The organism is Rossellomorea vietnamensis (genome assembly GCF_008180615.1).
GTDB lineage: Bacteria > Bacillota > Bacilli > Bacillales > Bacillaceae_B > Rossellomorea > Rossellomorea vietnamensis_D.
Window position 1 is genome coordinate 57,672 of the sequence record NZ_VTEH01000014.1, and the last position, 57,671, is coordinate 115,342.

63 protein-coding genes and 1 pseudogene (2 of these 64 cut by a window edge) are annotated in these 57,671 nt (G+C 40.9%); 16 read left to right on the forward strand and 48 right to left on the reverse strand.

All coding sequences use genetic code 11. The annotated features are described in order from the left end of the window. The 9 genes from FZC79_RS16235 to FZC79_RS16275 form a co-directional block, all read right to left on the reverse strand. Nucleotides 1-290 carry the 5' end (the start) of an LCP family protein gene (locus FZC79_RS16235; RefSeq protein WP_148947817.1) on the reverse strand. 718 nt of this gene lie to the left of the window's left edge, so 290 of the gene's 1,008 nt are visible here — the first part of the coding sequence; its start codon is at nt 288-290; its stop codon lies off the left edge, out of view. After that, nucleotides 280-807: a sigma-70 family RNA polymerase sigma factor gene (locus FZC79_RS16240; protein WP_148947818.1), complete on the reverse strand. Its 528-nt coding sequence runs from the start codon at nt 805-807 to the stop codon at nt 280-282. Before FZC79_RS16240 ends, FZC79_RS16235 begins: the two co-directional genes overlap by 11 nt. A 90-nt stretch (nt 808-897) precedes the next feature. After that, on the reverse strand, nt 898-1,092 hold the full coding sequence (locus tag FZC79_RS16245; RefSeq protein WP_148947819.1) for a hypothetical protein: 195 nt from the start codon (nt 1,090-1,092) through the stop codon (nt 898-900). Between the two features lie 419 nt (nt 1,093-1,511). Continuing rightward, complete coding sequence (locus FZC79_RS16250; RefSeq protein ID WP_148947820.1) at nt 1,512-2,354, reverse strand: STAS domain-containing protein; 843 nt, start codon at nt 2,352-2,354, stop codon at nt 1,512-1,514. A 159-nt stretch (nt 2,355-2,513) separates the two neighbouring features. Then, nucleotides 2,514-3,188, reverse strand: a complete 675-nt coding sequence (locus FZC79_RS16255) for an alpha/beta fold hydrolase (RefSeq protein WP_148947821.1) — start codon at nt 3,186-3,188, stop codon at nt 2,514-2,516. Nucleotides 3,189-3,266: 78 nt separating this feature from the next. Continuing rightward, a complete protein-coding gene (locus FZC79_RS16260; protein ID WP_148947822.1) occupies nt 3,267-3,788 on the reverse strand; it encodes a GNAT family N-acetyltransferase in 522 nt (173 codons plus the stop codon). Continuing rightward, complete coding sequence (locus FZC79_RS16265; RefSeq protein ID WP_286365378.1) at nt 3,772-4,311, reverse strand: GrpB family protein; 540 nt, start codon at nt 4,309-4,311, stop codon at nt 3,772-3,774. The genes FZC79_RS16260 and FZC79_RS16265 overlap by 17 nt, the downstream gene beginning before the upstream one ends. 355 nt (nt 4,312-4,666) lie before the next feature. After that, nucleotides 4,667-5,053: a VOC family protein gene (locus FZC79_RS16270; RefSeq protein ID WP_148947823.1), complete on the reverse strand. Its 387-nt coding sequence runs from the start codon at nt 5,051-5,053 to the stop codon at nt 4,667-4,669. 15 nt (nt 5,054-5,068) lie between these two features. Continuing rightward, nucleotides 5,069-5,605 (reverse strand): 2'-5' RNA ligase family protein, encoded by a 537-nt coding sequence (locus FZC79_RS16275; RefSeq protein ID WP_148947824.1) that lies wholly within the window; start codon nt 5,603-5,605, stop codon nt 5,069-5,071. A gap of 169 nt (nt 5,606-5,774) precedes the next feature. On the opposite strand from FZC79_RS16275, the gene FZC79_RS16280 reads away from it, so the two are divergent. Further along, complete coding sequence (locus FZC79_RS16280) at nt 5,775-6,647, forward strand: DUF6612 family protein (RefSeq protein ID WP_148947825.1); 873 nt, start codon at nt 5,775-5,777, stop codon at nt 6,645-6,647. A gap of 87 nt (nt 6,648-6,734) precedes the next feature. On the opposite strand, the gene FZC79_RS16285 is transcribed toward FZC79_RS16280, so the two are convergent. From FZC79_RS16285 to FZC79_RS16345, 13 genes are all read right to left on the reverse strand, one after another. Next, nucleotides 6,735-7,265 (reverse strand): GNAT family N-acetyltransferase, encoded by a 531-nt coding sequence (locus FZC79_RS16285; RefSeq protein WP_187442829.1) that lies wholly within the window; start codon nt 7,263-7,265, stop codon nt 6,735-6,737. Beyond that, the gene (locus tag FZC79_RS16290; RefSeq protein WP_148947937.1) at nt 7,259-7,792 is read right to left on the reverse strand and encodes a DJ-1/PfpI family protein; all 534 of its coding nucleotides are present in this window, start codon (nt 7,790-7,792) and stop codon (nt 7,259-7,261) included. The genes FZC79_RS16285 and FZC79_RS16290 overlap by 7 nt, the downstream gene beginning before the upstream one ends. Before the next feature lie 5 nt (nt 7,793-7,797). After that, a complete protein-coding gene (locus tag FZC79_RS16295) occupies nt 7,798-8,361 on the reverse strand; it encodes a GNAT family N-acetyltransferase (protein ID WP_148947826.1) in 564 nt (187 codons plus the stop codon). Next, a complete protein-coding gene (locus tag FZC79_RS16300; protein ID WP_148947827.1) occupies nt 8,354-8,920 on the reverse strand; it encodes a 2'-5' RNA ligase family protein in 567 nt (188 codons plus the stop codon). The genes FZC79_RS16295 and FZC79_RS16300 overlap by 8 nt, the downstream gene beginning before the upstream one ends. 258 nt (nt 8,921-9,178) lie before the next feature. After that, a complete protein-coding gene (locus FZC79_RS16305; protein WP_215727440.1) occupies nt 9,179-9,643 on the reverse strand; it encodes a GNAT family N-acetyltransferase in 465 nt (154 codons plus the stop codon). After that, on the reverse strand, nt 9,640-10,056 hold the full coding sequence (locus FZC79_RS16310) for an NUDIX hydrolase (RefSeq protein WP_148947828.1): 417 nt from the start codon (nt 10,054-10,056) through the stop codon (nt 9,640-9,642). The genes FZC79_RS16305 and FZC79_RS16310 overlap by 4 nt, the downstream gene beginning before the upstream one ends. A gap of 68 nt (nt 10,057-10,124) precedes the next feature. After that, nucleotides 10,125-10,490 (reverse strand): cupin domain-containing protein, encoded by a 366-nt coding sequence (locus tag FZC79_RS16315; RefSeq protein ID WP_148947829.1) that lies wholly within the window; start codon nt 10,488-10,490, stop codon nt 10,125-10,127. Nucleotides 10,491-10,799: 309 nt separating this feature from the next. Further along, nucleotides 10,800-11,525 (reverse strand): DUF2711 family protein, encoded by a 726-nt coding sequence (locus FZC79_RS16320; RefSeq protein ID WP_148947830.1) that lies wholly within the window; start codon nt 11,523-11,525, stop codon nt 10,800-10,802. Between the two features lie 24 nt (nt 11,526-11,549). After that, nucleotides 11,550-11,945 carry a GNAT family N-acetyltransferase gene (locus FZC79_RS16325; RefSeq protein ID WP_148947831.1) on the reverse strand — a complete coding sequence of 132 codons (396 nt, stop codon included), beginning with the start codon at nt 11,943-11,945 and terminating at the stop codon, nt 11,550-11,552. Nucleotides 11,946-11,961: 16 nt separating this feature from the next. Beyond that, on the reverse strand, nt 11,962-13,104 hold the full coding sequence (locus FZC79_RS16330; protein ID WP_148947832.1) for a PstS family phosphate ABC transporter substrate-binding protein: 1,143 nt from the start codon (nt 13,102-13,104) through the stop codon (nt 11,962-11,964). A 9-nt stretch (nt 13,105-13,113) separates the two neighbouring features. Continuing rightward, nucleotides 13,114-14,145 carry a serine hydrolase domain-containing protein gene (locus FZC79_RS16335; RefSeq protein ID WP_435873952.1) on the reverse strand — a complete coding sequence of 344 codons (1,032 nt, stop codon included), beginning with the start codon at nt 14,143-14,145 and terminating at the stop codon, nt 13,114-13,116. Nucleotides 14,146-14,174: 29 nt separating this feature from the next. Then, entirely contained in the window at nt 14,175-14,606 is a 432-nt protein-coding gene (locus FZC79_RS16340) for a hypothetical protein (protein WP_148947834.1), read from the reverse strand. 207 nt (nt 14,607-14,813) lie between these two features. After that, nucleotides 14,814-15,035: a hypothetical protein gene (locus FZC79_RS16345; RefSeq protein WP_148947835.1), complete on the reverse strand. Its 222-nt coding sequence runs from the start codon at nt 15,033-15,035 to the stop codon at nt 14,814-14,816. Nucleotides 15,036-15,276: 241 nt separating this feature from the next. On the opposite strand from FZC79_RS16345, the pseudogene FZC79_RS16350 reads away from it, so the two are divergent. Beyond that, nucleotides 15,277-15,927: pseudogene (locus FZC79_RS16350) on the forward strand (HAD family hydrolase). A gap of 165 nt (nt 15,928-16,092) precedes the next feature. Here FZC79_RS16350 and FZC79_RS16355 read toward each other — a convergent pair. From FZC79_RS16355 to FZC79_RS16365, 3 genes are all read right to left on the reverse strand, one after another. Further along, complete coding sequence (locus FZC79_RS16355; protein ID WP_148947836.1) at nt 16,093-16,518, reverse strand: DUF1801 domain-containing protein; 426 nt, start codon at nt 16,516-16,518, stop codon at nt 16,093-16,095. A 121-nt stretch (nt 16,519-16,639) separates the two neighbouring features. Beyond that, nucleotides 16,640-17,575, reverse strand: coding sequence for an alpha/beta fold hydrolase (locus FZC79_RS16360; RefSeq protein WP_148947837.1), 936 nt, complete (start codon nt 17,573-17,575; stop codon nt 16,640-16,642). Continuing rightward, a complete protein-coding gene (locus FZC79_RS16365) occupies nt 17,553-18,131 on the reverse strand; it encodes a histidine phosphatase family protein (protein WP_148947838.1) in 579 nt (192 codons plus the stop codon). The genes FZC79_RS16360 and FZC79_RS16365 overlap by 23 nt, the downstream gene beginning before the upstream one ends. A 550-nt stretch (nt 18,132-18,681) precedes the next feature. Between FZC79_RS16365 and FZC79_RS16370 the strand changes: the two genes are divergently transcribed. Further along, nucleotides 18,682-19,134: an OsmC family protein gene (locus FZC79_RS16370; protein ID WP_148947839.1), complete on the forward strand. Its 453-nt coding sequence runs from the start codon at nt 18,682-18,684 to the stop codon at nt 19,132-19,134. Between the two features lie 122 nt (nt 19,135-19,256). On the opposite strand, the gene FZC79_RS16375 is transcribed toward FZC79_RS16370, so the two are convergent. Continuing rightward, nucleotides 19,257-20,033 (reverse strand): metal-dependent hydrolase, encoded by a 777-nt coding sequence (locus tag FZC79_RS16375; protein ID WP_148947840.1) that lies wholly within the window; start codon nt 20,031-20,033, stop codon nt 19,257-19,259. Nucleotides 20,034-20,377: 344 nt separating this feature from the next. Between FZC79_RS16375 and FZC79_RS16380 the strand changes: the two genes are divergently transcribed. Both FZC79_RS16380 and FZC79_RS16385 read left to right on the forward strand, forming a co-directional pair. After that, nucleotides 20,378-20,758, forward strand: coding sequence for an SET domain-containing protein (locus FZC79_RS16380; RefSeq protein ID WP_148947841.1), 381 nt, complete (start codon nt 20,378-20,380; stop codon nt 20,756-20,758). Between the two features lie 72 nt (nt 20,759-20,830). Beyond that, nucleotides 20,831-21,409, forward strand: coding sequence for a VanZ family protein (locus FZC79_RS16385; protein ID WP_148947842.1), 579 nt, complete (start codon nt 20,831-20,833; stop codon nt 21,407-21,409). Between the two features lie 20 nt (nt 21,410-21,429). Here the strand turns inward: FZC79_RS16385 and FZC79_RS16390 are convergent, their stop codons facing one another. From FZC79_RS16390 to FZC79_RS16420, 7 genes are all read right to left on the reverse strand, one after another. Further along, a complete protein-coding gene (locus FZC79_RS16390; protein WP_148947843.1) occupies nt 21,430-21,840 on the reverse strand; it encodes a hypothetical protein in 411 nt (136 codons plus the stop codon). A gap of 99 nt (nt 21,841-21,939) precedes the next feature. Further along, nucleotides 21,940-23,079 (reverse strand): IS200/IS605 family element RNA-guided endonuclease TnpB, encoded by a 1,140-nt coding sequence (gene tnpB, locus FZC79_RS16395; protein ID WP_148947844.1) that lies wholly within the window; start codon nt 23,077-23,079, stop codon nt 21,940-21,942. Then, complete coding sequence (locus tag FZC79_RS23890) at nt 23,052-23,369, reverse strand: helix-turn-helix domain-containing protein (protein ID WP_286365376.1); 318 nt, start codon at nt 23,367-23,369, stop codon at nt 23,052-23,054. Before FZC79_RS23890 ends, tnpB begins: the two co-directional genes overlap by 28 nt. A 470-nt stretch (nt 23,370-23,839) precedes the next feature. Continuing rightward, the gene (locus FZC79_RS16405) at nt 23,840-24,604 is read right to left on the reverse strand and encodes a nucleotidyltransferase domain-containing protein (RefSeq protein ID WP_148947845.1); all 765 of its coding nucleotides are present in this window, start codon (nt 24,602-24,604) and stop codon (nt 23,840-23,842) included. A gap of 9 nt (nt 24,605-24,613) precedes the next feature. Further along, complete coding sequence (locus FZC79_RS16410) at nt 24,614-25,747, reverse strand: M20 family metallopeptidase (protein ID WP_148947846.1); 1,134 nt, start codon at nt 25,745-25,747, stop codon at nt 24,614-24,616. Between the two features lie 342 nt (nt 25,748-26,089). Continuing rightward, nucleotides 26,090-27,337 (reverse strand): M24 family metallopeptidase, encoded by a 1,248-nt coding sequence (locus FZC79_RS16415; RefSeq protein ID WP_148947847.1) that lies wholly within the window; start codon nt 27,335-27,337, stop codon nt 26,090-26,092. Between the two features lie 902 nt (nt 27,338-28,239). After that, nucleotides 28,240-29,430: a cation:proton antiporter gene (locus FZC79_RS16420; RefSeq protein WP_148947848.1), complete on the reverse strand. Its 1,191-nt coding sequence runs from the start codon at nt 29,428-29,430 to the stop codon at nt 28,240-28,242. Between the two features lie 154 nt (nt 29,431-29,584). Between FZC79_RS16420 and FZC79_RS16425 the strand changes: the two genes are divergently transcribed. Further along, entirely contained in the window at nt 29,585-29,833 is a 249-nt protein-coding gene (locus FZC79_RS16425; protein WP_148947849.1) for a hypothetical protein, read from the forward strand. Nucleotides 29,834-30,078: 245 nt separating this feature from the next. Here the strand turns inward: FZC79_RS16425 and FZC79_RS16430 are convergent, their stop codons facing one another. The 3 genes from FZC79_RS16430 to ltaE form a co-directional block, all read right to left on the reverse strand. Next, the gene (locus FZC79_RS16430; protein ID WP_148947850.1) at nt 30,079-31,074 is read right to left on the reverse strand and encodes a zinc-binding dehydrogenase; all 996 of its coding nucleotides are present in this window, start codon (nt 31,072-31,074) and stop codon (nt 30,079-30,081) included. Nucleotides 31,075-31,405: 331 nt separating this feature from the next. Further along, nucleotides 31,406-31,819, reverse strand: a complete 414-nt coding sequence (locus FZC79_RS16435; RefSeq protein ID WP_148947851.1) for a sporulation protein — start codon at nt 31,817-31,819, stop codon at nt 31,406-31,408. Between the two features lie 171 nt (nt 31,820-31,990). After that, complete coding sequence (gene ltaE / locus FZC79_RS16440; protein ID WP_148947852.1) at nt 31,991-33,016, reverse strand: low-specificity L-threonine aldolase; 1,026 nt, start codon at nt 33,014-33,016, stop codon at nt 31,991-31,993. A 325-nt stretch (nt 33,017-33,341) separates the two neighbouring features. On the opposite strand from ltaE, the gene FZC79_RS16445 reads away from it, so the two are divergent. From FZC79_RS16445 to FZC79_RS16450, 3 genes are all read left to right on the forward strand, one after another. Then, nucleotides 33,342-34,598, forward strand: coding sequence for a helix-turn-helix transcriptional regulator (locus tag FZC79_RS16445; RefSeq protein ID WP_148947853.1), 1,257 nt, complete (start codon nt 33,342-33,344; stop codon nt 34,596-34,598). 12 nt (nt 34,599-34,610) lie between these two features. Next, nucleotides 34,611-34,745: a hypothetical protein gene (locus FZC79_RS23895; RefSeq protein ID WP_262372102.1), complete on the forward strand. Its 135-nt coding sequence runs from the start codon at nt 34,611-34,613 to the stop codon at nt 34,743-34,745. A gap of 179 nt (nt 34,746-34,924) precedes the next feature. Continuing rightward, on the forward strand, nt 34,925-36,157 hold the full coding sequence (locus FZC79_RS16450) for an aminopeptidase (RefSeq protein ID WP_148947854.1): 1,233 nt from the start codon (nt 34,925-34,927) through the stop codon (nt 36,155-36,157). A 163-nt stretch (nt 36,158-36,320) separates the two neighbouring features. On the opposite strand, the gene FZC79_RS16455 is transcribed toward FZC79_RS16450, so the two are convergent. Then, nucleotides 36,321-36,476 (reverse strand): DUF3934 family protein, encoded by a 156-nt coding sequence (locus tag FZC79_RS16455; protein WP_148938361.1) that lies wholly within the window; start codon nt 36,474-36,476, stop codon nt 36,321-36,323. A gap of 201 nt (nt 36,477-36,677) precedes the next feature. On the opposite strand from FZC79_RS16455, the gene FZC79_RS16460 reads away from it, so the two are divergent. Together FZC79_RS16460 and FZC79_RS16465 are read left to right on the forward strand one after the other, a co-directional pair. Next, nucleotides 36,678-36,878 (forward strand): DUF2188 domain-containing protein, encoded by a 201-nt coding sequence (locus tag FZC79_RS16460; protein WP_148938362.1) that lies wholly within the window; start codon nt 36,678-36,680, stop codon nt 36,876-36,878. A 182-nt stretch (nt 36,879-37,060) separates the two neighbouring features. Then, a complete protein-coding gene (locus FZC79_RS16465; RefSeq protein ID WP_187442830.1) occupies nt 37,061-37,897 on the forward strand; it encodes an alpha/beta hydrolase in 837 nt (278 codons plus the stop codon). Between the two features lie 386 nt (nt 37,898-38,283). On the opposite strand, the gene FZC79_RS16470 is transcribed toward FZC79_RS16465, so the two are convergent. Then, the gene (locus FZC79_RS16470; RefSeq protein WP_148947856.1) at nt 38,284-39,129 is read right to left on the reverse strand and encodes a DUF1206 domain-containing protein; all 846 of its coding nucleotides are present in this window, start codon (nt 39,127-39,129) and stop codon (nt 38,284-38,286) included. A gap of 235 nt (nt 39,130-39,364) precedes the next feature. Here FZC79_RS16470 and FZC79_RS16475 point away from each other — a divergent pair, with 235 nt between their 5' ends. The 4 genes from FZC79_RS16475 (at nt 39,365) to FZC79_RS16495 (ending at nt 46,004) form a co-directional block, all read left to right on the forward strand. After that, the gene (locus FZC79_RS16475; protein WP_148947857.1) at nt 39,365-39,898 is read left to right on the forward strand and encodes a D-glycero-alpha-D-manno-heptose-1,7-bisphosphate 7-phosphatase; all 534 of its coding nucleotides are present in this window, start codon (nt 39,365-39,367) and stop codon (nt 39,896-39,898) included. Between the two features lie 1,112 nt (nt 39,899-41,010). Next, nucleotides 41,011-43,167: an MMPL family transporter gene (locus FZC79_RS16485; protein ID WP_148947858.1), complete on the forward strand. Its 2,157-nt coding sequence runs from the start codon at nt 41,011-41,013 to the stop codon at nt 43,165-43,167. A gap of 182 nt (nt 43,168-43,349) precedes the next feature. After that, nucleotides 43,350-45,263 (forward strand): DUF294 nucleotidyltransferase-like domain-containing protein, encoded by a 1,914-nt coding sequence (locus FZC79_RS16490; protein ID WP_148947859.1) that lies wholly within the window; start codon nt 43,350-43,352, stop codon nt 45,261-45,263. 3 nt (nt 45,264-45,266) lie between these two features. Beyond that, nucleotides 45,267-46,004: a 3'-5' exonuclease gene (locus tag FZC79_RS16495; RefSeq protein ID WP_148947860.1), complete on the forward strand. Its 738-nt coding sequence runs from the start codon at nt 45,267-45,269 to the stop codon at nt 46,002-46,004. A 131-nt stretch (nt 46,005-46,135) separates the two neighbouring features. Here the strand turns inward: FZC79_RS16495 and FZC79_RS16500 are convergent, their stop codons facing one another. The 10 genes from FZC79_RS16500 to FZC79_RS16545 form a co-directional block, all read right to left on the reverse strand. Next, nucleotides 46,136-47,398 carry a glutamate-5-semialdehyde dehydrogenase gene (locus FZC79_RS16500; RefSeq protein ID WP_148947861.1) on the reverse strand — a complete coding sequence of 421 codons (1,263 nt, stop codon included), beginning with the start codon at nt 47,396-47,398 and terminating at the stop codon, nt 46,136-46,138. 117 nt (nt 47,399-47,515) lie between these two features. After that, nucleotides 47,516-48,649: a glutamate 5-kinase gene (gene proB, locus FZC79_RS16505; RefSeq protein ID WP_148947862.1), complete on the reverse strand. Its 1,134-nt coding sequence runs from the start codon at nt 48,647-48,649 to the stop codon at nt 47,516-47,518. A gap of 170 nt (nt 48,650-48,819) precedes the next feature. Beyond that, nucleotides 48,820-49,662 (reverse strand): pyrroline-5-carboxylate reductase, encoded by an 843-nt coding sequence (proC, locus tag FZC79_RS16510; protein WP_148947863.1) that lies wholly within the window; start codon nt 49,660-49,662, stop codon nt 48,820-48,822. A gap of 307 nt (nt 49,663-49,969) precedes the next feature. Beyond that, complete coding sequence (locus FZC79_RS16515) at nt 49,970-50,905, reverse strand: LCP family protein (protein WP_148947864.1); 936 nt, start codon at nt 50,903-50,905, stop codon at nt 49,970-49,972. A 1,333-nt stretch (nt 50,906-52,238) separates the two neighbouring features. Next, nucleotides 52,239-52,907: an NIF family HAD-type phosphatase gene (locus FZC79_RS16520; RefSeq protein ID WP_252183370.1), complete on the reverse strand. Its 669-nt coding sequence runs from the start codon at nt 52,905-52,907 to the stop codon at nt 52,239-52,241. Nucleotides 52,908-53,230: 323 nt separating this feature from the next. After that, a complete protein-coding gene (locus FZC79_RS16525) occupies nt 53,231-54,679 on the reverse strand; it encodes a DUF4153 domain-containing protein (protein WP_148947865.1) in 1,449 nt (482 codons plus the stop codon). Between the two features lie 71 nt (nt 54,680-54,750). Continuing rightward, the gene (locus FZC79_RS16530) at nt 54,751-55,386 is read right to left on the reverse strand and encodes an HAAS signaling domain-containing protein (protein ID WP_148947866.1); all 636 of its coding nucleotides are present in this window, start codon (nt 55,384-55,386) and stop codon (nt 54,751-54,753) included. Further along, nucleotides 55,373-55,714, reverse strand: coding sequence for a PadR family transcriptional regulator (locus FZC79_RS16535; protein ID WP_148938374.1), 342 nt, complete (start codon nt 55,712-55,714; stop codon nt 55,373-55,375). The genes FZC79_RS16530 and FZC79_RS16535 overlap by 14 nt, the downstream gene beginning before the upstream one ends. A 73-nt stretch (nt 55,715-55,787) precedes the next feature. Further along, nucleotides 55,788-56,699, reverse strand: a complete 912-nt coding sequence (locus tag FZC79_RS16540; protein ID WP_148947867.1) for an NAD(P)/FAD-dependent oxidoreductase — start codon at nt 56,697-56,699, stop codon at nt 55,788-55,790. 100 nt (nt 56,700-56,799) lie between these two features. Continuing rightward, nucleotides 56,800-57,459: a class I SAM-dependent DNA methyltransferase gene (locus FZC79_RS16545; protein WP_252183371.1), complete on the reverse strand. Its 660-nt coding sequence runs from the start codon at nt 57,457-57,459 to the stop codon at nt 56,800-56,802. 199 nt (nt 57,460-57,658) lie between these two features. On the opposite strand from FZC79_RS16545, the gene msrA reads away from it, so the two are divergent. After that, a protein-coding gene (gene msrA, locus FZC79_RS16550; RefSeq protein ID WP_148947869.1) for a peptide-methionine (S)-S-oxide reductase MsrA crosses the window boundary here: on the forward strand, nt 57,659-57,671 show its 5' portion. It continues 512 nt past the right edge of the window; 13 of the gene's 525 nt are visible here — the first part of the coding sequence; the start codon lies at nt 57,659-57,661; its stop codon lies off the right edge, out of view.

Genomic DNA, 57,671 nt, shown 5'->3' on the forward strand with positions numbered 1-57,671 from the left:
AAAGTCGTCGCATTATTTAGTTCCATTGCAGCCTCTTGATCCGCTTGATCAGCTGCCTGGTTGTTTTCATCCCCGATTAAAGAATAAGCCAGAACAATTGAAAGGGTTATGAGGACAGCCGCCGCCATTAAGGGGGCAGCCCGGCGGCTTAGGTTCGATAGAAATAATTTACTCTTCTGATTATGATGATTCTCTATCTTTTGGAAGACTTTTTCCCTGTCCTCATGAGTAAATTTGAGGTCGGCATTATGAAATTCTTTTAATGTTTTTTCCAATTCTTTATCTTCCATATAATTCAGCCTCCTCCAACTTAATCTTCAACCTTTGCTTCGCTCTCCTTAACCGGGTTTTAACTGTGTTCACCCCAAGGTCTGTCACCTCTGCGACTTCTTCAATATTTAGTGAGTCATAATAATACAGATATAGCACTTCCCTGTATTTCTTAGGCAGAGAGAGCACAATATTTTTTATCTCCTGATTCTTTGCTTCCTTAAAAACAGATGATTCAGCAGAAGGAAGCATAGACTTTGTATTTTCCTGTATGTAATCCATTACCCTGACCTTTTTATGGTTCCAGCTTTTCAAATGGTCTTTGCACTCATTGATCGTGATCCGGTACAACCATGTCTTCATTTTGGAGTCTCCCCTGAATGAATCCAGCTTTTGATAGCACTTCACAAAAGCATTCTGCGTTATGTCCTTGGCAATATCAACATCTTTCACATAGGAATACGCCAGCCGGACCAACTCGTCTCCATACTCTTTCATGATCTGTTCCAGTAACGAATCACGTTTGCTCTTCTCCATGCTGCAGCTCCCTTTTCCCCTCACCTGTCTATGAATTTTATAATTTGACGATTTACCCTGTACAAAAAGTTTCATTTTGGGTGAATTTTTTTACTTTTGTTCTTTTATCTTCTTTTTCCGTTCCACTTCAACACATAGGCAGCCCACAGCCGCCAGCCCTATGAGACTAAAAATAAATGCTGCCAGGCCGGAGGTTGTTAAGGTGAAATAATACAATCCTGACAACGTACTCAAGGCAGTCACAGTCAAAAACAGCCAATGTCCCTTTCGTCTCAAAAATCTCATCCTTCAACCTCCATTACGAGTCAAAATATATCCTTGGATAACCTTTTCTCCAATTATTCCAAAACCTGTTAGTGAATACAATAGAAAAAAGCGCTAATACCCATTTCAGCCACGTCACCTGGAAAAGAAATGGCGGCCTTTTCTTTTCTTCTTCAAGGCTTATATGACACCGAGGGGCGGTGACAGAAACGCTGCTTCCCTTATAAAAAGGCTGATTTTGCCTATATTGCTGCTAACGGAAATCCCATCGATACTAAGGCTTTTCGCTCTATATGAAGCGAGAAGCTCTTTTCTCTCTTGCTTAACAGGATTGCCCCGATTCACTAAGGAGCTGTCTTGCTAAATTTAGATCCAATAGTTACAAACAGAGCCAAAAAAAAGTAAGAGCTGCGCTTATGAACAGCTCTTACTTTAATGCTTTATACTTCCGTGGTTACAACCAAATGTTCACTTAGTGTTTGTTGTAACGTCCCTTTGGTTTCTACATTGGAATCAAATAAAACCCCTGCATTAATCATTTTTCTTACAAGCTCTACCCGCAATCCTGTAATTACTGGTCTGCATCCCATCATTTTAATTCCATTCAGAATCTTTTCAAACTGAACAATCACATCCAGTTCCATTTCGGCAATTCCTGATAGATCAATGATGAGTGTTTGAATACCCATAGAACTGATTCCCATCAACACCTTTTCTTCTAGGGTTTTAACCCGGTGGGAATCAATCATGCCAATTAAAGGGAGTACAGCGATTGCTGCATTAATCGGGATGATAGGAACCGATAAATTCTCTACAAGCTTTCGCTGTGACAATAACTGTTCATCTTTATAATCGGAATAGCTGATAAAGAAAGTATTGAGGAACTGATCGACTCTGTCATTTATTTGTCTTTCTAAATCAAAGAACTTCTGGCTGCAAAACTCTTTATCCCTATTTAACTTTTCGTGTTGATATAGAAAGTACCACAGTGTCCTTCTGATGGCATGGACCCATTCCAGTTTGAACGCCACTGTCAAAGAATGCTGCGCCCATGCCGCCCCTTCGATTTCAGCAAACTCTATAACCTCGTTCTCTCTGTTCTCAGCAATGAACAAAGCCAGATCTTCTGCGTTTTTAAGCAGGTCAATGTTTCCTTTTTCGAGGATATCCTGAATTTTATTTCTTACGTTAATGGCTTCTGAAAGCAGCTTCTCTTTGAAGTTCCCCCTGTTCGCTGAAATAAACTCTGAAATTTCTTCTTTATGGATGAATTCTGTACTCACAAAGAACACGCTCCTTTAGTTTTTCCAGATATATTTTTTTATTCTTTGTACAATATAAAACTCCTTCCAGAAATTTTATTAAAGGCTATTCTTTTAAGAATATCGGTTGGTTCAAAATCAAAAATAGAATCAATCCCTTTTCCGACTTGAGAAGTGAATCTAATTCAAAAAATCTTCCAGCATTCTATTATAAATATCGGGCTGATCCATGTTTGCCGTATGACCAGCATTGGGAATCACCTCGCCCAGCACAGCTTCGTTTGTTTCTTTGAAGTAAGAAACTGCATCTGCTTCATGTCTTTCACTGCTTCCATTAAGTATCAATACAGGTACTGAGAGACTTTGTATATCCTCCTTTGAAATAGAAGGGTAGCGATACGTCATCGAATGAAGTACATAATGCAGCGTCTGTTTCCATTTCGCTCCATGCAGGTCGCTGAAATACTGAACTGCATTGGGATCATTTTTTTCAATGTTTAAGAAATATTCATACTGGGTTTCCATGAGTGGCTTCAAATCTTGGGGTATAAAAGGTGAATATCCTGTCAGAACAATTCCCTTAACTTGCCCGGGAGTCTTTAATGCAGTATGGATGGCCAGAGATGCTCCGAGAGACAACCCGACTAAATAACCAGGCCCCTTTTCCTTAATCAGCGAGATGATAAAGCCTAATGCTTCTTCAAAGTAAGATTCAGCAGCTTCTATGTCGTTTCCTCCATGCCCTGGCAAATCAACCGGAATCACTTCATATTTCTCTTCAAAATGGGAGATTTGATCCCCAAAGTGTGTTTGTGCGGTACCCATAAATCCATGCAGCAAATATACTCTTTCCAACTGCTTCTCCCCCTTGAAAAATTATTGATCTTTCCAAACACGTAATAAATGCTGGCTTGCTTTACAGGCCCTGTGCCCTTATATGTACTTTTCCATTCGGATATCGTTCCACATCCTGCCCTGCCAATATGTGAAATTTTCTATTTGGCCGATTTCCTGGTAACCGAGTTTTTGATAAAGCTTTCTTGCATGAGCGTTGTATTCGAACACACCCAGCTCTATACGTGAATGGCCTTCCTTCTTAATTTCGTTTTCTAAAAATCGTATTGCCTTATTGCCAATGCCTTTACCCCTGCCTTCAGGATGCCCAATAGTAATCCCAATCCAGGCTGTGCCGGGTTCTTTTTTAAAAAGATGAGAGGGATCAACCATGAAGTTCATATCCCCTATCAGCTGTTCATCCAGATATATTAAATATGTAGTGTGATGCTCAACACGCTTTTTCAATCCTTCCACGGTAACAGTCTGCCTGCTCTCGAGGGCAGACTTGCTTTGACTGGGACGAATCAATGGAACTAATTCAGGATCATTTTCCCAGCTATTAATAGCTTCTGCTATTTCAATGGTTGGCTCGTTTAACTTTTCAAAATAAACTCTCATTCTGTTTCTGTACTCCTTCGTCATTTGCTCTCTTCACTATATCTTGAACAAACTGATATTTTCCTTCTGTATAAGCGGATTCATCAGCCGGGTATTGAGAGGCAAGTTTGTTCTTTAATTCCTCATATTCTTTAGCAGCTAAAGGGTGGCTGTTCAAATAATGCCTGAAGGTGAGATGCTCGTTCCACCACTTGCCTTTAAATTCTACAACATGGAGGATATGTGTTTTGGTTAAGGTCTCTAAATCTGAAAACTTAGCAAAGACCTGTTTTCCTTGAAGTTTGACACCCGGCAGATGATAATATCCCTCTGCTTTCATGAGGGACCTGTCGAATTTGTTGAAATCTTCCATTCTATTTACGCCAACCAGGATATCCAGGACCGGTTTAGCTTTTATCCCTTCAATTGAAGTGCTTCCAAAATGCTCAATATCTTCTATTGACTCACCAATAATATTTATTAACAATTGTTTTTCCTTCTGAAAAAGTCTCTTCCAATTATTAGAATGGTCTGTTAAGATCACTTGTCCTTTCTTAACGCCTAACAGGATGAACGCCTCCTTTAGAATGGGTTCTTTCTTAAAGCTGTTTTCGCAAAGATTGTGGCTTTTCAAAAGTAATGGATTTCCACTCCAGCCGCACGACTCCGCGGGGCGGGCGGTGAAGCAAAAGTGGAAGCGGCCGTTTAGCGACGTACAGATTTAAGGGCTTTCGAATGAGATAAAGGAATCACGAAGAGCGATAGCGATTCGATGATGACTTATCGCAAGGAGGGAGACCGAAATCTGCTAGTCGCTGGCCGCTGGAGCTGGATGAGCCTAAGTCGTCATATAAAGGGAGAAAGCAGCAGATTTTACGGAAAGAGCCTAAATAGAAGAATTAGTCCGGCGCCACGATTTCCACCTTGATTCGATCAGGGTCTTCAAAGAAAACAGCGTAGTATCCTTTTCCTCCAGCAAATGGATGTCTGTCTGAATAAAGAATATTCACGCCCTTTTCTCTTAACTTTTCTGTTAGCTGGTCTACGTGTTTACGAGAAAGGGCATGGAAAGCCAAGTGATTGAGGCCTACTCTGCAGCGGTGGTAAGCTACATCAAGGAAGCGTTCCTCCGCTTGAACAAAGACAATATAGGTACCGTTCATGATCCAGCTGCGGCCGCTATCCCACTTTTGGAAGGTTTCGTAGCCAAGCTCTTTCAATAACCAGTCCCAAAAATCAACCGTTTCTCTTAAATCTGAAACATATAACTCGATATGATGCAGCATTATCTTGCTCCTTTCTTATAGCTTCAATTTAATTGAGTGTATAACAGGAGCTGTGTCTCCTTGTACTTTGATTAAAGCTATATCCGTTATGGCGCCGGACACTACTCCGACATTCATAGAACAATAGGTAAAAGCCTCGGCCAGCTTCTTTACAGACAACCTGTTTGCCAGCGTACAATGGGGAACCCATTCATCGGATTCATACAGAGGGTTATTTTTAACCTTGAACTCTTTAAAACCTTGATAATAACTGCTATGCAGATTTGTCAACTCTTCGGTGACGACAGGAGAAAGAAAGAGGGAGCCTGACTTCATAAAAGATCCGAGTGAGTTGAATGTGATATCGACGGGCTTCTGAGACTGATAAACTTCCTCCATCCTTTCTATGAATGCATCCTCCTTAATGCTGCGGCAGCTCGCCAATGTGATATGCGGAATTCGGTCAATCACCTCATAGGCATAATCAGAAATGGATTGTTCTTTCAGTTCTTTCCATATTCCCCTGACAGTTTTCTCTGTATGCTCATCAAGCAGCGCAATCAATCCGTACATTTCAGATCCTCCCTTTCCCTGATTCAGGCCTGGCATATGGACTGTCAAGCGGTTAAATACCTGGCGAAATTTTTTTGTTAATTTATACCAATCTGTTTTTCTCGCAAAAATTGAAACTTTCTGTCAATGACAATCGTACATATAGTATAAGAAAAAAAGGAGTGTCATAATGAAAAAATTCTCAAAAGTTTTAGCAACCGCAGCACTCGCTCTATCTTTGGGTGCCTGTTCAATGACCGCCTCGCCAGAAGATGATGCAAAGAATAAAAGTGATTTGACTCTGAAAGAAGTTTTCACGAATTCCCAGGAGGCTGATTCTGAACTATCCAGCGTACATATGGATATGGAGTTAACGCAAGTCTCTCACGATGAAGCAGCTGAAGAAGGAACCATGAATATGAGCACTACTTCTTCTACTGATCTTGTCATGGATCCGATGACTATGTATCAGACTTCTTCCGTCAATATGACGATGGATGAACTGGAAGGCAGTGAATTACCATTGGCACAAGTTGAGATGTACTTAACAGAGCAGGAGATTTACATGAAAGACAACATTCAGAATGAGTGGACGATAGTTCCAAACGAAATGGCAGACTTATTAAAAGATGCCGCTCTGCAGGAATCCTCTCTTCCTGAAAATCAATTAAAACAGCTGGAGCCTTACCTTGACGACTTTACCTTTAAGCAGGATGATGACAACTTTATTCTTCAGCTTTCTCTAGAGGAAGAAAAAGCGGATCAGCTTCTTAAAGAAGGAATGGCGCTTATGGGTGATGAACTTCAATCTTCTTTCCAAGGAGCAATGGAGGATATTTCCCTTTCAAAAATGGATTTGAAAATGTGGATTGATAAAGAAAGCTTCCATACAGTAAAAATGGATATCACCCAAAAAATAGAAATGACACAGGACGGCAAAAAAGTTAAGGTTGATCAAACCATGAAGAGCGGCTTCTCCAAATTCAATGAAATCGATTCAATCGAAGTGCCTGCAGAAGTTACGGAGTCTGCAGTTGAAATGGAGTCACCTTTTGGGCAGTAATTGACTGCCGGTCAATGTTGTAACTAAGAACAATATAACCTTTATTACCCGAGGGGACGAAGTCAAAGATGACTTTGTCCCCTTTGGTTAGTCATCTTCTAATATCGAATATAGCAGGGAATCTCTCCAGCCTTCTTTTATTTTCAGGTGATCGCGCATTCTTCCTTCCCTGGTCATTCCATTCTTCTCCAATACCTTTATGGAAGCTATGTTTTCAGGATTGCAGGTGGCATATATTCTATGAAGCTTTAACTCCCTGAATCCATAGTGAATCAGCTGTTTAGAAGCCTCAGTTGCATAGCCATTCCCCCATGAATCCGGATGGATGATATACCCCATAGCCCCAGCTCTGTTATGTATGTCTTTAATGGTGAGATCCACAGCCCCAATGACCTTATCATCTCCTTTATGAATGATGACGAATAAGAACCTGGTCCGTGGTATTCTCCTGCAGTCCGCCACTGCTTCTCTAACGAAGTTTAGGGAATCTTCTTCTGTATTCGGTCCCCAAGCCTGATATCTGCTGGAAAGTTCATGAGAGGCATAGCTGTGGACTCCTCTCCAATCGGATTGTTCGAGTTCTTTTAAATAAATTCTATCTCCATCAATTTTCAACATTTATACCACTCTTTTTCAAAGGAAAGTCCCAATGCCTCTCCAAAAGCAGCACCGAATTCGACAAAGCCTCTTCCTCTGGCTGTTATGATATTTCTATCTTGTACAATCAATTCATCAGAGTAATTCTCTTTTTCAAAAACCCCGGTCTGATCACGAGCTTCTTCTACCATTCCAACAGTATATCTTTTTCCTTTCAAAAGACCTGCTCTTGCCAGTAGATAAGGTGAACTGGAAATACCGGCTATGACTAATGCTTTCTCCGCGGCTCCTTTCAGGAAATCGAATAAAGCCGCTTCTTCATCAAGTGACATGACGTCCATACACCCTGGGAGGAGCAAACTATCAATCTCACTGATATCAACCTCATGAAATGCCTTATCAGGAAGGCATGTTAATCCTGACTCACCTCTTATAGGTGAGGTCCTTTCTCCACAGATTAGGACCGGCTTGCCCCCCTGCATTAAAATAGAAAGTGCCACACTCAACTCATATTCACTGAACTGCGGATACAGCACTACCGCCGTCATCTTCTTCAAAGGACTACCTCCTTCCTTTGTCCCTCCCACTCTCTACGTATCATTCCATATATGACTCGATCCTTGAACTCTCCATTTATGTATTCAAATTCCCTTATGGTCCCTTCTTCCATAAAACCCAGGCGTTCAGCCACCGATCTGCTTCTTGTATTCCTGGATGCCATATTAATCTCCACTTTATTTAGCTCCCACACCTTAAAAGCATGATCAATAAATCTTTGACATGACTTTGTAACGAGTCCATACCCTTGGAATGATTCTCCCAGCCAGTACCCGATTTCCGTTTTGCGGTTGCTTTTATCTACATGCAGGTAACCAACCGCCCCTGCCAGTTGGCCATTGAACCATATTCCAGCCCAGAAACCGTTTCCTGCTGAGAATCTATCTAAAGACCTTTCAATGAACCTTTCTGTATCTTCAAGAGATTTTGTTTTGCCGGGAAAAGAAAGCCACTCTCCCAAAGAATGCCGATTCTCAGCAATCAGTTCATAGAGTTCAATAGCATCCTCCGGCTGAAAGAGTGCAGTATAAATATGTTCGTCTAACTTCAGCTTAAACAAGATTTTCCCTCCTTACTAATGGTACGGTGTGGATAATGGGAGCTTCCATTTGTTTCCCTTGCTCCTCTGCCAATTCAATCAATGCAATTGCAGTGATTTTTCCATAGATGGATTCATTCCTTTTCAAACAGTATTGAAAGGCAGCCGCCAATTCCTCTTCAGGAAGCTTGTTGGCAAGAGTACAATGAGGTATCCATTGGTTCGGCATATACAAGGAGTTGGCTTCTTCACTAAATTCCCTGAAAATCTCATAATGGGAATTATGCAAATCCATCAATTCTTTGGTAACTGTAGGCGAGAAAAAAAGGGTCCCGTAGTTCAGGAAAGAACCGAGTGTATTGAAACAGATCTCAACTTGCTTTTTATTACTGTATAGCTCGTTCATTTTTCTTATGCATTGCTCTTTATCCATATTGGTGTAACTGGCTATGGTCACGTGCGGCCTGCCATTCTTAATCTCTTCACCATAGAAAGAAAGAGATTCTTCGCTTAACTCTTTCCAGATTTGTTTGATTTCATTTTCAGTTTTTTCATCAAATAATGCTGCAATCCAGTACATGTCTAAAACCCCTTTATGTCCATTTTTTTGCTGAGATTTTCGGAGTCCTTCAATGTTCAGGAGTGGCCCCATTCCCTCTTCATGTCTTTGGACAAGGCTGTTTTCGTAAACTTTGTTGCTATTGGATACCACTTATAATTCACTAATTCACCTTAATGACCTGGTACTTAGTATCTGAGGATATCCGAAAGCAGTAATCTCTGCGAAAACAGCCTTGTGCATATAAGCTGCAGAAGCAAAAGCCTTCCGCTGACCACTCTACATAAGAGTTTTTTCAAACATGATCATATCCATCGCCCTGATTCCGTATTCGAAGATGGGTTGTGGATATTTCAAAAAGAAATCTTTCTTAATCTCATACATCCTGAATCCTGCTTTTTGATAAAAGGCTATGTTGTCAATGCTGGAGTTTGCTGTTCCCACTATGACTCTATCCTTGCCCTGGTTTTTATAAATAACCAGACCTTCTTTAATGGAAGCTTTGCCGATGCCCCTCCCTCTGAATTCGGGTATCACAGCCAAATTCTTCAGCTCCACCGTACTGTCGTTAACAGAAATGAATAAAATTACGCCTGCCAATACATCTTCAAAATGGATGGCATACAGATCTCCTTCGGCAATATAATTACGGACAGCTTCCTCACTTTCATCAGCCATTAGAAGCAGGTGAAGATAATTCATTCTTTCACCATCATTTATAAGGTGCAAATATGCTGGCGTCATATCGATTCTGCCTCATTAAAAGTATGTACAAAACTAACAGTGTCTGAAAAGCTGTCCAGAATTCTCTTTCTATTCCAAGGGTGCATCTGCAGAGGGAGATTCTCCCTAGAAAAAAAGGCGATTTCTTTAATCTCTTCATTCGGAATGAAACGGCCTTCTGACTTAATACCCGCCCTGAACAAGAGCACTAAATCATCTTTTTCTGGAGCAGAATAAACCCCGACCAAGTTTTCCACTTCCCCTATATAGCCTGTCTCCTCCAAGATTTCTCTTTCGACCCCTTCGATGGGTGATTCATTCTTATCCAGGTGTCCTCCTGGCAAAGTCCAGTTTCCGGACCCGTAATTCAGTTTGACACAAAGAACTTCATTATCCTTATTTTTTACAACAGCGAATACTCCTACCGACGGCAATATTATTCACTTCCTTTTCATGAACCCTTAATTGATGGGAACATTTCACTGAGCATATTGTGATGACTTTAAACCCATTTGTCGTTCTCGGCTGTCAATTCCCCGCCGGCTTCTCCCGTATTGACAACACCCCTTGGTTCCACCAGCATGATGTGGCATTCCTGCTCGGCATACGGTTTGTGCTGAACGCCTTTAGGGACCACAAACATTTCCCCTTTCCGCAGAGAGACCATGCCATCCCGGAATTCAATCATCATCTCTCCTTCAATGACGAAAAACACTTCATCCGTATCTTTATGCTTATGCCAAACAAAGTCACCATGTATTTTCACAAGCTTGAATTGATAATCGTTCATTTCTCCAATAACTTTCGGAGACCAATGGTCCGTAATTTTGCTAAGTTTTTCTTTTAAGTTAACCGGTTCAAGTGTCATAGATTGATAGGCTCCTTATGTCTAAATTCACCGAAATCATTATATCCTAAACCAATAATAATAGCTTAACAGAATGAAGCTTGCCGTCATAATCAGAGTCAAATGCAACCTTGATCTTTTCTCCGGTTTCCTGGTGCCTTTAAAATAAAAAAGAAATGACCCTGCTATGAAAATGATATACGCTGCCCACTTGAGAACCATCATTCTCTATTCCTCCCATTTGTTAAGTTGTGGTTTGCTTTTCAAAAAATAGTTCCTGAGATTTACACCAAGCCTGTCAGTTTTCACTTGATGGAGAATCTGCTTTATTTATTCGTCCTTGCTATAAAACTGTTTCAATTCTTTTTCTTTTAAGAACCAGGCATGAGTGGTGTTTTCATCACACACAATGCCTTCCCATCCTATATTTTGACATAGTCCCTCTATATCTCTTTTGCCAATGATGAATGAATAGGGTTCATCAAAATAACAAGTAAAAATATAATCCTCTTTCTCATCATATAAACTGATTGGCTCTTCGCACAAATAAAGCATATCTTCAGTGGTCATCTCATCAATTACTAAAGAGCCGCTTCCATCAGTTATTTTTTCGAAATGTACGGTCCTAGATCCGCTGCAGCGGATGACCTCTAGGAAACTCTGAATCACTAATTCAGAAAGCTGATCCTCTTTAGGTGGAAACAAAGATATTCCTATGACGTCCTTTAGCTTTTTATAGATTTCCGGCTTTGCTTTTTCGTGGTAAATCCCTCCTATCCACATGTACAATCCAATAGCCAGTTCTTTAATAGAATTCATCCCCGTCTCTTTTCTTACTGCTTCCCATGAGACCGGTGTTCCGAACAATAAGGTGTCTTCTTTAACAGGAAATAACATATGGGGTGTATGACTCTTTTCAGGCTTCCAGTTTAAAGGCATTCTGACAAAAGGATGGAACACTATAGCTGCCGAAGTGTACCCGGGGGGCAGAAAGTTCTTTATTGGTTTATCGGCTGCCGGAGAGGGCTCCGAAGGAAAAAAGTATTTTTTACTCATCGTTTCATCCTTTCTTTGAGTCTATTACTTACAGTGCATAACGAATTGCGACCTGCTCCTTTTAAATCCCGTTTTCTCATAAAAAGGAATGTGTTCTACCTCACAGAATAAGCTGATAATATCAATGTGCGCCAAATCATCCAGCAGCCGGCATACAAGCCTTTTCCCTATCCAGCTTCTTTGCCAGTTGCTATGTATGACGACATCTTCGAGATACGCCCTGAAAACTCCGTCCGACACTGCCCGGGCAAACCCGATTAAGGTGTCTCCTTTCCAGGCTCCCACTGATATTTGTGCTCTCAGCATCTTTTCAATATCTCCGGTACCTCTTTCTTCCCACCAACCGGCATCCTTGTAAAGTGATGATATATCACAAGCTTTTATCTCTTTTTCTTGATAACTAAGGATTTTGATATTCATATTTTCCCTCCTTCCATTATTGAATCGGAACATACCCTGTTTTCTGGATAAGTTCCTGCCCCTGTTGAGAGGTGATCCAATCGATGAAAGAATCTGTCTGAGGATTATCTGTTCCATTGGTAATCGCGTAAAATTCTCCTGTAAGAGGATATTTCCCAGTTTGTATGCCTTCAATGTCAGGTTCAACATTATCAATCTTCAATAATTTTATCCCCTTGCTGTCAAGCATCTCTGTTGCAAAAAATCTGTAGGAAAACCCAATGGCATTGCGGTAATTTCGGTAATCGGAAGCTTTTTCGATCACTCCCCCCATGCCGTCAACCTGCTGGTCGGTCGGAGGTCTCATGATCGGAATCTCACCCATCATGTTCTGCAGGCCAGTCTGGCTTCCGCTCCCTTCAGGCCTTTGAAAAGCGATTATTTCCTTGTCTTTGCCTCCGACTTCATTCCAGTTGGTGATCTTTCCTGAATAGATCCCCTGAAGTTCCTCAATGGTGAGGCTTTCCACAGGATTGCTGCTGTGAACGAAAAAGACGAATGCTTCTTTGCCGATCGAAGTCATTTCCATGTTTTTCAGCCCTGATTTCTGCGAATCGGATGGACCTGCAGCGAAGATTAGGTCCACATCCTGCTTAGCAAGCCTTCCATATGCCTCATCAGTTTTGGAAGCCACCATTGGACTTTCAGCAGGGTTGTCGTGCGGGTATTCACCCTCTGGATAAACCGCCTGGACGAATGAAGCCATCACTGGATATAAAGCTGTTGCACCGTCCAGTGAGTGAACATTGCCAGAGACAGAAAAAAGGCTGGTTTCATCAAGTGAAGCAGCTTTGGAACCGCTTTTAAATGGTTCGTATGCTGTCAGATCTACTTCAGCATTTTTTATTTCTATATGACTTATATAAGCCTCATATCCTCCATACCCTGCTAAAGGAAGAGCAAGGATCAAGACTGGAACTAACACCCCTGCTTTTTTCGGCAGCTTTGCAAGAACTCCCAGAAAGTACAAGTTGCCTGTCACCAGTAAGGCGATCAGTATGATCCACGTATACACATAGCCATTTTGGCTTGAAACTAAAGTGGAGAAGGCACCGATGAACAAACTTACTATTCCGAAGAAAACGGTAAACATCCCTGCTGTTATTATTCTATTCCACATGAATATTCATTACCTCCCGCTGATACTCCCTATGTATTCATCTATCTTTTTCATAATAGAAAAGGCTCCGCTGCTATGATTGCAGGGTATAGCATACCGCATATCCACTTCCGGGAAATAACCAGAGTGAAAACTCACACCTGGGTCGTATCCCATAACATGATACTTGGTTACAGCCTCTTCATTGTTTATCCATACGCCATATCCGTAGTGGACTCCCTCTTTAACTTTTATTTGAGGACTTAAAAGGACCCTGGTCAATTTTTCATCCAAAATTCTGTTTTCAAATAGGGCTTCCCAAAAACGGATCATATCCCCAGCAGTTACATAGGCACCCCCATCTGGCCCCCCTTTTACTGGCAGGGAATAAACATTGGTGTTGTACTGACCACCGCTCTTTTCAACATACCCAAAAGCGGTATTTTGGGGCAGTTCATCCATAGGAAAATAACCAGAGGATTGCATTCCGGCCGGTTTAAATATATTTTCAGCCACATAGTCTGGAAATGGCACCCCCGTCAGCCTTTCTACAACCAGTCCAAGCAAGATATATCCTCCGTTATTGTAATGGAAAACCTTCCCCGGTTCGTTCTTCATCGGCTGATGTTGAAATAACGGTAAGAAGTCGGAAGGCCCTCTCAGCAGATACATCGGCGTTTCCTTCCAAAGCTCTTCAAAATCATTCATTACTTCTTCATCAAAATAATCGGGGATGCCGGAGCTGTGAGTCAGCAGCTGGTGAATCGTGACTTTTTCATCCCAATTTACAAAAGAGATATCCAAACAATCTATTAGTTTCGTGTTGAAACCAAGAAGCCCTTTTTCAACTAATTGACATATAGCTGTGGAGGTAAAGATTTTGCAGCCGGATGCAATGCCGAAACGTGTGTTAAGTTCGTTGGGCCTTTCTTCGCTTTTATTTGCAAAACCTGCTGCTATTTCCAGTAGGACTTCTTCTCCCTGCTTTATAATAGCGGTTCCCGAATAGTTTTCTTTGTCTATTACGTCTTGAATTGCCTTTAGCAGATGATTGAACTTCACTATTTACAACACCTTATTCATGATCTTTTTTAGTAGTATTTCTCAAGAAGCTTATAATCTCTTGTCTTTTTCACAGCAATACCATTCTCAGCAGCAAAAGACTCTAATTCCTCATAGATCTCAGCAGGCTCATAATATATGACCCAAATGTTATGCCCTCTCCTGTTAATGACCGCCTTCTTAGTTGACCACCCTGTCCTTTTGAATATAATAGATTTTATGGATTCACTTTTGACAATTTTTTCATATAATCGGAAGCGAAAAAAGTATATCCCATATCTTATTCTGCCCTCTTCAATAGTGAGTTTATAGCTCAACCACAATGGCAGAACCAGAAAAAGCAAGAGCAGCGACCTGAAGCCCTGCAGGATCGAGCTTTCTGTGAAGAACAGCGATGTTATCAGAAAAAAAATGATCAGCATCTTAGTCGTTTTCCCTTGTTCGGCTCTGGTGTAAGTCATTTTACGTCAACTCCGTTCCCATTCCCGGCAATCTATATCACTTATAGATACACCGGCTCATATTGTAGAAGAGGGTAGTGATGTCTGAAAAAGGATAGATAAGGAATCAGCCGGGTTTCGAAGGATATGTCCTTAAATACCTTCCACCAGTACAGCCGCAATCCGCATTCACCGCATTGTGGCAACCCCACTTTTCTACCTCCTTGTTCATTCACGTGAGCCGTTCTCCTGTCTGGATATCTCCTCTAATTCCTTCTCAATTTCTTTATCTGAAACCGGGGCAGCATTCTTCATCTGTTCCATGAAAAACCGGCGGATCATCTGTCCGGTTTCGGAATTATCGATTCCCTTTCTTACTCCGGATTCGATGATGGCAAGGAGGATAATCAAAAATAAAACAATGAGTAAAATTCCAATAATGAATTCCATTTTATCTATTCCTCCCTCTGGTCTTTTGAAGATTTTACCACATTCTTACTTCATTGTGGGTGAAGATTCTGAATATACAAATTAGAGAGTGGCTATTTCTTAGACGAATGCTCTCGTCTCTAAGTTTCAAACTCAGCGTCCTCTTGTTAACACAAGATTGCTCTGTTTAAGTTATGATAAATTAAAGGTGCTTAAAAAAGAGGAGAAAAAGGCAGGAATGCGGATGAAAAATTGTAAAGCAATGATATTCGACTTAGATGATACATTGCTTAATAGAGATGAAGCAGTGGAAAATATTTTTAACCTTATTATAGAGAAGTGCTATGAGGATGTTGAGCATTCAGCTAAAAATGATATGCTGCAAAAGTTCAAAGAGTATGACAAAAGCTGCTATGGTAATAACGACAAAACAAAAGTTCTGCACTCTTTTTATGCAGATTTTCCACCAAAGCATTGATTGGCAGACCACTGCATCCAAGAGTTTTGGAATGAATATTTCCCTCAGTGCTTTCCCATAAACCATCAGATTATTAATATTGTAAACACTATAAAGGAGGACTTGAAGGTTGCTATTATAACAAACGGCTCAACTCAAAGACAGAAAGCAAAAATCAGGAACACAGGATTACATCACTGCTTTGAGATCGCAGTTATTTCTGAAGAAACTGGATTCAGCAAACCTGACATACATATCTTTGAAACAGCCTTGAAAAAGCTTAATGTGAAACCCGGAGACGCACTATTCGTTGGAGATGATCTATACAAGGATATTGGCGGCTGTCAAAATGCCGGTATAAAGGGTATTTGGTTCAATCCACATAAAACGAAGAACGATACAGATATAAAACCATATGCTGAAATCCATTCTCTTGAAGAATTAGTGCAATTTTAAATTTTACTAGTATCGGGTTTACTTGTAAGGTGCAAAACAGTAAATAATACTGCCTCTTACCAGCCCAGCCTATACCCTTTATTGCATTAAAGCAGTAAAAGGGACAGTCCCTCTTACTGCTTTAACGATGAGACGTATTCTTTTAAGCGTTTTAGCCACCAGAACTTACGGCTGGCCGGGATAGGTTTTCTGCAAAAACTCCACAGATTGGTTTATCAAATCTTTTAATACTTCCTCATCAATATCGGCTACTTTATTGATATACACACATGCCTTACCTGAAGTGTGCTTACCGAATTTCTCCAGAAGTTCTTCCCTATCAGGGTCTCCGGTTGCAAAATAGAGACTGATTTTCGCTTTTCGCGGAGAAAATCCTACAAGAGGTGCATCTCCCTCGTGACCCGTCTTATACTTATAGTGGTAAGAGCCGAATCCGATGATGCTCGGACCCCACATCTTAGCCTGATATCCTGTTGTTTCTGTAAAGATATCCAAAAGTTTATAGGAATCTTCCCTCTTTTTCTCACTGTCTACGTTTTCGATAAATTCAATAACACTGCTGTCATTTTCTTTGGTTTTTAATTCATACATTTCATTAGCCCCTTTCCAGCAATAAGTTCCACTATTCAAGTATAACCTAACGACTATTTAGGCCGGCTTGAAAATTTGTCTCCACTTTTATTGTCTTCGTTACTCTTATTTAACACCGGCTTTACTCCACCTTTTTAAGTTGGACTGTCCTATTGATCATCTCGACTATTTCTTCAATCACTATAGACGGCTTTTCTACATGAACAGAGTGCCCGGTATCCACTTTAATCTGCTTGGTATGTTGAGTAAGCTTCACCATCTCTTGTTGGTTTTCATTCCACTCTTTTGAAGGATTACAGGCACTGATGACAGTAACGGGTAAGTCAGCGGGCAGCGGTTCGGATTTCAAGATTTGTTGGGCCGATTTGCCAGTATCCCTGAATTCAAAGTAAAGAGACTGATAGGCTTCCGGAGTATAGCCAATGTATTTCAATGCTTTTTCATGTTCTGGACCAAGATATTTCCGGCCGACTCTGTGCTTCATCAGTCTTGGAATACCCATCCATGATGTCAAATAACCAAATTTGGCGAGAAGGTTGAACTTCTTTGTTCTGTTTCTATTAGAAGCATTCTCGATATATTGATTTTCATGAGCTGCGTCCACTAATATCAAACCCTTAGTCTCATTAGGAAAGGAACTTGCGAATAATCTCATAATCATGCCACCATACGAGTGACCAACCAGAATATACGGCGGCTTCACCTCCAGAAGATACAACCATTCTTTCAGTTCTTCTACTGAGTCACCGGCTGAACTCGTCTGTCTCTTAGTTCGGCTCCATCCATAACCTCCCCTGTCATAAGAAATGACTCTGGCAAGCTTGGCAATCTCCGGCTGCACGAAGCACCAGTCAATCGACACAGAACTCAAACCAGCCTCCAGGATGATAGTGACTGGACCTGAGCCTGAATCTACAACATGTATAGTAGAATTCTTAGTTTTAACCAGTTTACCCGGCGCCGGAACTGTTCTGGTTTTGTTCATGAAAAAGTTCCAGGCAGTAAGGGGGAAACCAGCAGCAGCCAATCCCACTCTAGTAATATGATCTAAGTTCATTGTCTGTTTCCTTTACATTTGTTTTTGCCGAAGGGAACTGGTATATCCTGTAATTTCCGTTGTCGCTAGAATATTTCAAGATGTTTCGATTCTTGGGAATGCCTTTAAAATAGGCCCCTATACCACCCGTCGTGCATCGATGACCAGAGATCAATATGTTGATATCACGCCCACTAAACCTGTTTTCCAGTTCGGAAAGGAATTCGAAGATTCTTGAAATAAATACCTCTTCTTCCTCTACTCCCTTATATACCGTACGGTCAGGAAGCATGCCTTTAACTATTACTTCTTCTTTCCTTAATCCGTCCGCTTCACCCAAATCAAACACATTCAGTCTCTCATCTATGACAGGTGGTACCCCTGCAGTTATTTCTGCCGTCTGTACCGCCCGACCTTGTGGAGAAGAGTAAACGCAATCAAAGTTAATGTTTCTTAAGACAGAGTTCAGCTCTTTGGCTTGGTCCAGTCCCCTTGAATTCAAAGGAACGCCATTTCTTCCTTGAAGCCTTCCTTCCCTATTCCAGTCTGTCTCACCGTGCCGAATAACATAAATCATGCAAAGCCTCCAATTTAATAAAATCCTAAAATTTCCAAGGGCTCTTTTCAACTTTGTTGCTATTTCATATGAATTTTGAAAGATAAGACCCTAATTCACTTACAATATCTTGGCAGGCAAAAACGAAAAGAGATGTTTAGTATCCGGAGAAAAATCCGGGTCTTGGAATTTTTCTGAAAGCAACAATTTTTGCGAAAATAGTCTTTTCAATAGAGTGCTCAGTACCATTAAAGTCTTTACTGTTCGTGCTTTTCCCATGTGCGGGCAATTATAAATAGATTCGTTTAAACTTTTCGTACTTTGTAAAAACCGGTTCCAGCCAAGCCTCCATTGCTCTATAATCTGTTCCCATCGAATGAAGAATAAAGACCGGTTTTCCCTTGCCAATTATTTTGTAATGTTTTTACCCATAAGGAACTTCACCCTCCATTTATTCCAGCACCTTCCTATTCTCTTCCCTTCAGTAATTTCGACTCAGGTTGGATTTCTCCTCCTTCTATAGAGAATCTGATAAAATGAAATTACCTATTATATGACAGGAGGAATTTCAATGACTGAACATATCTTTCATTTAAAAGCGAACTGGCCGGGCTTGCGGAATGACATAGGAGATATCGAAACAAAGAATATGAAAACAGCCATCTCGATTCCAAAGGAGATGGATGGACCAGGAATAGGAACGAACCCAGATGAAATGCTTCTGGGGGCAGCCGCCACCTGCTTTATTATCACCCTTGCCGCCATGATGGAAAGAAGCCGCCTGGATAAAAGTGATCTTACGCTTGAATCTGAAGGAATTGTGGATGTCACCAAAGGGATCATTACATATCAAAAAATCATCCATAAACCCCTTATTACTTTAAAAAAAGAAGCATCAGATAAAGATATTACTCTAGCCAGAAAACTAGCGGAGAAAGCCGAGTCATCCTGCATGATTACCCGGGCACTAAAAGGGAATGTGGAGGTAGAACTTCAAGCTGAGGTAGTGAGAGATGAAGAATGAAAAAGGAAGGCAGCTAAATGAACTGCCTTCTCTATTTAAGAATTTTTAGTTTTATACTTAGTTGTTGAAAGTGAAGACAGCTGTCTCAGTTTAACTTTGGAAACAGTCATTGCAATGAGGCATTAAAATGATACTTCTTCACCATACTCTATAATGATGGCTTTGGTTTTCTTGCACTCCGCCAAATGAGAGGCCAATTCTGTATCACGGCCAGCCATGTTGGCAACAACCGGGAATGCATCCAATAAGATATCCAGAGTTTCTTTTGAAGAGGCTGTTTCTTTTGTAGGGAATGTATGGCTCGGTATTACGTATTCCACGTCCAATAAATGCTCAACTGCATATGCCGCTTCTTTTGGCCCCATAGTAAATTGGCCTGATGAAGAAAGTATCGCAATCGTCGGCTTATAGAAATCCTGAATCAATTTCATATCAATCATAAGTGCGGTATCACCGGAATGGTAGACAGTATGGTCACTCGTAAAATTCAGAATATAGCCTGAGGATTCTCCTGCGTAAATCGGGGTTCCCTCTGTTTCACGATAACTTGATGTATGCTTTGCCTGGACCATGGTCAATTCCATATCATTAAAAACGAAGGAACCACCAAGGTTTAAAGGAAAAATATTCTTATGGCCTTCCTGAGTCAATATCATCGCCAGCTCATATTGGGCAATAACAAGACAATCAGGATTCACTTCCTTGATTTTGGATAAACCGCTTGTGTGGTCAAAGTGGCCGTGAGTCAGAAAGACAGCATCGATACTCTTAAAGAATGAGTCAGTCTGGAACTCTTCCGGGCAGCCCGGATTCATATCAAAGAATGGGTCTACCAAGTATTTATTCCCCTGCTTCGATTGAAATAAATACATAGCGTGTCCTAAACGAGTAATTTTCATAGAAAGTCCCCTTTACAAAATAGAATCAGTCAATTTTACTATATTTACAAAATAAAGGAATTATGATAAAGATTGGCATGTTTAGTATCCATTCTTGTCTGCAAAAGGGTTGCTTTCTGAGCTTTCAACTGACAAACTTAAGGAATAGTATTTAAAAGTCTCTTATGATAAACTTTGTGGCTATTTTATATTAATTTTGAAAGATAGCGTCATATTGAACTGGATAAATCCTGCTAAGCAAGAGAGCAAAATGCTTTTCTCTTCGCTCTGAGCGAGAGCTCTTAGTATCCAGGAGATATCCGAAAAAAACAGACACATAAAAAGACAGAAATGAAGGTGAAATCATGATTGAAGTACGTACGTCCAAAGTTAGTGACGGAGATTTAAATAGAGGGGTATTTGCAACCCGTGATATTAAAAAGGGAGAATTAATCCACGAAGCTCCGGTACTTCCATACCCGAATAAGGAACATGAATTGATCGAGAAAACTCTTTTGGCTGACTATGCCTTTGAATATGGTATAAATCATACAGCTCTGCTGCTGGGTTACGGGATGTTGTTTAATCATTCCTACAAACCCAACGGCACCTATGAAATCAATTTTGATAATCACACGTTTGATTTTTATGCCTATCGTGATATCAAGGCAGACGAAGAGATCTTTATTAATTATAATGGTGATGAAGAAGACCAGGAGCTACTCTGGTTTGATAAGGAAGAGTAAACATATCCACCAGAAAAACTACAAATTGGAAGCTTCCTGAAATGGGGGGCTTTCTTTTTACATGGAGGTACCATGAGAACCAGTTTGATTCTTTCACAGATTTTATTCTTTATTCTATCTCCCATTTGGCTGAAGCTGACGAACTATCTGCATCCCCTCGTAATAGCCGTCGTCTGGCTCTGCTACACCTTCCTGGCTCTTTATATAATCTGTCTGGTAAAGGGAGTTGTAATTTCTTTCCGGAAAAATTGGCTACATACATTAACAGGCTTATATAGTTGCAGCTTACTTGTCTTATTATTCTCTAGGCCCAATAACCAGGAATATAATCAGGCGAATTTCACTCCTTTTGAAACGATCTCTTTTTACTTCTCAGGAAAAGCAGAAATTCTTGTCGCTTTTTATAACCTGGGAGCCAACATCGCTCTTTTTATCCCTTTTGGAGTGTATTACCGCTATATCAAGGGGAAACCCGAAGCAGGAAAGCTTGCAGCTTTGGCAGCTCTGGGTATAAGTATGATCGAAGGAGGGCAATTTTTAACACGCCGCGGCAGTTTAGATATCGATGACTTTATTCTGAATATAGCAGGGGTCCTTATGGGATATCTTCTGTTTCCCCTATTTCAAAAAGTGTTTACTATAAAAAACTAAAGTTAATTATTCAGCCTTGATCATGAACTATTTTTAATATGTTTTATAAAAATATATAATCCTGCGGGAAGAAGGATGATCAGCAGCAGCAAGATGAAACCTGATAATGTCTTATTCTCATCAACCGGCTCTCGTTCCTTGTACTTATTTTCCCTGAGAGCCTTTTGATAAGTTCCGCTATGTACCTCAACCGCGATAGCCTCCTCCGTGCTTATGTTAGTTATTGAAAAATACTTTGTACCAACACTGAACTCGTTAGAAAAGCTGCCCGGAAGTTCCTCCATGTCCGAATAGGCTGTCACCTCGCCTATTTCTTTTTCAATATCCGTTACAATTTCATCGGTCATCACATACACATAATCATTCCATACAATAAACGAGAACGCCCATGAAGTGGCCATCGCATTGAACGGACTAATGAGAACAATCAAAATTATTCCTATCCCTTGAACTACCCACCACTTACCGCCCTTACAGGTCGCTTGAAGTGGGGGATTCCTAAGAACACAAACCTATTGGTTCATTTTTGATTAGGCTATCTCCGCAGTCCCTGCGGTTAATCGCAAAGCTTCTTTGCGAAGATTTATACTTGCGTTAAGATCCCTTTGATGGTTGCTGTTACAAGTTGGACACGTCCATTCACGCAACGCAAGATCTTTAACGGCTTTATACTTATGATTACATACAGAACATAGCTGGCTGGAAGGGAAATTTTTCGCTGCGGCTATCACCTGTTTGCCGTACCATACTGATTTGTATTCCAACATAGACCTGAATTGGGCCCAGCTTACTTCGCTGATTCCTTTTGAAAGGTCTTTGTTTTTCAACATATTTTTGACAGACAAATCTTCAATTCCGATAATGTCGTGGTTTTTGACTATTTCGGTAGAGATTTTATCCAGCATATCTTTTCTTGCATTAGCGATTCTTTCGTGCAGCCGGGCAACTTTCTTTTTTTGTTTAGTCCAATTCGAAGAACCCAATTCTCTCCTAGAAAGAATGCGTTGGGCATTAATTATTTTCTTTTCTAGTGTACGGAAAAAGCGGGGGTTTTTATAAGTTGTGCCATCTGAAAGAGTTGCGAAATCCTTCAAACCTACGTCGATTCCGACAGAGGTGCCGGTTTTCTTATAGGGTTGAACTGCTGATTCAGCCAAAATCGAAACGAAGAACGTACCTGAAGGGTTTCGTCTAATGGTGGCGTTCAATATTCGGCCTTCCACCTCTCGACTCTTGGCAAAGCGAACCAGGCCGAGTTTTGGCAATTTGATGTGTTTATCTTTCACTTGTATATTCCCGTTCACAAACTTTGTGGTATAGGATTGAACGGGGTTCTTCTTCGATTTGAAGCGAGGTAAACGATTTTGTTTCTTGTAATATCGTGTGTAGGAATCATGAACGATTTCAACTGATTTCTGAAGGGCAATACTATCGACTTCTTTCAAGAATGAATAGGTCTTCTTGAGCTCTCGAACAGCTTTAATGGATTGGTACTTGTTGAAAAATTCACCTTTCCAATTGTTCTGTAAAAGCTGCCCATTCTGTACCATTTCATTTACGATAGACCAATAAGCGTCTTTGTTCTTTTGTTTCCCAACAAAATAGTTGTAGATGAACCGGCAACAACCGAACGTTTTATTGATTAATTCAATTTGTTGGTGATNACTGATTTCTGAAGGGCAATACTATCGACTTCTTTCAAGAATGAATAGGTCTTCTTGAGCTCTCGAACAGCTTTAATGGATTGGTACTTGTTGAAAAATTCACCTTTCCAATTGTTCTGTAAAAGCTGCCCATTCTGTACCATTTCATTTACGATAGACCAATAAGCGTCTTTGTTCTTTTGTTTCCCAACAAAATAGTTGTAGATGAACCGGCAACAACCGAACGTTTTATTGATTAATTCAATTTGTTGGTGATTTGGATAGATCCTGAATTTAAAGGTTTTTTTAACATTCAAATGGTTTCACCTCCTTGTAGTAATTATACCAAGAAAGATGGTACCTTGGGAACGTATGTTTCTTTCAAAGTTTTTTTAGTAGAGACCAAAGGCAGGCGATTCATCTCCCCCTTACCGTTGGGCTATGCCCTTCACACGCTTGAAGAGGGAGTTTTCTCGCCATTTTTAGATAAAAACACCTTCTGCACATAACAGTCATCCCTCCTTTTCAAGTCTTTTCAGATTTGACGAAAACTCTGAGAAAAAGGTTTCTGTTCGTACATACTTAATTCCTTTAAAGCGCTAAGAGGGACTGTCCCTCTTAGCGCTTTAAAGGAATAAAGGAATCATCACGAAAAAAACGAATCCATCCTCATGAATCCGCCTCTTCGCTATTATTTTTCCATCATCCGTGTCTTATCTTGATTTAATCACTGCATTTATCAACCTTGATCCACCCTGGCCTGATGTAACCTGGTTCTGTCACAAACTTAGCTCTCTCTCATTAGCAGCTCTCTAAATACCCGGTCCATTGACTCTGCAGAAAAACTTTGACGTTCCTTGAACTGCGGTGATTCTTCTGAAAGTTTTTTCATATGTAAATCTATAAATGAGTATAGAAAGCCGGCAGTCTCTTCTATTTTCTGTTCACCGCTTTTTTTCAACTCCACTACTCTCTGAATTTCTTCTTTTATCTTTTGATCATGCACCATCTGGTGAAAAAGATCGTTGAATGGAACAGGCGGGAAGGACTCTCGTTCTTTTATCCATAAGCAGCAAAGAAGCCCTCTCAGTAAATGAAGAGTCAATTTGACCGATTTAACGGAATCTCTCTGCCACTTCTGCCAATTTGTTTTCGACATATTAAGATAATGATGATAGCACGAAGAGGGAGAAAAAATCTCCTTTTGCAATGGAAAAATCTTCGTACAGAAGTACTTGTCCACGATAAGCCTGTCTTCTGTTTGCAGCCATTCCAGCATCGACGGGTTGGATTTTTTCAACAGTACCATTGCTTTCTTGAGGTCCCATCCGCTTAATTCCAGCTCTTTTCCAGCCTTCGATTCAATGACATCTCTTTTTTTGTTCAGAGTTAGATACCAATTCAAATGATGCTTGTATATAAACCGAATATCAAAATCACTGTCTGGCGAGGGAAAGCCCCATGCCCTGCTTCCTGCTTGTACAGCAAACAGGATCTCAACTTCATGTTTCTGTTCTAGTTTCTTTAGCTCCGCCAGAATATGCACCTTCATAATCTCACCTTATTCTGAAAGATTTTCAATCACTTTTGCCAAAAGAAGTGTCCTCTCAGTAAGAGAAGAGATTTCAAGATATTCCTTATCACTGTGGGCATTGCCCCCTACTGGTCCCATCCCATCGATGGTCGCAATCCCGGCAGCCGAAGTGAAGGAAGCATCTGAACCTCCGCCTGTAGAGGTATCGGTGATTTCGATTCCCATCTCTTCACCCACTAGCATGATTTTTCTCAGAAGCTGTCTGTTACGCTTATTCTTTTCCATAGGAGGTCTGTTGATTTCGCCTTCAAGAGTGATCTCGGTACCTGGAACATCTGTCCTGGAACAGATTTTTTCCATTTTTTCTTCGACCCTGAGACCTTGATCTGTTTCTGCAATTCGGATCTCCATCTGAGCACTGGCATGATCGGATACCGTGTTGACAGAGGAGCCTCCCTCAATCAAGCCGACATTGACACTGATACCATTTTCGTGATCGTTCAATTCATGCATCTGGATGACTTTATGCGCCAGCTCTTCAATAGCACTTCTTCCTTTTTCCGGTTCAATACCGGAGTGGGCGGCTCTTCCGATGACATTTAGGGTATAATTGCCTTTTCCTCTTCGTGAGGAAACAAGTGAACCATCTTTTCTGGCCGGCTCCATTATGAGTGCATATTTTTTTCCTTCTGCTGCATTTATGATCAGTTCTTTAGATGAAGGCGACCCAATTTCCTCATCACTATTCAAAATAATTTGCACATTTTTGTAATGTGGTGAACCTTCTTTTATTAATGCTTTCATTGCATATAGAAGAGTAACCAGGCTGGACTTCATATCAATGACTCCCGGTCCATAAGCTATGTTCCCAATTCTTTTGAACGGCCTCTCCTCAGCAGTACCAAATGGGAAAACGGTATCCATGTGGGCAATGGCAAGGATCTCCGGTACATCTGCTTTCTTGTGTTGAATGATCAAATGGTTTCCATATTCTCTTTGAGGAACCTCATGAATCCTAAACCCGATTTTTTCATACTCGGCCTTCAATCGATTTCCAACCATGTCGACTCCCGCTTTGTTTACAGAGCCACTGTCGATATTGACCAGCTCTTCTATCAGATTCAGCATTTCATCTTGTTTAAACCGTATATATTCTTTCACCTTTGTTCTCTCCCAGCTTTCTTCACGACTCTTTTACGAACGTTTTTTCAATTACTTACCATTATACCATTTTGTTCAAGAAAGGTTGGATTTCCAGTTATAAGAATATATTCCACTAAACCCGCAAGCATGCGGATAGCCGGCAGTTGGGCCGGCTGCACTCTTAACTTATGGCTGGTTTCGCATAAATTGCTGCTTTCGGATACCCCCGAATATTAATGGGTTCTCTCGAGTCAGGGAGAACAGCTCTTTTCTTTTCAATATCAACGGATTATTGGAGTGTTTTATGGTCTTTTTTTTTCGTAACTAATTTCAATTAGCAACAACGTTTACGAAAAGAGCCTAACGTATAAGGTGAAACTCTTTTTGCCGCTTTGCCAGATAAACGACTCTTCCATCGATAAAGGAGATCGGTTCCTCCAGGTAAATCGGCACTTCTTGATTCCACTCGGAGATATACTTCCTGATGTTGAACTCTAGAGCATAGCAAGTATTGTTTTTGATTAGCAGATCTCCCCGGCCAGGTATTTCTTCCTGCTTGTCGTACAAACCGATTAATGGCCCTGCTCCATGGCAGTGGACACCAAGCGGATGTGAATAGAGCATAGCATTGATATTTTTTTCCCGGCTGACTCTCATGCTGTCTATAAAAACCTGGTTCCCGCTTCTTCCTTCACTTATAGACGTGGACACAATGTCTTCAAACCTTAAAGCTTCTTCCAAGGCTTCCGTCAAACTGTTCGGGACTGTTTCTTCTCCGTTCTTCAGCACATATGCCAGCTGCTGTGTGTCTGTAGCCAGCCCAAGGTAATGTATTCCGAAATCCAAATGGACAATGTCGCCAGGCTTGATGATTGTATTCTCCAATCTGTCTGTACCTGATCCTTGTCTTTGAATATCAACGGTCGGATAAAAGGAAGTTTGAAGTCCTAAGTCCAATACTTGTTGCCGAATCCATTCTACTGCATCCTTAGTAGAAGTCACGCCTGGATGAATTACCCTATTCGACAGAGCTTCTTCCGCAATCTCCCTGGCCAATTCACATATGTGAGGATACGCAGCCAGTTCAAGTGAGCTTCTTGTTTGAAGCCAGTCCACCAATAGTGATTCAGAGCTGACAAATCTTTCTTTCCCCACCTTTGCTGCTCTCAGCAACTCGTTGAAAGCATTTACTGTCAGACCGTCACTTACAGAATGAAGAGAGCCTGCATTCACAGCGATTTTTTTAGGAGCTCTTTTATGGATGAGTCGTGCTGCACACTGCCATTGAGTTTCAGTTTTATCCTCCCAGACATTTTGATAGAAAGGCTCTAACGCCGGATTGGAATTTAATACGAAGCGCTGAACCCTTCCTTCATCATCCTTGCAGAACATAAAAATCGTAAGCCTTCTTGAACTGTCGACAGCTGAAGGAAAGAAAGTATGAATCACAGGGTCTTCATTGTATTCACGGCCGATAGTGATCCACATATCGATTTCATGTTCGTTCATGATAGCCGGCAAAATAGTATGTAATCGTTCCTTGAGAACTTTGTCCCTGAATTCGTCTCTATCTTTTAATCGCAGAATTCTTGAAAATGCTTCCTTCATCTGAACGCCTCCCTTTTGTATATTCTTCGCTGTATTATATGCTGTTTCCTTTTTTACTGCTTTAAGTGATGTTCAACCCAATTATTTCCCTCTCTTCAAGAACCTGCCTAAGAGAGAATGCTGAGAAACTGAGGCGGCTGCAATTAAAAAGGCAGAACCGCCCTCTACAAGAAGCGATTCTGCGTTTTTCACTTGGGGTTTTATGAAAGATTGTTGATTTCCGTTACAGGTACACGACTCCAATCAAGATCGAGAAAAAAACTATCCGCTAATAAATCCAGACTCCATACTAGAATCATTTTTATTTATCGGGGAATTCCAATGACACAGCAACAAACAATGTTGTTCAGTTTGTATAAGAAGAAACAGCAACAAAGGTTAGGAAAAGAGCCTTGTAATAAAAGCTTTCAAAACAAAACCATCAGTTTAAACTGGTTGTTTTCTCTGCGGCTGGATCCTTACCAGCTTCGGCCTAAAAGGCCCATTGAATTATTTTCTCTGGCTATTTATTCCGGCTGAAAAAATGTGGAAAATAAGCGGAGAAATTCCGCTTATTTAAGTCATCGCGCGAAATACAGCTCAAATAAGCGGAGAAATTCCGCTTATTTGTATAAAAGATGCTAAAATGGTTCGTTTCGCTGTCCTTAAGCGGAAAAATTCCGCTTATATCCCCAAAATCATCTACGATTCTGAAGCTTAACCGGAAAAATTCCGTTTATTTTAGTCTATTAATGCCCATCAGCAAGGATGCCTCCCCTCCTGCTAGAAAGGCATCAAGTGATAGGGAACCGGCTTATCCTTAAGAAAGAAGGTGTTTTATACCACGCTTTAAGCTCTCTGGAACACCCGGCATAGCCAGGGGTTCCAGAGAGCATCAAAAAAACGGCCCTAAAGGACAAGCATTAACTGTTTTGTTTTGAGAACCATCGTGATAACGGATAGACCAGTGGACTTTGGATGAGCAGTGAAAGAACAATGGCACCGTACGTCAACGACAAAATTGTATCAGTCTGTCCTGCTTTTTCAGCTGCCAGACCCAGCAGCAGCGCCACTGACATAGTCCCTTTGATACCAGACCAGGTAATCAGGGAGATATCATCCCATAAAAATTCCTGCCTCCATAAACGAAACATCTTTAATATCCCTGCGAGTACAATGAATCGGACTATGAGTGATAAACCAAAAATGATGAAAATGAAGCCGATGTTTTGGAAATCAAAGTGTTTCATGAACTCAATTCCGATCAGTAAAAATAGAATAGACAAGATGCTGGGTTCGATAACTTCCCAAAAGGAGTCCAGGTAATTACGAAGATCCTCTTCTTTATTGGTAGTATCCAATTTCCAAGAAAGCATGGCACCTGCCGATACCGAAGCAAGCACCCCTGAAACACCAAGATGTTCGGCAAGATAAAAACTTCCATAAGCCAGGACAATGCTTAACATGACCTGATATTGCCGGTGATGAGTAAAATGAAGGACTTTGCTGGCAATCCAGCCAAAGACCATGCCGATAATCAGCCCTCCTGCAGAAACCAGCAGGAAATCTCCCAGGGCAGAGGTAAGCTGAAACTGCTCACCGGAGATATAAAGATGAGCAATGACAGTAAACAGAACCACACTTGTCCCATCATTGAGCATCGACTCCCCTTCCACCACATCAGCTATTTTGGGACTATTAGAAGATTTCTTCAGAATTGACACGACTGACACGGGATCTGTCGGTGTCAATATCGAAGCAATTAATAAAGCTCCCATAAAAGATAATGAAACCAAGCCGACGAAATAAATAGAAACTCCTAAAATGAAAACAGTAAGCACCAAACCAAGCGTGCTCAGGACACTTATAACTCCAATATTCTTTCTTAAGCCCGCAGTTTTAAATTGATAGGCAGATATAAACAGCAGCGCCGGCAGAAATACATTAAAAATCATATCTCTTGTAATAGCTACAGAAGAAAAGAAAGGTGTGAACGACAATCCGATCCCAATCAAGAGCAGAACCATCGGCACAGGAAAGTTTTTTTGTTTTTTATCGATAGTAAAGACAACATATCCTATGAACAATAATAGGAAAACATGAATATAACCCATGACTGAACCTCCAACTTTTAATCTCTTTCTTTTCTTTTTCCTTCTCCACTCCACCATAAACGGAATGCAAGAATAGAGGATTTTTCACTATGTTTAATTCACCAGCCTGCAGGGTAAATATATTTCTACAATTGTTACAAGGAGGAATAAGGGTATGAGACTAAGTTCAACCTTGATGTTAGGTGCTGCAGCAGGAGCAGGGCTTCTGATGCGCAAAAAAGAAAACCGAGTGAAAATCCAGAATATGATGGAAAGTGCAAAGCAAAAATGGGAGAACCGCAACAAGAAAGACTTTACAGTTGAAAAAGCTGGAAATCCTGATCCTGCTGATGTAGAGGATAACAAAATGGTCAGTGAGGGTGCTCAAACGTCGGTTCAGTACTATAATTCCATTAAACAATAGACCTCTTAAAAAACAAAAAAAAAAAGGATCGTGCATTTTTTTAAAGATCCTTGAGCTTGGATTTAAAGTTCCCTAACGGGGCTTACAATCCAAGCTTTTTTGTTTTAAGTGTTCATGCAGATTCCTTCTTAGTCGGACATTTGAAAAGGGATGAGCACTCTTCATTTTGAAGTAACTATAAGCTTTACTTTTCTGCTCAATGAAAAAGGGTCTTACCATAAACTCTGTAAGACCCTCTCTTCTAGTTATTGGGCAATAAGGAAAGCAATCTTTCCTAAATTCTGAGAATCCTTCAACCGCGTAAAGGCTGCTGCAAAATCCTCTAATGAATATACGCTGTCCACCACTGGTGTAATTTTGTGTTTTTCAATGAACTGAAGCATAGCAGAAAACTCCTCGGCACTGCCCATTGTAGACCCGAGTAAATTTAACTGAGAATAAAAGAAGTGGCGGATATCCACTTCAATTTTATCCTCTGTTGTCGCTCCAAAAGTGGCAACCGTTCCGCCTTTTCTAACTACTTTTAACGATTTATCAAAGGTGGCCTTCCCGATACTTTCAATAACGATATCAATGGTTTCATCCTTCAGTTCCTCATTCCAGTCACAGTTTGTGGAAATGCTGCGATCGGCTCCCAGTTCCATTGCTTTATGCTGTTTATCATTGCTGCGAGATGTCACAATTACTCTCGCTCCTGCTGCTTTAGCGAATTTCAGTAAGAAAGTCCCCACTCCGCTGCCTATACCAGGTATCAGGACGGTGTCACCAGCTTTTACTTTTGCCCGCGTGAATAACACACGGTAAGCTGTCAATGCAGCCAAAGACAATACGCCCGCTTCTTTCCAATTCAGATGAGCGGGCTTCTTTTCCACATTGACTGCAGGAAGTATAATATACTCCGCAAATGTACCATGATCAGGCAGTCCGACGATTTCAAACCCTGCCGGCGGTGCTTCGCTGTTCTGCCTCCAGCCCAGTCCTGGGTTAATGATCACTTCATCCCCTACAGCTGCATTTGTTACATCTTCTGCCGCTTCCACTATAGTGCCCGCTCCATCAGACCCGACAATCAGCGGAGGCTGTTCTTCTTGATGTCTGGTTAAGACCATAAGATCTCTGCGGTTCAGTCCAGCAGTCTTCAATTTGATTTTCACCATGCCGCTTTTCACTGCCGGCTCTTGAAAGTCTCTAAGTGAGAGTCCTTCCATTCCTTGTATTCCCTCATGAATGATGGCTTTCATAATTCTCCTCCTCTTTTTCTATAACTCTTTCGCAAAGATTGCTGCTGTGGAGAAATGATGGATTTCCGCTCGAATCCCCCTGTCTGAAAGGGAAGGAATTTAAAACAAAACCCATAACCAAGAATCTTTTAAAAGTCTGTTTTTCTATATCTTTACTTTTGACAATTCTCCTGAAACAATTTCTCACTAATAAAAAGGAGCAGCTCTTTACTTCCTTGCTTACCCGGTTTTTACCAGTGAATGATGGCGTTATTTTATGAAATGCCTATAAATAAGCAGCAAAGTTTACGAAAACAGTTCTATAGGGAATCATTCTTATCTGCTCTCATGGTTACAGGCTTTTGACTACCTTGATGCTGTCTTCGTCCACAGGATCTACTGACTGTGGAATATCAACTAAAGTTCTTAAGAAAGTTTCTGTTCCTTTATCGGATATTGGATGATCTTTAGACAAAGAAAATTTGAAAGGGACCCTCTTCACTTCTTCTGCCTTTACGATACCTATCTCTTCCAGGGCAAAGCCATGCAGCTCTTTTTCATGATAGGAAAAGTCACTGTCTTCCCGATAGTCCTCTTCCCTGATAAAGATGGTCAGGACAATTTTGTTTACTTCCTGGTCAGACATGCCTCCTTCTATTACTACTTCACCCTTCAGCTCGCTTGCCGGTGTCAAGGTAGGATTTTCGACGATTGTATCCACCTTGATATTGCCGATTCCGATACTCGATAAAAACTCTTTCCACATAAAAACTCATCCTTTCCCGCCCTAGTGTTTTAATCACCTAATCTTTCGTTCAATAACTGGTATGTATGGTGCTTTTGGTGAAAATGATACTAACTAGAGAGGGGAAAAGCAAGAAATACCATAAGGAAGCGGAAAAAAGAGATCACTCTTTAAGAATGACCTCTCAATTTTTTAATTTTCAACAAGCTTTTTGACGACAGCAATCGTCTTTTCGATATCATTTTTGCTGACATCAAAGTGGGTGGTAAAACGAACGAGTGACGGTCCAAAGGTCACGGCAAGTATCCCTTCTTTTTTAAGCAGACTGGTGAATTCTGCTGAAGTCATTCCGAGTGCAGAAACTTCTGCGACGACGATATTGGTATCAACATTGTTGGCGATTGTCAAAGAGGGGATCGAGCTCAATCCTTCAGAAAGCAGGACAGCATTTTCATGATCCTCAACGAGTCTTTCTCTCATATGGTTCAGCGCATACAATCCAGGTGCTGCAATAATCCCTGCCTGACGCAGTCCGCCTCCCAAACGCTTTCTCCATTTCCGGGCTTTTTTGATAAACACCTCGCTTCCCGCTGTGATGGATCCAACTGGTGCTCCTAGACCTTTTGATAGGCAGACCTGGACTGTATCACAATACTGAGTGAATTCCGTCAGGGGAACCCCTAAAGCCGAAGCAGCGTTGAACAGCCTGGCACCATCAACATGGACAGGAATGTGATTCTTTTGGGCTACAGCATAGATTTCTTTCATATTAGAAGAGGGTACAATTGCTCCTCCGGCCCGGTTATGGGTATTTTCAATGCATATTAAGGATGTCTCTGGAAAGTGTTGATCATCTTCCCGGACAGCCCCCTCCACCTCTAATGGATCCATGACACCGCGAATGCCTTTGAGCGTCCTTGGCTGGACACCCGCAAAAGCAGATATTGCTCCGGATTCGTAATAAAAAATATGAGACTCCGCTTCCATAATTACTTCATTTCCCGGATTACAATGTGTCAGAACAGCTATTTGATTTCCCTGGGTACCGCTTGTGACAAACAAAGCTGCTTCTTTTCCCAGGAGTTTAGCTGCCGTTTGTTCAAGTTCATTGACAGCAGGATCTTCACCGTACACATCATCCCCCACTCTTGCATGCAGGGCAGCCTCTCTCATTTCCTTTGTCGGCTTAGTCACTGTGTCACTGCGTAAATCGATCAAGAAATCCACTCCAATCTATATGTAATTTAACCTTCATAATTTCTCTCTAAAATTATAACACTACTTATAATGTACTGTATTTTTCCTGTTAATTCCAAGTAAACGCATCAAAAATATAATTATAGGAATATTCGGACTATATGCAGAATTTATGTGGTAATCTTATTATGATTCAGAGCTGCTGCTTAGGAAAATTTTCATGAAAACACATGTATTTCAAGCATTCTTTAAGGGGTCGCGGGGCTGATTTTCCCAAGCAGCCAAACTCGTTCTAATTACGGGATTATTTTATACTATTACTATAGATAGAGAGGAGAAAAGAATCATGACGATCGGAAGTAAGATCCGATATCATCGCATGAAAAAGAACTTAACACAAGAAGAACTTGCAACAGGAATTCTATCCGTCTCTTATCTTTCCAAGATCGAAAATAATCAAACCACCGCTTCTACTGAAGTCATCGAGCTCCTATGCAGCAGGCTTGGAATCTCATTGATACAGAATGATGATGAAACTCTTAAGAAAACATTTTCTGAATGGAACAGAGCGCTATTGAAGAATGATTGCAAGGAAGCCATACGCCTATATGAAGTGGTCTCCCCGCAGATCATTGATATTGATGACGTCACTCTTCTTAACAGTTATCACATCCTTATGATCCGCTATCATATTTTACTTAAAGATTACGAGAGTCCGAGAGATTTCATCAGAGCAATTGAAAAAGGCTATAAAAATCTTTCTGATAAGCTGCGATTCTACTTCCATAAGTTTGTCGGGAACCTTCACTATGCAAGAGGAAGTTATGAGGAATCCAACCAGCACCTGAAAGATGCGGAGCATTATTTTGTTCTTGGAAGCATTTTGGACACCGAAGAGAAAGCCGATCTATTCTATCTGAAGGCACTCACTTTTGTTCAACTGAGAAAGCATGCCCTTGCCATCCATTATTCTGAAGAATCCCTCAGCCTCTATCAGAGCCTCTATCATAATAAAAGATGTGCAGAAATCCACCTGCTGCTCGGAGTCTGTTACAGGCGCATCCAAAACATCAGTGAAGCCATCATCCACTATGAATGGGCGAATGAAATCAGCAAGAATATTGAATATGTTGTGATGAGAGGGAAAGTCGAGCAGAATCTGGGGTATCTTAAGTCTATGGAAAACAGGACAGAAGAAGCCATTGCCCACTATTTAAAAAGCCTGCAATTCAAACATAATGACCATGACAGCAAACTTACGACCATTCTTGCTCTTGTGAAAGAATATTATAAACTCAAAAGAATGGATGAAGCTGCAAGCTGGCTCCAAGAAGGCATCTTCTTGTCAAAGCAGCAGAAGAATATAGAAAAATATTACGAATTCAGGATTTATGGTTATGCTGTTGAAAAACTTGATGAGGAATTCGAATGCTTCATGAAAGATGAAGCACTTCCCTACTTTGAAAATACCGGAAACCCTCATCTTCTGGCTCAGTATTCTAAATTTCTTGGTAACTACTATCAAGAGATAAGAAAATATAAATATGCCGCCCATTACCTTACAAAGGCTAACGTGGCATATGAAAAAATAATAGGTTTATAGGAGGAGATTTATATGAAGAAGCTTAAAAGAATCACAGTAGCAGCACTGGTACTTATCGCACTATCAGCAGCAGGAGCATCTGTAAGTGCTCAAGAAGAAGACCTGCCGCCGGCCAATGGAGTTTCCCCTCTTGTTTCTGGAAAATAATTTGAGAAGAGAAAGCCTCTGCCTCCACTCTGGAAGCAGGGGCTTTTTGCGCTGTACAGCATTAAAAGGGACAGTCCCTCTTAACGCTTTAAAGTATGAAAGCGCTTCATATGATTTGGTGAATTTACTCATCACATAGTATATTTATCTTGTAAGCTACTTAAAAGGGGGATTTCAACTTGGCTTCAAAAGAAACAAAATTAGAGAGATATGCCGATTTATTGATTCGGGTGGGAATCAATCTGCAGAAGGGGCAGACACTCATTATCAATGCTCCTATTACTGAAGCTGACTTTGTGGCTCAATTAACCGAAAAAGCCTATGAAACAGGCGCGAAGAATGTACTTGTAGAATATTCTGATGAAAAATTAACAAGAATGAAAATGGAAAAGGCTCCAGAAGAAGGGCTGAAGGACTTCCCGGTTTGGAAAGCTAAAGGAATGGTGGAGATGGCGAAAGAAAATGCCGCTGTACTCAATTTGACCTCTCCCAATCCTACATTGTTGAAAGGCATTGATTCCAAGCGGGTGGCCATGGCCAATAAAGCAAGCGGTGAAGCGTTCAAAGACTTTCAGCCGTTTATTTCCGGGGGCCGTATCAGCTGGCTGATTGCGGCTGTTCCTTCTAAAGCATGGGCCAGAACAGTTTTCCCTGACCTGCCTGAAGAGGAAGCTGTCGAGGAATTATGGGATAAAATCTTCTACACAACCAGAGTCGATCAGGAAAATCCTGTCCAGCTTTGGGAGAAACACATTGAAAACATGACAAAGAATGCTGATTATCTTAATGAGCGTGCGTTCCGTAAACTTCACTATAAAGGTCCAGGCACAGACTTCACAGTTGAACTGCACCCTAAAAGCAAATGGATTTGCGCCCTTTTCACCAATGACCAAGGTGTTCAATTCGTTCCCAACCTGCCGACTGAAGAAGTATTCACCATACCAGTCCGAAACAGTGTCAATGGAACAGTAAGCAGTACAAAGCCTTTAAATTACAGTGGAAACCTGATTAACAATTTCACCCTGACTTTCAAAGATGGAAAAGTTACAGAATTCAGTGCCGAAGAAGGCTATGACACGTTAAAAAGTCTGCTTGAAACGGACGAAGGTGCCTCCTTCTTGGGAGAAATTGCATTAGTGCCTCATGATTCACCGATTTCAAATACCGATATTATTTTTAACAACACATTATTTGACGAAAACGCTTCCTGTCATATTGCTCTTGGCAATGCCCTTTCAATCTGTGTGGAGAACGGCAAAAACATGAGCAAAGAGGAACTGAAGGAAATTGGATTCAATGAAAGCTTGACACATGTGGACTTTATGATAGGTTCTGAACATCTGGATATCGACGGTGTCCTTGATGACGGATCTATTGAACCAATCTTCCGTAAAGGAAACTGGGCGTTTTAATCGACTGGCCATTTATAAGCCCTGCTTAATTCATGGGTGAATCAGCAGCTGCTGCCCCCCTTGATACGTGTATAACATAGCTATCAGTTGTCCACAGAGTAACATTACTTAACCAACAACAAGAAAGAGCTGCATCCAGTTGAACGGATGCAGCTCTTTTCTCTTATTTTCCAGAAGAATCCTTTTCTGTTCCACTGCCTTGTTTGGTTCCTTTGCTTGTATATGGTTTGGCAGCTTTTTTCTTCGCACTTTTCTGCCAGCGGTTCCAGCCTTTTTTCCCGGTGCCTTTTCCTGTTCCGCCGCCTTTGCTCTTGCTCACACTATCAACTCCATTATCTGGTCGGACTTTTCATTTTGATTGAAAGTTCATTATATCAAAAATTCACCTATTTTAACAAAAGTTGAAGGAATTTTCTTCTTGGCCCCTCTTCCCTCTCTCTAACTAGGATAACACTTTATGGGTTTTACAGTTTTAAAATAGGGAAACAAAATAAAGAAGACTTAGAAAGGAGCGATACTCATGAAAGAATATTATGTAGTACCAAACAAAGACGAAAGCGGCTGGTTTGTAAAAATAGAAGATGTTGCTCCAACATCATTATTTAATGGCCAGTCAGAAGCCATCGCAGAAGCTGAAAAACTTGCTAAAGAGAATCAGCCGGCTAAGGTGCTTGTTGAAAACGAAAACAATGAAATAGTAAGCGAAAAAACGTTTTCATAAAATGCATAAAAAAAGAAGCCATTTCAACCGTTTTTATTGGTTGTAACTGGCTTTTTCTTTTGCTTTTATTTAATACCAAATATTACACTTTATATTACAGAAGAATTTCAGATAAAACATTTTCAAGTCATACATAATCGTTTATGATTAGTATATCAGGAATTAAAGGAGAACAACTTCCCATGATAAGCAACTTAAATAGAAAGAAGGCTTTATCAGTCGGGGCTCTGCTCCTGCTTACCTTCTCATTAACTTATATCACACTTAAATCTCAGATAGCCGAATCCAAAGAAAGTTCTTCAGAGGTGTCTGCCGGCATTCCAACCGTGTTCGTACATGGTTATAAAGGCACCTATAATTCTTTTAAAACCATGCTGTACCGTTTTGAAGAAAAAAAATGGGGTAAAAGAGACCTCGTTGTGTATGTTTCTGCAGATGGAGAAATCACATGGAGAGGTTCTCTGAACTCCTCTTCCGGCCTGCCTCCTTTGGTACAAATCGTTTTCGAAAAGAACAAAGCTTCCATTTCGGAAACCTCTTCCCGTCTACAAAGCGTTATGAAAGAATTGAAAATCAAGTTCAATGCCAATAGAGTGAATCTTGTCGGACATTCGATGGGTGGCCTTGTTTCAACAAATTATCTGCAACAAACCAATGGAAATTCCGAGTATCCTGAAACCATTAAATTTGCTGTCATCGGAAGCCCTTTCGACGGGATTTCTAAAGAATCCTACCACAGAGTCAACACCGGAGAAGCTCTTATTGACTTAAGACCTGATTCAGATACTTTAAAGAATCTGGTGAAAAACCGAGGCCAATTTCCGTCCCAGCTTCAGGTTCTGGCCATTGCAGGATCAGGCGATCAAGTTGTGGACGTTGAAAGTGCCTTTGCCATTGGAGAAATTGTCCCGGAAAATAATCTTGAAAAGCGCCTCATTGAAGATGAAAAAATCGATCACAGCGGCCTGCATGAAACAGAAAAAGTGGATAAAATCTTAAAAAAATTTCTTTGGGATTAACAGAAAGCCTGGTCGTTCATCGATCAGGCTTTTTCTATTTGTTCTTAGCTTCTGTATAAAAAGGAAAATTCCCCTCAACACTCTCTAGTTCAGTAAGCCAACAACAAGGTTTTTTGCTGCTCTTGTGAAGTCCGTAGTGCAAGGATTCTTCATAAACCACTCCGGTGTTGCCAGATAGCGGTATTGACGGAACGGATTCCTGGAATATATAGATTCATGCTGTCAGATTAAATATCACTTAGTTCTTCCAAAATATAAACTAAAATCTAAAGGGAAAAATCTTTACTTTACATAATAAATTTACTATCTACCCACATTAAAGAGACCGCCACTATCGCAGCAGTCCCTTTGATAAATTATCGATTAATACCCTTTAACAACTGAATTTAACTAAAGGCCATATTTTTATTTTTGCCTTTAAGAATCTGAAATACTCCATAAGCTGCCAATCCGATTGCAACCAACCCGAGCATCCATTGACCAAAAGGCTGCTGAGCAATTTCAGACAGTGCTGCATCGAGCCCTTTTGCATTGTCGGGGTTCGTTGTGACGGCGGTTTGAATCAAGAAATAACCAGTGATGCAGAATACAACACCTCGTGCCATCAAACCGGCTTTTCCTGTTTTCTTTCCAAGCTGATATTCTTTCTTATCCATTTTGCTTCTATGAAAGGAATCTGTAAATTTCTCGCTGTATCCTTTATAGATTTCATAAAGACCATACCCTATCACTGCTGCGCCTGCTGCGCCGACCATCCATTGACCGAACGGCTGTGAAAGGATTTGAGCAGTGATTGTCTCCCTGCTGCCTCCTCCTCCCCCGCTGCTTCCTGCATTGGTTGCGAGTTGAAAAGCTCTGTACGCAAGTCCTGCATAAACGATCGCACTAAAAACAAAACCGATTCTAATTATAATTCCTTTTGCATCGTGGCCTTTGTTTTGGGGATCGGTGATGGCTTCGACAATTTTCCATAAAACATACCCGGCAAGACCTATGGCCAGCAGCCATAATATGATTTCACCGAAAGGTTTGCTTGCAATGGAAGCCAAAGCTCCCTGGGTTCCAGTCGTCTTTCCTCCTCCGACACCGATGGCTGCCATGAATGCCAGTACACCAATCAAGACGTATACGCTTCCTTTAGCCAGGTAACCTGCGCGACCAAGGCCTTTTACCCATGGCTTTGCTTCATGAGCACCTTTTTTGGCATGTCCTTTCGCCTCATGTTTATTCATCACTATTGCTCCTCTCGTTATTGATTCTTTGTCTACAGCTATTGATTCCCTTATTTTTTAGAATGAAAACTTCTCTCGCTCCATGTGTCATAGTTTTAATACAAAAAGAAAATACTAAAAGAGGAAATCTATTCTTCCTCGTGGAATTATTTCCGACTATTTCCCCGGAAAGCGCAGGATGCGACAATTATTTGGGTTATACGGTAGAATTTTTATACTATTAAGGAGAATTTAAATGAAAAAAGCGGTATTTTTAGATCGAGATGGAGTTATAAATGAAGTTTTATCGAAAAGAGTTAAATTCGTCAATAAACTTTCTGATATTTACTATCTTGAGAAGGTTCCTGAGGCTGTCCGGCTGTTAAATGAGGCTGAATATAAAATTTTTGTTGTCACGAATCAGGGTGGAGTGGGACTTGGCTATCTGACTTCTTCCAATTTAGACAGAATTCACGAGAAAATGAAACTAGATATAGAAAAACAAGGCGGAGTTATCGAAGAGTTTTCAAGCTGTATACATAAGCCCCATGAAGGATGTTCATGCAGAAAGCCAGAAGCGGGACTTCTGTTTGAGCTTGCTGAAAAACATGAAATTGACTTATCACAGAGTTACATGGTCGGCGACAGGGAGCCGGATATTGAGGCAGGAAAGAAAGCCGGCTGTACAACGATTCTGATTGCGGATAAAGATACTGAAAAAATCGCGGATTATCATTTCCCTTCGCTTTATTCAGCTGCTAAATGGATTTCCTCCAGGAAACAAGCTTAACTTCAGGAAAGATGTTATAACCTTTCTTTCAATCTCCTTCTCAGCTCCTGGTTCCTTGGCCCCTCAAGGCAGAAATCTTCCTTGCTTATATGCTAAACTTTCAAGCACATCTTTTAAACTTATGAACGATACTAATATTTGAATCTGCGAAACTATAGAAGTAAACTATATTAGTGGAAAAAATCGGAAAAACTGTAAATAAGCTGATTTTTACTTATTGGAGCTTTATATCTAAAGGGTCAGTCCAAATTTTACTTGATAAGGGACCAAAGTTCCCTTATTAAGTAAATTCTATGAATAACTGTAAAAATAGCTGACTTGTTTACCGCTATTCACTTAAAAAGCTGTAAATAAGCTGCCGGGTTCTGTTTTGAAGTACAAACTTCTAATTAGTCAAAGAAATGGTTGAGTTATTCGCACCCCAAATATGTCTATTGATCTCCACTCCACGTGCGTGACTCCGCGGGGCGTGCGGTGAAGTAAAAGCGGAAGCGGCCGTTCAGCGACGTACAGATTTTAGGGCTCTCGTATGAGATAAAGGAATCACGAAGAGCGATAGCGATTCGATGATGACTTATCTTTATAAAGTGGAAAGGCCCAAGAGAAAAAAGGCGGTCTTCCTTTTTATCTCTTGGGGTTATTTGACCCCGAGGGGCTAGGGGCTGGAACTAGACGCACGCTAGTCCCGCAGGAGGTCACTCACCTTCCGTTCCAATCAAATCATTGCTAGATTTTTCATTATTTACAACTCTCCTTCATATTAATATGGGATTTAGAGTGTCCAGGAAATTGTGCGACATGTTTTGAATAACCAAAAGTTCTGTCATTTGTAATTAGGGTACATTTTATATTACAAATTAAACAGATTAACCAGTAAGGCTATCGTTAAACCAAGAAAAAAGGAGTGTCAAAATCGAGGCGACTTGTCACTCCTATTGATGTGTAATTTTTAATTTTATACTCGAGAACAGAACCCGTTCTAAAAAAACTGACTTTTTTTGATTTAAGGGAAAACATTTCCCTTATTTTTCAAAGCCATGCAAAGCAGCTGAATAGTGGAATTTTTTTCTGCTATGCGCTCGATCTTTATACTTATGTGAAGGAGTAATATAATGAAGTTCATGTCTAATAACATAACAAAGTTTTATAAATTATTCCTGGCCTTATGGATAATGATTGCACTGGGACTTGGATATTTTGCTATTGGTCTTCCCAGCATATTGGGCGGCGACGGTTTCAGGACGGATGGTGAATTTGAAAAGGTCAATGAAATTCTTTCAGATGACTTCGACTTTCCCGAAAACTCCCTTCTCCTCCTTTTTCAACAAGAAAATAAAAGCGACACAGAGTTTGAAGAAACTATTAAGTCCATCCTAAGTGAAATTGATGAATCTGTGAATATCAGCGGCATTCAATCCCCTCTTGGTGATGAAGCTTTACGGGATGGCGGTACTGCCTATGCAGCCCTCACCTTCGACCAAAGCAGCATTGATGAAGAAATCGACTCCATTGAAGAGATCATCGCCGAGGAGGACAATGTGGTATTGACCGGTGGACCTGTGATTTCCGCTGATATTAATAAAGCCAGTCAGGATGACTTAAAAAGGGCTGAACTCATAGGTCTTCCTGTGGCATTGCTTGTACTTCTTTTCGCTTTCGGAAGCATCATTGCATCTATCGTACCAATTATCATCGGAGCAATCACCGTCATTTCTTCTTTCGGGATATTGACCCTGATTGGAGAAAACGTGGAATTATCTGTATTTCTGCTGAATGTCGTTCCGATGATCGGACTTGCATTAAGCATTGACTTTGCTCTGCTTTTCATTAATCGTTACAGAGAAGAGCTGTTGAAATCAGATAAATTGGCGGCGATAGAGACGACCATACAGACTGCCGGCAGATCAATCATCTTTTCCGCTGTCTGCGTATTCATTGGCCTGGCAGCCATGAGCGTCATTGACATCGATATCTTCCAAACTATTGCGATTGGAGGGATGGTAGTCGTATCCATCGCTGTCATCTCTTCCCTGACATTACTTCCAGCTGTTTTGATCATACTTGGACCTGCCATAAACAAGTGGATGGTGATAAAACGGAAAGAGGATTCTTCAAAAGGATGGCGTACTTTTGCCCGTTTTGTTATGAAAAGACCAGTGTTGATTTCTGTTTCAGCATTCGCAATTTTGGTTATTGGAGTCCTCCCTGTTGGTAATATGAACCTCTCGATCCCTGATATTGACTCTCTTCCGGAAAGCTATGAGTCCCGTCAGGCCATAGAAACGATCCAGGATACCTTTAATACCGATGAAGGAAGCCAGGTCTATATCATTGCAGAACGTTCCGGCGATTGGACGAGTGAAGACGGATTAAAAGAGATAGAGCGATTGACAGCCGAGCTTCGAGAAGATGAAATTGTTAATTCCATTACGTCTATCTACACTGAAAGCGGCATTGATTCACCTGAAGCTTTATCAGAAGCACTTCAACAGCCCGAAACCCAGTCTTCACTTGCTCCTTTGCTGGATTCTTTTATCAGCGGTGAAAAGCTCTTGCTTCCCGTCACATTGTCAGAAGAAGAGTCTTCAGAGGCTGCTAAGGACTGGATCAGAGACTGGTCATCCAGGAATTGGGATTACTCTCTTTCCTTTGGCGGAGAAGTGAAATTCAACCAGGAAATTTTTGATGAAATTTATGATAAAGCAGCACTGAGTATCGGGATCATCTTGATTTCCACCTATATTATCCTGATGATCGCCTTCCAATCGGTAATTATTCCTCTAAAGGCGATTTTGATGAATGTCATTGGGTTGACATCCACCTTTGGAATACTTGTATGGCTGTTCCAAGGCGGCCATTTTGGACTGCAGCCCTCTGATATCGCTCTAGTCTTGCCCGTCCTTGTCTTTAGTTTGGTTTTTGGATTGAGCATGGACTATGAAGTCTTCCTGATTTCGAGGATCCATGAAATTTATCTGCAGACTGGCGATAATACACATGCAACCATCGAGGGACTGACTTCGACAAGCAAGATCATCACTTCAGCTGCCTTGATCATGATGGTCATCACTGGGGCATTTGCTTTTACAGGTGTCATGCCGGTCAAACAAATCGGTGTAGGGATTGCCATTGCAATATTTATCGATGCTACAATAATAAGAATGCTCCTTGTTCCATCTCTTATGAAGCTTCTCGGGGGTTGGAACTGGTATATGCCATTCTCAAAGAAAAATAAAAAAGCAGGAAAAAGCGGGGATTTTTCTGCTTAATGAAGATGCTAGTACAGAGCTGCTCTCTGTACTGGCTTTTTTTCTATTAAATATTGCAAAAGCATGAAAGACCTTCCACGACTATGTTAAGGTTACCAATAGAAGTGTTGGAATGGCTGAGATCATACATAACTTAATTACTGCGGGCAGGATGAAATCCAGATGGACAAGGAGGCTGACGGATGAAAAAAACCGAATTTTACGACATGATCAAAGCTTCGTATCCTTTTAATCACTTATCGAATGAACAATTGGAATACCTAGTATCGCAAGCACAATTTCAGAAATTTGCTAAAAATGAATTCATTTTTCATGAAAAAGAATCACAGGAAGAGCTGGACGTCTATTTCTTAATGTCTGGAACCGCGAAGAATGTTCTTCACCGGCCTTCAGGCAAGCAGGTGTCTTTACGATATTATTACCCTGGAGACCTTGTCGGATTGATGATTTTGTGGACAAGCGGTGATATGAGTTTTTCCGTGCAGGCCATCGAAGAGTGTACTCTTTTTCGTTTTAATAAAAAAGTCTTCTTCGATATGCTCACCAATAATAAAGAGTTTTCACAGATTATTTTTGAAAGTGTCGGAAACCGGATGAAAACTCTTTATGATGAGATTAAATATAAGGAGTCACAGGAAGAATCCGCTGACTTGTCCCTCTTCAGAACAAAAGTTAATATTTTGATGGAACCGCCTGTAATTCTTCCAAAGACTTCAACGATGGAGGAAGCAGCAGAGAAAATGCTCGATGAGGCGGTAGAGGCCATTGTGGTTTGTGATGATGAGGGTGCATTAAAAGGTCTTGTCACCCAAACCGAAATCCTGCGCTATCTTACCAGCTCAAGGGAAGCTCCGACACTAGAAGTCTGGATGAACAAGAAACCCTATTGGGTAAGGGATGAAGCTTTTGCCTATGAAGCCCTCTCCTTCTTTAAATACGAAGGGGCGAAATATGTCCCGGTCCTTCGGAATGGCATTGTCATCGGCCTGCTGACAGGACTGTCTTTTGTCAATATACATGATTCAAGCTACTTGGACCTCTCGTACAGTATCCAGTCCGCTGCAAGCACCGATGATCTTGTTCCACTATCACCGGTTGAAAATACAACCTTTACTTCCTTCATAGGCGGACTGCTCCTGCAGGACAGCTTTGCTTATAATGTGAGTGAAGTTCTGACGAATTACAACGACCGGCTGTACCGTAAAATCATCCTGCTTTCAGAAGAGGAAATGCGGGCGGAAGGATTCGGCTCACCTCCTGTCAACTACTGTTTTATTGTAATGGGCAGCCAGGGCCGCGGTGAACAGTCCTTCAATACCGATCAGGACAACGGCATCATCATTGCTGATTATGATCATCTCGATAATGCAAAAGCAGTGGACAGGTACTTTGAACGTTTCACTGAAAAAATCAATAGAAAACTAGCGCAGTGCGGTTTTCATGAATGTACAGGCGGAATCATGGCAAAAGAACCTAAATGGCGCAAATCATTCAGCCAATGGCAGGCGGCGATTGATGACTGGCTCCATGAAATCGATGCAGAAGAAGTTCAAAGCTTTACAATGTTTTACGATTTCAGACCGATTTTTGGTGACTACAGCCTTGCCGAAGATACCCGGGCCTATATTGCGAAAAAGGCCCAAAAATCCCTGAATATGCAACAGCTATTGAGAAAAGATGCTATCCGCTTCCGTATACCTATCAATGCATTGGGCAGGATCAATCTGAAAGGAAGAAACAAGTTTTTCAACATTAAGAAAGCCGGCTTGATGCAAATCGTGAATATGGTGCGTATCCATTCCATCAAGCACGGATTAAAAGAAGTAAATACTGTTCAACGTTTGAATGCTCTGAAAGAATTGAAAGTCTTTCATCCCAGAGACGCAGAGAATGCAAAAACAGCCCTGCACTATCTGCTCTATTACCGCTTGAACCAAAACCTTTTGGAATTGGAAGAGAACCGGGAACTGACAAATGAATTGGAAGTAGAGCAGCTTACTAAAGAAGATAAACGAAAACTAAGAGAAGCGCTTCAAATCGCAAATCGGATGCAGCAAGTCATGGAGATCAGCTTCAATCGCAACCGGGTGGTTTAGACTATGAGTGATGCTCGATTTAATGTAGGATATCGAATCATTAAATATTATTTTTGGCATAGATACCTTTTTAAGAAACAAGTAGAAAAAGAAAAAAAGAATCTCTCTTATCAAAAGTTGAAGCGGATGCTGAAGGAATTTGAAGAAGAAAAACCGCTTCTGCAGCAACAAAAACTGACGAACTGCACCTTTACCATTTTCGATCTCGAAACCACGGGATTTTTTCCTGAAATCGGGGACGAAATTGTCTCAATCGGAGCAGTCAAAATGCAAGGAGAAAAGCTTCTTGAGCAGAAAACATTTTATGAAGTCATTAATCCTCTGCAAACCGTATCCCTAGAAACTAAACAGTTTACGGGCTTAAAGCGTAAAGACTTTATCAAAGCGAAAACACTCCCTGTTGGGTTAAAAGAGTTCCTTGATTTCTGTAAAGGGACCATTCTAGTGGCACATCCTGCCTCTTTTGATATCAATTTTCTTCAAAAGAGAATCGGGAAATGGGGTCTTCCAGCTTTTGATCCCGAATTCATCGACTCTTATACTCTGGCCAAAGAACTCCTGGGTGAAGAGGAATGCTATTTAGATGATTTAGTGAAGAGGTTTCATATAAACAAGCGAGCCCGCCATCATGCCTTGAATGATGCCATCATGACAGCGGAGATTTTTCATGAGCTTTTAAAAATCTGCGAAATGAAAGAGATTGGTACTATACGGGAGCTGCATGAAGTTGCGGGGATATAAGCGAAAGAGGCAGCCGGCTGGCTGTCTCTATTTAGTTTGGTGATTTTTTTGCACGCTTGCGGGTGGACTAAAAAAGAGCCTTCTAAAAAATGCCCCTTGAATAAAAATCAAGGGACATTTTCTATTAACACTTATCGAATTTGACCGTTACCAGTCATCATATATTTAACTGTCGTTAATGCAGGCAGTCCCATTGGTCCGCGAGCATGCAATTTTTGTGTTGAAATACCGATTTCAGCGCCGAATCCAAGTGCTCCTCCGTCAGTAAAGCGGGTGGATGCATTATGATAAATGGCTGCTGCGTCTACAAGTGTCATGAACAGTCTGGCCGTCTCTGCATTCTCAGTGATGATGGCTTCTGAGTGCTTTGTACCGTACTGCTCGATGTGATTGATAGCATCAGCTGTGGCTGAGACTGTTTTGACAGCAATGTCCAAGCTTAGGTATTCATTCGCCCAGTCTTCTTCTCCAGCAGGCGTGCAGCCAGGAATTGTTTCGCAAGCATGCTCATCACCATGAGCTGTTATATTATGATTATTAAGGGTCTCAATAAAACGGTCTTTATTAGCTGCCAGCCAATCACGATGAATGATGACTGTTTCCGCAGCATTACAAACAGCTGGACGGTCTGTTTTTGCATTCACAAGGATATTCAGCGCCATTTGGACATCTGCATCTTTATCAATGTAGATGTGGCAGTTACCTACACCGGTTTCAAGAACAGGAACGGTTGCATTATTGACGACTGCATTGATCAGTGCTCCGCCACCACGTGGAATCAATACATCTACATGTTCTTTCATTGTGAACAGCTGCTGAGTCGCTTCACGATCTGTGGTATTGATGAACTGAACTGCTTCTTGTGGTATTTTAGTTTTCTCAAGGGCATTATGCATAACATCCACAATGGCTTTGTTGGAAGTTATAGCATTGGATCCTCCCTTAAGCACGATGCTGTTGCCTGATTTCAAAGCTAATCCTGTTGCATCAACTGTAACGTTTGGGCGCGCTTCATAAATCATTCCGATAACACCTAGCGGTACTGTGACTTTTGCGACATCCAAGTCGTTTTCCAGCGTCCACTCGCTGACAGTCAAGCCAGTTGGGTCATCCAGCTCCGCAACTTCACGTAGACCATTTGCGAAGTCAAAGATACGTTCTTTCGAAAGTGACAGGCGATCCATGAATGCTTCATCGAATCCTTTTTCTCGGCCTCTTGAAAGATCATTTTCATTAGCTTCCAAAATGGTTTCAAACTGTTCTTCCAATGTTGACGCGAGAGTCATCAAAGCTTCATTCTTCTCTTCAGTTGTTAGCAGTGAAAGTGATTTCGCAGCTTTCTTTGCTGCGATTGCTTGTTCTTCAACGTTCGTTTTGATTGTCGTTAATGTCATCCAATTCCTCCATAAATTATATTTATTGTTTCTTTCTATGTTTACTGTGTTTTCTGTTTAGACTCCGGCAGAAACTTTAGCACAGGAGCATTTCTATATTTGGCTGAAAGATCTCTGCTAGACACCGACTGGAATCGGTACTTCTATGTGACATACCAGATGATCAAATTCTACCGCTGCATTTTCATATTTTTCGAGCTCTTCGTCTGTCAGCCCATTGAACTTTTTCAATTCTTCGGAACCATAATTGACGACACCCAGACCGATTTCTTCACCGCTCAAATCGGCAATCCGAATAACTGAACCGCTCTTAAAGCGGCCTTTGACGGAATAAATCCCCGAAGCATCAAGGCTTTTCCTGCTTTTAATAATAGAGTCCCTTGCTTCATTATCTATGGTGATTTCGCCTTCTGGTCCGGAATTAAAGGCAATCCATTGCTTCTTGGTATTAAGGTTCACTACATCTTCTTTTGTTTTAAAATAAGTACCTTTAGCATCAGTTTGGACAGCATCATAGATAATGTTAGCTACACCTGATTTTCCTAGGAAAGATGGTATTCCTGATGCCATGGCGATTTTAAACGCATCGATTTTGGAGCGCATGCCGCCTGTACCTACTGAACTTCCTGGTTCTCCTGCCATATCTTCAATGTCCTGCGTAATCTCATTAACTTCTTCAAGAAGTTCAGCATTCGGATTTTTACGTGGATCATCATTGTAAAGTCCATCGATATCGGAAAGGATGATTAATTGATCGGCATTTACCAGTCCTGCAACTTTCGCAGATAACGTATCGTTATCACCAAATTTCAGACGATCAATGGTGACTGTATCATTTTCGTTGACAATTGGAATAATTCCGCGCTCGAGCAGAACATTTATTGTGTTTTTTGCATTGTTATATCTGCTTTCATCAGAGAAATCGCTTCTCGTGATGAGTATTTGAGAAGCCACATAACCATTTGATAAGAACAAATCAGAGTAAGCTTCAATTAACAATCCTTGACCGATAGATGCGGCTGCCTGCTTTTCCGGCAGCGTGCTGGGACGGGTCAGACAGCCTAACTTTCTGTATCCTGCGGCTACTGCCCCAGATGATACAAGCAGCACTTCATGACCATCATCTTTCAAGCGTACGACTTCGTCTGTAAGGCGCTCCAGCTTTCTGCGGCTCATCTCCCCGTGAAGACTTGTTAAAGAACTGCTTCCAATTTTAATTACAATTCGCTTCTTCGTGGTGTCCGGAGACATCATATCACTCCTGTAAAAATAGTTTTTATAATTTCTTTATTGCTTTAACGCACTAAGAGGGACTGTCCCCTACAACGCTTTAGTGCGTTAATTGGTTAAAATCAGTTTGCGTTTTGAACCGCCCTCTGCTGCCTTATTAAGCAGCAAAGGTAATGGCTGTTTTACATTTATTAGTTGGCAACAAGTACCTTTTTGAATTGGGAACTGATTTCTTTTGAACGTTTTTCAGCACCTTTAACGGCTTGAGCGATAGCTTCTCCTCCGCCAAATTTCTCTAGTGCATCCAGTCCTGCTGCTGTGGTTCCATTCGGGGATGTTACATTTTGTCGTAACTGTGCGGGTGTCTCTTCACGTTCCATGATCATCTTCGCTGCACCTAAGATAGTTTGAGCTCCGATTTGACGGGCTACTTCCGGTTCAAGGCCGCTGTCTTTACCGGCTTTTTCGATATGTTCCATTAGATAGTAGAAGTAAGCAGGTCCACTTCCGGCAATTCCGGTGAAGATATCCATTTTTTCTTCTTGGATAGTATATACTTCGCCGATGGAATTCAATAATTCTTCAGCAAGTTTCATGTCCTCATCAGCTGTATACTCTCCTGCTGCAATGGCTGTAGCGGATTCTCTCATCATGCTGGATGTGTTAGGCATGACCCGAATGACTTTTTGTCCTTGAGGCAGCCCTTCTTCCATATGTTCTGTGGTAATCCCCGCCAAAACGGAAAGAACAACTGTATGCGGACTGACAAGATCTCTAATTGATTCCAGTACAGCATCAATATCCTTTGGTTTCATAGCAAGGATCAGCATATCTATTTCTTCAAAATTTAATTTATCTTTTGTCATGGCTGTTATATCATATTTTGCTTTCAGTTCCTGTAAACGCCCTTGATTGCTTCTGTTTGATACGATAATTTGTTCTGTTGGAATTGCATTTGATTCAACCATTCCTGAAATCATGGCCTCTGCCATATTACCTGCACCTAGAAAAGCAACCTTTTGTTTGTTTAGCAAATATATCCTCTCCCAATAAGTTCTTTGTGTTCGTATTTTTGTTCGCTCTTTTTTCAACGTTTACAATCGTAACACGTACAAAATCATAATCAAGTGTTATGAACAATGTTTAGTGTATATGGTTGAATTAATGAGTGAAAGCGCTGCCATCTTCCAGTGGACTATTCAAACCGTGAATAATCCCTGATTTTCCCACGAGAAGACGTTATACAAGGATTTTTCTTTACTCTTTTTTTCCAAAAGCCTGTACTTACAGGCTTTATACTAAAAGAAAAAGGACCAGGGCTAAGCCCCGATCCTTCATCAATCATTCATTCAAAAACTCTTGTAATTCTGCTTTATTTGTTTCAAAGTCAACTTCCAATACTGCACCTGCCTGCTGGTAATAGCCATCCGTATATGAATCCGCCACCGGGATTGTCAGCTTATTGATATCACTGCTGCTACCCAAAAGGATATCTTTAACGATTCCAACTTGATCCAGCTTGCTCATGTTTGTTTCGATATAAGGCTGAGCTGCTCCAATCATCTTTGGAAGCTTCGTGACACTTCCTATGCTGAGCGCTTCGTCTTTGACAGCTGTGATAACCTCCTGCTGCCTTTTTACCCGTCCATGGTCACCTTCTGCATCTGCACGGAACCTTGCGTAACCGAGAAGCTCCTTGCCATTCAGGTTTTGGAGCCCGGGTTGGAGCGAAACCCCGATATTTTCCGACATAGCTTTTTCGACATTCATTTGTATTCCTTCAGGAGCAAGAATATCAATCGATTGTTCAAACCCTTTAAAATCGACAATCATATAATATTGAACATCGATATCAAAATTCTGCTGTAATGTCTGTCTCAGCAGGTCAGGGCCTCCAAGGAAGAAAGCCGTATTAAGCTTATAGTTCTGGTATCCTGGAATTTCAACATACATATCTCTCATGAACGAGACCAATTTCGTTTCATTTGTTTCAGGATCAATTTGGGCAATCATCATTGTATCTGTCCGGGACTGCTCTTCTCCACGGCTGTCCACTCCAAGCAGAAGAACATTGATTCTGCCGTTTTTATCCTTAACACCATTAAAAGTATAATCCTCTTCTTTAGGCATATTTCCTTCACCAGAAGCCATTTGAGTTCCTTGATAAAATTGAATACCTGCATATCCAAGCAGTGCTGTTATCATAAATAAGAGGAAAAGAACAAGTTTCAATCCTCTTCTCTTCTTTTTCTTTTTAAATTCCATTCGTGAATTCATATATACACCTTCTTTACTTAGCTTTTATCCTAAAACTTATATTATTTCATTTGGCTGTTTTCTCAAATATTGTGGCTGCTTTAGAAGAAATGGATTTCCGCTCCAGGCGGACGACTCCGCGGGGCGGGCGGTGAGCCTCCTCGGCTTCCGCCTGTATAAAAAGTGGAAGCGCCCTGCTCAGGCCCGACAGGCAAATGTTCCAAAGCGAAAAAAAGGCGGTCTTTCCTTTTATTCGCTTTGGGTTATTTGACCCCGAGGGACTGGGCGCTGCAACTGGATTGGGGGTCTCACCTGTCCCGCTAATCCCGCAGGAGATCGTACGCCTTCCGCTTCAATCCTCCTACGTAAAGGAGGATTAAGGTATAATCGCATTCTGAATCACTAATTAATTAGAAAAAACCTAGACTGTATTCGTAGTTAATTTTGCTTTTGTTAGAATTAAACTCCGGATACTAAGATTTTCTCTCTAAGCAGGGAAGCAGAAGCAGTTCATTTTTCTTTTGGCTTAACAAAATATAATGCCGAAACCTTATGAAGATAAAATAAAATAGCAACAAAGTTTACGAAAAGGTCTTTTCACTTTAGAGGCCGTCCGGCAGGTTGAGAACAAACCTCCCTTTTCTAAGAGAAGATTAGCTATCCAAAAGCAGCATTATTGAAGAAATCAGCCATTACTTACGCCCTTTTCATTTCTCTTATACAAGCCGCAGTGTCTCGCATAAATTTCAACCGTTTTATGTTGTGCATGATTCTAGTATATTAGACGAAATTCGGCACTAAAAGTTTCACTATTAAACTACTAAGTGATTGTATAGTATAAAGATAAAAATAACAATACTAATTTTGTGGCAGGTTTAAGAGGATCCCTCCTAAAATAACGACATTTTTCTTCCTTATTATATAATGCTGTCTGTTAACTGTTTTTGAAGAAGGCTGTTTTCGCTAGGGATATTCTTTCTAATCGGATTCTGACCAGATTTTTACGGTGTATTATGGTTATTTTGCTCAACTAGCAACAAAGTTTATGAAACAGCCTTAAAGAACCCCCCAAAAAAATAGACACCAGTTACGATCTGATGTCTTAGATTCACCTATAATAAACTTTTCAAAAGGGCATCTTGCTGAAATTTATATCAATGAAAACAGGTGGGTTTATCTATCCCCCCAGGCTCTATAATGATCAGATTATGCATGTACCACATCTTATTATGACTAAACCAGTGAACGTGTAGGAAAATCTGATACCTAAGTAAGCTCTCTGGAGACATTGTCTAATCGACTCTCTCTTATTTTCAGGGTACCAAACCAGGCCCCTGACTAAGCCCTGCTCCTTCTACCCCAGCACCTCTTCCCTCTTTAATACATTCCCAAGCTCCTCGATAGCGTTAATAACGATATCAGCCTCATCAAGCTCCCCTTCAGAGGCAAATCCCCATGCACAGCCTACTGTATATAGACCGTTTTTCTTCCCGGCTTTAATATCTGAAACCCTGTCTCCAACCATAACAGCAGAAGAAATTTCATTTTCCTTCAAAATCATCTTCACAAGGTCCTCCTTTCTTCCGGATGGACACCGTTCGATGCTGTACACTCCACTGAGCAAGGAATCCAGCGTGAAGCAGTTAACAATTTCAAGAAGATAGGAATTTAACCCGTTGCTAGCGATAAAAATTCTATACTCCTTTGATAGTTCTTCAAGAAACTCAAGTATTCCGGAATATAGTTCGCCGCTGCCATTCCTTATCTCCTGAAAGAGATGAACATGAAACATGCGGTTGACCTTTTCATGAAGAGCCTCCTCGTGCATAGGCAGCAGGCTCCTCCACACCTCAGGCAAAGGCACACCCATAATATCCAAATACTTCTCAATGGGCGTTCCTCCTTCCCACTCATCAACACTTCTTAAGCAATCAAAAGTTTTATCCAATGCAGACAAAAGAACTGTGTCCGTCTTAAATAGTGTTCCGTCCATATCAAAAATAAGCGCTTGTTTGATCAACATAGTCTCCCCCTGTTTCTTTATAAATTTCCCATTGAAAATTCACTACAGAAATATAGTTCTGTATCACTACAAATTCTTTGCGGCTTGCTGTTGTCACTAAATAGTGTTATTACCTTTGTAATCTGCCAGCTGAAGAGGATCTCTAATAAACATCATTCTTAATTGTTATCCTCGATTATTTGGCTGGCGTTCATGTCCTGAAATACATCATAGGACCCAATGAGGTTAAAATCCAAGATAGAGAAAATGATAGAAGGTATAATAAGCCATTTCTTCATGATTAACCACCTCTAATACATAGTAATTCTATGTATATTGATATATCAACGGATCTCTAAATCCTTTAACGCTTCCCTCGCTTGTTTTTTCACGAGGTTGCTCGATTGCCAGCTCTCTTTGTAGTATTCAGCATTCTCCATTTCTTTGACCAGTGCTTCCCTTAATCCGGAAACATCAGGATTTTCTTTATACAATTCAATCAACCCAAGTATTCCAGCAGCAGATAGCTGTTGGAAATAAAACACGTCGACCCTCTCTGTCTCCTGGTATCTATCCAAATTTTTCTGCACAATCAACCCGTTGAGGTCGACAATATTAAAAGCACTATAGAAGACGAGTGTACTGATAATATAAAATCGGCTTAGAGAAAGTGTGTTATACCATATTTTGATAAAGGTAAAAGTAAGAATGACACCAATCCATACCATAAAAGCATGAGCAAGAATTCTTGCCATCGTAAAACCGTATGCTTCCTCATACAGGGTCAGTCTCATTCCTGCTGAATAAAGCATGATGCCGCTCATTCCCACCAGTAATGATAGCAGGGCATTAATCAACACATTCATCTTTTTGGTTTCCATATCCATTGTTTTAATGACAGCAACGACAATGGTCCAATTGATCAATGTAACAACGATTAACTCAAAAAAGCCTCTTCTTGCGTAATCTGCATAGGTCAATCCGGATATAAGTGTATCGCTGAAAAAGTATTGAAACTGAACAAATGTAAATAAGGCGTACAATCCATTTAAGAAAATAAGAACGGTTATGACTATAATACCTTCCAACTTCACCTTCTTGTTTTTCAGCAGCCTGGAATAAGATGTGTGGTCCCTCCTCAAAATCCTCACGAAAGTATATAACAACAGTGAAACAATCAAGATAAAACCAAGACGTAGCAGCTCATCTCCTATAGAAAGATCCAGCATTTGCAAAGGAAACAGTTCTACTAATTCCGCAAAATGGCGGTCCGCAGACATAAGAAGAAGTCCGGTAAAGAAAACAAGCGGCAAGGATATGAGAACTCCGAGCACTATCATTTTCAGCGTTCTATAGGATTGGGCCTGCATCCTGCTTGCAAATATTTTTTTAGGAACAAGCAGCCTGCTTATCGCGAACGTAATCCATTTGCCTGTGAACGTGAACATATATCCGATAAAGCCAAAGCTGTTCCAGTCTACCCTCTTCTTTCTTGTTATGAGTACGCAATGGACGATAATGAGCCCGGGAAGGATAATAAGATTCAATAAATAAAGTACCATATTCCAATACAGAAAATAATTTAGTGCAAGAAATAAAATGGAAAACATGAGCAGAAATCCGATTTTTCGATTCATCAGACGTTTCCCTTTCATTTGCCAATAAAACAAACTGTAGTAGAGCGTGGCAAATAAGAAAACATTCAAACCAAACGTGTGGTCGATAAATAACCATTCTGCCATAATTCCCACCAAGAGGCAGCTTGCGATCAGTGATAAATTTCTTTTTTTCATTCCCTAACCTCCTATATCGTAATTCTATTTACATAGAAATTCTATGTACTTATTCAAAAAAAAGAGCATTTTTATATGGAGGCTCTTCTTCCCCATCTGTAACCTGCCCAGCTTATCGGCAGTAATAGGATGGTAAAAACGATACAACTCAATATGAAAGGTGAGCTCAAAAGCGGGTCGAACCATTCATGAGGTATAAGATGAAAAAGGACAAGATTCATAAGAATCAGATTGGGAATCAAGCCGATGATAAGGGTTTTCATTAAAAGGCTCTTCCCTTTGGATCCGAATTCCTTCCCGATCTCATAACCAAGCAGTACCCAAAATACGATATAAACCGCGATGATGATGGCAGGGATGCTGGTCAATTTAAACCAGAAGTCCTGAAGCCACTCCCAAGGATAGATATTATAAAGAACCGTCAGCAGACTTCCGCCGGCAAATAAAAATATATTAGCACATACGAAAAGCCATTGTGTCCTTCCTGGTGTCAGTGACCATTCATCATTCCATATTGATGCTATTTCCTTTGGTGTACCGATTCTGGTATGAATCAGATCGGTCAATTCCTCGCTTCCGAGATCCTTTGCCTCTTCCAGAAGATGCAGAATGTGTCCTTCATATTCCTCTAAAACATCCTCTTTATCCTTATGTGCAGCCAAAAGGGCATCCAGTTCTACAATGAATTTCTCTTTAGATTGAATCATGTTCCGGCTTTCCCATCATCTTGTTCATCATCTTAACAAAACGATTCCATTCCTTTGTCCGTTCTTTCAATATCTCTTTTCCTTCATCTGTGATTCTATAGTACTTTCTTGCCGGCCCTTTTTCTTGCTCCTGCCAATAAAACTCGATATAATCCTGTTTCTCGAGCTTATGCAGAGCTGGATACAACGTACCTTCCTTCACATGAAGGTTGTTTTCGGACCGCTTCTCCATTTCTTTGACAAGCTCATAGCCGTACATGTCTTTTTCATTTAATAGCTGCAGAAGCAGCAGAGATGTACTTCCTTTTACCAATTCCCGATTAAACATTCCTTCACCTACCTAGAATTATGAGGTATGGTATTATCTTAAAAAATATCCTGTGGTTTGTAAAGTGATTTTTTTAATTTTTTTCCGACAGAAGCTTCTTGTGAATCCAGATTGCCGCGATTGATCCATCCCCCATTGCTGTGGAAACCTGTTCGGAGTGTGCAACAATATCTCCCGCTGCCCATACATCCTCTACATTTGTCTCTTTAGAACGGGCATTAGTATTGATATGCTTATTATCCAGAATTTCCACACCAAGCTGCCGGGCTAGTTCCGTATGAACCTTGTTTCCTCCAAAAGCGATAAATCCTTTCTCACCTGTGATTTCCACCCCGTTATCAAGAAGTACGCCCTTAAAGTCACTATCTCCCTCTACTATTGCTTCTGATATGTCCCCTTCCACTAACCTTATATTCCTTTCTTCAAGCTTTTTTCTCGTTGCATCAGTTACTTCCTTGCTGCCATGATTGATAAAAGTGATTCTGTCTGTCCAATATTGAATGGTCTGCGCCATCTCTGCACCCGCTTCGCCTGAGCCCAGTATCACGACTTTTTTATTCTTCACTTCATACCCGTCGCAGTCAGGACAGACATAGACAGACAGCCCTAGACACGGAAGAAGGTTCTTAATATCCGAGATGTTATCCATGACTCCGGTTGCCAGCAGAAGTTTCCTGCCGACATAGTGATATCCCTCTTTTCCGTCTAATATAAATTCCCCTTTATCTTTTCTGGCAGTAACTATGCGGTCTGATTGGAACTCGACGCCAACTGATTCTGCCTGCTGTCTTCCCAGTGCACGGAGTTGTTCTCCGCTGACTCCCTCCGGCCAGCCCAAAAGATTGTGATAAGACCTGCAAATGGCAGAACGGCCGTCATTGGAGTCTACAACCAATATGTCATGCTCATATCTCCCCAGCTGAATCGCTGCCTGAAGTCCGGCGATTCCTCCTCCTACGATGATGCAGTCATATGTTTTTTTCACGAAAGTTCCTCCTCCATTGCATTTATTCTTGAGCGCAAGTCTCAGCTGCAAAAGCAGATAATAACCTATTCCTGCCAGCCTCTCATCCAATCAATAGTTATCATTTTGCTTGTCCTGATATATTATTCTTCCCTATACTTCCTTTTTTCCTTAGAATCAACGATTGAAACTCCAACTGAGATCCCACTGTATGCGGAGGAAGCACTACAACGTTTTCGATTGTAAAATATGTGGCAACAAGCTGCTGGATAGCTGTTGAGGAATGGAACGAGAAGAATCGCTTTGGTTCATAATGATCATCTTCCCATACTCCTTCCTTATTATCCCCTCCATACAAACCAAGATAAAAAAGACCTCTCTCGTTCAGTAAGTCATGAATCTCACGGAGCACGGTTTCAATGTCCTTCTTTTGAATATGCAGCAGAGAGTTCATCGCCCAGACAGCATCGAATTTCCTGCCAAGCTTATTTACCTCATCACAGCTCAGCACCTCTGCCTGTACCTCTTTTTCTCTGCAGAGACTGATCATTTCAGGGGAAATATCTACGGCAAAAGGATGAATTCCATTCTCTTGAAAAAACAGGCTGTCCTTCCCAGGCCCTGCGCCTAAATCAAATACAGAAGATGTCTTCTCTTCAATCATCCAGCCAAGAAAAGTTTCCCTTTCAGCATCTTTCCATTCTGGTGTTACATCTTCATTCCGCCGGTGTGCTTCAGCATCATAACTTTTTACGAGTTTCTCTTTTAAAGTCTGATCCATTTCATACCCCTCCAACTTCATTGCTGATTAGCATCCATGACTTTTACCTTTTAAAAATGAACTTAAACATCGCCGAGTTCAAAAAAATACTGCTTCTCAAGATTTTTTTATTGTCGGGAAAAATAATTGGTGATAAAATTCTTTTATCGTTTACCACTTTAATAGACGAAAGTATAAATTCTGGGAGTGTGCTCTTACTATGAAACAAACTG

Coding starts and splice junctions, on each gene's coding strand:
- FZC79_RS16240 (WP_148947818.1), bottom strand. CDS start 807: ATGGAGAAGAGCAAACGTGATTCGTTACTGGAACAGATCATGAAAGAG.
- FZC79_RS16245 (WP_148947819.1), bottom strand. CDS start 1,092: ATGAGATTTTTGAGACGAAAGGGACATTGGCTGTTTTTGACTGTGACT.
- FZC79_RS16260 (WP_148947822.1), bottom strand. CDS start 3,788: ATGAGAGTTTATTTTGAAAAGTTAAACGAGCCAACCATTGAAATAGCA.
- FZC79_RS16270 (WP_148947823.1), bottom strand. CDS start 5,053: ATGCTGCATCATATCGAGTTATATGTTTCAGATTTAAGAGAAACGGTT.
- FZC79_RS16275 (WP_148947824.1), bottom strand. CDS start 5,605: ATGTACGGATTGATTGCGCTGCTTGATGAGCATACAGAGAAAACTGTC.
- FZC79_RS16280 (WP_148947825.1), top strand. CDS start 5,775: ATGAAAAAATTCTCAAAAGTTTTAGCAACCGCAGCACTCGCTCTATCT.
- FZC79_RS16285 (WP_187442829.1), bottom strand. CDS start 7,265: ATGTTGAAAATTGATGGAGATAGAATTTATTTAAAAGAACTCGAACAA.
- FZC79_RS16290 (WP_148947937.1), bottom strand. CDS start 7,792: ATGACGGCGGTAGTGCTGTATCCGCAGTTCAGTGAATATGAGTTGAGT.
- FZC79_RS16300 (WP_148947827.1), bottom strand. CDS start 8,920: ATGTACTGGATTGCAGCATTATTTGATGAAAAAACTGAAAATGAAATC.
- FZC79_RS16305 (WP_215727440.1), bottom strand. CDS start 9,643: ATGACGCCAGCATATTTGCACCTTATAAATGATGGTGAAAGAATGAAT.
- FZC79_RS16315 (WP_148947829.1), bottom strand. CDS start 10,490: ATGACACTTGAACCGGTTAACTTAAAAGAAAAACTTAGCAAAATTACG.
- FZC79_RS16320 (WP_148947830.1), bottom strand. CDS start 11,525: ATGAGTAAAAAATACTTTTTTCCTTCGGAGCCCTCTCCGGCAGCCGAT.
- FZC79_RS16325 (WP_148947831.1), bottom strand. CDS start 11,945: ATGAATATCAAAATCCTTAGTTATCAAGAAAAAGAGATAAAAGCTTGT.
- FZC79_RS16330 (WP_148947832.1), bottom strand. CDS start 13,104: ATGTGGAATAGAATAATAACAGCAGGGATGTTTACCGTTTTCTTCGGA.
- FZC79_RS16340 (WP_148947834.1), bottom strand. CDS start 14,606: ATGACTTACACCAGAGCCGAACAAGGGAAAACGACTAAGATGCTGATC.
- FZC79_RS16345 (WP_148947835.1), bottom strand. CDS start 15,035: ATGGAATTCATTATTGGAATTTTACTCATTGTTTTATTTTTGATTATC.
- FZC79_RS16355 (WP_148947836.1), bottom strand. CDS start 16,518: ATGTATGAATTAAAAACCAAAGAAAATGACAGCAGTGTTATTGAATTT.
- FZC79_RS16360 (WP_148947837.1), bottom strand. CDS start 17,575: ATGAACTTAGATCATATTACTAGAGTGGGATTGGCTGCTGCTGGTTTC.
- FZC79_RS16365 (WP_148947838.1), bottom strand. CDS start 18,131: ATGATTTATGTTATTCGGCACGGTGAGACAGACTGGAATAGGGAAGGA.
- FZC79_RS16370 (WP_148947839.1), top strand. CDS start 18,682: ATGACTGAACATATCTTTCATTTAAAAGCGAACTGGCCGGGCTTGCGG.
- FZC79_RS16375 (WP_148947840.1), bottom strand. CDS start 20,033: ATGAAAATTACTCGTTTAGGACACGCTATGTATTTATTTCAATCGAAG.
- FZC79_RS16380 (WP_148947841.1), top strand. CDS start 20,378: ATGATTGAAGTACGTACGTCCAAAGTTAGTGACGGAGATTTAAATAGA.
- FZC79_RS16385 (WP_148947842.1), top strand. CDS start 20,831: ATGAGAACCAGTTTGATTCTTTCACAGATTTTATTCTTTATTCTATCT.
- FZC79_RS16405 (WP_148947845.1), bottom strand. CDS start 24,604: ATGAAGGTGCATATTCTGGCGGAGCTAAAGAAACTAGAACAGAAACAT.
- FZC79_RS16415 (WP_148947847.1), bottom strand. CDS start 27,337: ATGAAGGAAGCATTTTCAAGAATTCTGCGATTAAAAGATAGAGACGAA.
- FZC79_RS16420 (WP_148947848.1), bottom strand. CDS start 29,430: ATGGGTTATATTCATGTTTTCCTATTATTGTTCATAGGATATGTTGTC.
- FZC79_RS16425 (WP_148947849.1), top strand. CDS start 29,585: ATGAGACTAAGTTCAACCTTGATGTTAGGTGCTGCAGCAGGAGCAGGG.
- FZC79_RS16430 (WP_148947850.1), bottom strand. CDS start 31,074: ATGAAAGCCATCATTCATGAGGGAATACAAGGAATGGAAGGACTCTCA.
- FZC79_RS16435 (WP_148947851.1), bottom strand. CDS start 31,819: ATGTGGAAAGAGTTTTTATCGAGTATCGGAATCGGCAATATCAAGGTG.
- FZC79_RS16445 (WP_148947853.1), top strand. CDS start 33,342: ATGACGATCGGAAGTAAGATCCGATATCATCGCATGAAAAAGAACTTA.
- FZC79_RS23895 (WP_262372102.1), top strand. CDS start 34,611: ATGAAGAAGCTTAAAAGAATCACAGTAGCAGCACTGGTACTTATCGCA.
- FZC79_RS16460 (WP_148938362.1), top strand. CDS start 36,678: ATGAAAGAATATTATGTAGTACCAAACAAAGACGAAAGCGGCTGGTTT.
- FZC79_RS16465 (WP_187442830.1), top strand. CDS start 37,061: ATGATAAGCAACTTAAATAGAAAGAAGGCTTTATCAGTCGGGGCTCTG.
- FZC79_RS16470 (WP_148947856.1), bottom strand. CDS start 39,129: ATGAATAAACATGAGGCGAAAGGACATGCCAAAAAAGGTGCTCATGAA.
- FZC79_RS16475 (WP_148947857.1), top strand. CDS start 39,365: ATGAAAAAAGCGGTATTTTTAGATCGAGATGGAGTTATAAATGAAGTT.
- FZC79_RS16485 (WP_148947858.1), top strand. CDS start 41,011: ATGAAGTTCATGTCTAATAACATAACAAAGTTTTATAAATTATTCCTG.
- FZC79_RS16490 (WP_148947859.1), top strand. CDS start 43,350: ATGAAAAAAACCGAATTTTACGACATGATCAAAGCTTCGTATCCTTTT.
- FZC79_RS16495 (WP_148947860.1), top strand. CDS start 45,267: ATGAGTGATGCTCGATTTAATGTAGGATATCGAATCATTAAATATTAT.
- FZC79_RS16500 (WP_148947861.1), bottom strand. CDS start 47,398: ATGACATTAACGACAATCAAAACGAACGTTGAAGAACAAGCAATCGCA.
- proB (WP_148947862.1), bottom strand. CDS start 48,649: ATGTCTCCGGACACCACGAAGAAGCGAATTGTAATTAAAATTGGAAGC.
- FZC79_RS16515 (WP_148947864.1), bottom strand. CDS start 50,905: ATGAATTCACGAATGGAATTTAAAAAGAAAAAGAAGAGAAGAGGATTG.
- FZC79_RS16520 (WP_252183370.1), bottom strand. CDS start 52,907: ATGTTGATCAAACAAGCGCTTATTTTTGATATGGACGGAACACTATTT.
- FZC79_RS16525 (WP_148947865.1), bottom strand. CDS start 54,679: ATGAAAAAAAGAAATTTATCACTGATCGCAAGCTGCCTCTTGGTGGGA.
- FZC79_RS16530 (WP_148947866.1), bottom strand. CDS start 55,386: ATGATTCAATCTAAAGAGAAATTCATTGTAGAACTGGATGCCCTTTTG.
- FZC79_RS16535 (WP_148938374.1), bottom strand. CDS start 55,714: ATGTTTAATCGGGAATTGGTAAAAGGAAGTACATCTCTGCTGCTTCTG.
- FZC79_RS16545 (WP_252183371.1), bottom strand. CDS start 57,459: ATGGATCAGACTTTAAAAGAGAAACTCGTAAAAAGTTATGATGCTGAA.